The 56,440-nt window shown below is 69.7% G+C and carries 51 protein-coding genes, 5 tRNA genes, 1 rRNA gene and 1 other RNA gene (2 of these 58 only partly in view); 19 read left to right on the top strand and 39 right to left on the bottom strand.

Annotated features, from left to right (window positions below; translation table 11 throughout):
• From ACWCV9_RS24065 to ACWCV9_RS24050, 4 genes are all read right to left on the bottom strand, one after another.
• On the bottom strand, positions 1–532 hold the 5' portion of the coding sequence (locus tag ACWCV9_RS24065; protein WP_450789397.1) for a site-specific integrase. 671 nt of this gene lie to the left of the window's left edge; the window shows 532 of its 1,203 coding nt (coding positions 1–532); the start codon lies at positions 530–532; its stop codon lies off the left edge, out of view.
• Positions 532–729: a helix-turn-helix domain-containing protein gene (locus ACWCV9_RS24060; RefSeq protein WP_450789395.1), complete on the bottom strand. Its 198-nt coding sequence runs from the start codon at positions 727–729 to the stop codon at positions 532–534. The genes ACWCV9_RS24065 and ACWCV9_RS24060 overlap by 1 nt, the downstream gene beginning before the upstream one ends.
• Before the next feature lie 437 nt (positions 730–1,166).
• A complete protein-coding gene (locus tag ACWCV9_RS24055; protein ID WP_450789393.1) occupies positions 1,167–2,642 on the bottom strand; it encodes an ATP-binding protein in 1,476 nt (491 codons plus the stop codon).
• A gap of 2 nt (positions 2,643–2,644) precedes the next feature.
• Positions 2,645–3,520 (bottom strand): bifunctional DNA primase/polymerase, encoded by an 876-nt coding sequence (locus tag ACWCV9_RS24050; RefSeq protein WP_450789392.1) that lies wholly within the window; start codon positions 3,518–3,520, stop codon positions 2,645–2,647.
• 284 nt (positions 3,521–3,804) lie between these two features.
• Between ACWCV9_RS24050 and ACWCV9_RS24045 the strand changes: the two genes are divergently transcribed.
• The gene (locus ACWCV9_RS24045; protein ID WP_450789391.1) at positions 3,805–4,782 is read left to right on the top strand and encodes an HNH endonuclease; all 978 of its coding nucleotides are present in this window, start codon (positions 3,805–3,807) and stop codon (positions 4,780–4,782) included.
• A 21-nt stretch (positions 4,783–4,803) separates the two neighbouring features.
• Here ACWCV9_RS24045 and ACWCV9_RS24040 read toward each other — a convergent pair whose 3' ends face one another.
• The 11 genes from ACWCV9_RS24040 to ACWCV9_RS23990 all read right to left on the bottom strand — a co-directional run bounded on the left by ACWCV9_RS24040 (position 4,804) and on the right by ACWCV9_RS23990 (position 12,376).
• Complete coding sequence (locus ACWCV9_RS24040) at positions 4,804–5,271, bottom strand: hypothetical protein (protein ID WP_450789389.1); 468 nt, start codon at positions 5,269–5,271, stop codon at positions 4,804–4,806.
• 206 nt (positions 5,272–5,477) lie between these two features.
• Positions 5,478–7,598, bottom strand: a complete 2,121-nt coding sequence (locus ACWCV9_RS24035; protein ID WP_450789387.1) for an FtsK/SpoIIIE domain-containing protein — start codon at positions 7,596–7,598, stop codon at positions 5,478–5,480.
• Positions 7,599–7,692: 94 nt separating this feature from the next.
• Entirely contained in the window at positions 7,693–7,998 is a 306-nt protein-coding gene (locus ACWCV9_RS24030; RefSeq protein ID WP_450789385.1) for a hypothetical protein, read from the bottom strand.
• A complete protein-coding gene (locus ACWCV9_RS24025) occupies positions 7,989–8,306 on the bottom strand; it encodes a hypothetical protein (protein WP_450789384.1) in 318 nt (105 codons plus the stop codon). Before ACWCV9_RS24025 ends, ACWCV9_RS24030 begins: the two co-directional genes overlap by 10 nt.
• Entirely contained in the window at positions 8,306–8,647 is a 342-nt protein-coding gene (locus tag ACWCV9_RS24020; RefSeq protein ID WP_450789427.1) for an RRQRL motif-containing zinc-binding protein, read from the bottom strand. The genes ACWCV9_RS24025 and ACWCV9_RS24020 overlap by 1 nt, the downstream gene beginning before the upstream one ends.
• The gene (locus tag ACWCV9_RS24015) at positions 8,647–9,468 is read right to left on the bottom strand and encodes a protein spdB (RefSeq protein WP_450789426.1); all 822 of its coding nucleotides are present in this window, start codon (positions 9,466–9,468) and stop codon (positions 8,647–8,649) included. The genes ACWCV9_RS24020 and ACWCV9_RS24015 overlap by 1 nt, the downstream gene beginning before the upstream one ends.
• A 44-nt stretch (positions 9,469–9,512) precedes the next feature.
• Positions 9,513–9,962, bottom strand: a complete 450-nt coding sequence (locus tag ACWCV9_RS24010) for a Pycsar system effector family protein (protein ID WP_450789382.1) — start codon at positions 9,960–9,962, stop codon at positions 9,513–9,515.
• On the bottom strand, positions 9,959–10,228 hold the full coding sequence (locus ACWCV9_RS24005; protein ID WP_450789380.1) for a DUF6284 family protein: 270 nt from the start codon (positions 10,226–10,228) through the stop codon (positions 9,959–9,961). Before ACWCV9_RS24005 ends, ACWCV9_RS24010 begins: the two co-directional genes overlap by 4 nt.
• Before the next feature lie 198 nt (positions 10,229–10,426).
• Positions 10,427–10,624 (bottom strand): hypothetical protein, encoded by a 198-nt coding sequence (locus tag ACWCV9_RS24000; protein ID WP_450789378.1) that lies wholly within the window; start codon positions 10,622–10,624, stop codon positions 10,427–10,429.
• 123 nt (positions 10,625–10,747) lie between these two features.
• Positions 10,748–11,128, bottom strand: coding sequence for a RapZ C-terminal domain-containing protein (locus ACWCV9_RS23995; RefSeq protein ID WP_450789376.1), 381 nt, complete (start codon positions 11,126–11,128; stop codon positions 10,748–10,750).
• Between the two features lie 510 nt (positions 11,129–11,638).
• Positions 11,639–12,376 carry a GntR family transcriptional regulator gene (locus ACWCV9_RS23990; RefSeq protein WP_450789374.1) on the bottom strand — a complete coding sequence of 246 codons (738 nt, stop codon included), beginning with the start codon at positions 12,374–12,376 and terminating at the stop codon, positions 11,639–11,641.
• A gap of 377 nt (positions 12,377–12,753) precedes the next feature.
• Here ACWCV9_RS23990 and ACWCV9_RS23985 point away from each other — a divergent pair, with 377 nt between their 5' ends.
• The 4 genes from ACWCV9_RS23985 to ACWCV9_RS23970 all read left to right on the top strand — a co-directional run bounded on the left by ACWCV9_RS23985 (position 12,754) and on the right by ACWCV9_RS23970 (position 17,682).
• Positions 12,754–13,095, top strand: a complete 342-nt coding sequence (locus ACWCV9_RS23985; protein WP_450789372.1) for a hypothetical protein — start codon at positions 12,754–12,756, stop codon at positions 13,093–13,095.
• Positions 13,096–13,175: 80 nt separating this feature from the next.
• Positions 13,176–17,120, top strand: coding sequence for an ATP-dependent RNA helicase HrpA (gene hrpA / locus ACWCV9_RS23980; RefSeq protein ID WP_450789371.1), 3,945 nt, complete (start codon positions 13,176–13,178; stop codon positions 17,118–17,120).
• Between the two features lie 95 nt (positions 17,121–17,215).
• Positions 17,216–17,290 (top strand) — tRNA-Asp (locus tag ACWCV9_RS23975).
• A gap of 206 nt (positions 17,291–17,496) precedes the next feature.
• Positions 17,497–17,682 carry a DUF6274 family protein gene (locus ACWCV9_RS23970; RefSeq protein WP_450789369.1) on the top strand — a complete coding sequence of 62 codons (186 nt, stop codon included), beginning with the start codon at positions 17,497–17,499 and terminating at the stop codon, positions 17,680–17,682.
• Between the two features lie 471 nt (positions 17,683–18,153).
• On the opposite strand, the gene bldC is transcribed toward ACWCV9_RS23970, so the two are convergent.
• Together bldC and ACWCV9_RS23960 are read right to left on the bottom strand one after the other, a co-directional pair.
• Complete coding sequence (bldC, locus tag ACWCV9_RS23965; protein WP_003949541.1) at positions 18,154–18,360, bottom strand: developmental transcriptional regulator BldC; 207 nt, start codon at positions 18,358–18,360, stop codon at positions 18,154–18,156.
• Between the two features lie 518 nt (positions 18,361–18,878).
• Positions 18,879–19,721 (bottom strand): hypothetical protein, encoded by an 843-nt coding sequence (locus ACWCV9_RS23960; RefSeq protein ID WP_450789367.1) that lies wholly within the window; start codon positions 19,719–19,721, stop codon positions 18,879–18,881.
• 224 nt (positions 19,722–19,945) lie between these two features.
• On the opposite strand from ACWCV9_RS23960, the gene ACWCV9_RS23955 reads away from it, so the two are divergent.
• A complete protein-coding gene (locus tag ACWCV9_RS23955) occupies positions 19,946–21,052 on the top strand; it encodes a Leu/Phe/Val dehydrogenase (RefSeq protein WP_450789366.1) in 1,107 nt (368 codons plus the stop codon).
• A gap of 305 nt (positions 21,053–21,357) precedes the next feature.
• Positions 21,358–21,612, top strand: a complete 255-nt coding sequence (locus ACWCV9_RS23950; protein ID WP_385841371.1) for a DUF3073 domain-containing protein — start codon at positions 21,358–21,360, stop codon at positions 21,610–21,612.
• Between the two features lie 129 nt (positions 21,613–21,741).
• Here the strand turns inward: ACWCV9_RS23950 and purM are convergent, their stop codons facing one another.
• The 8 genes from purM to purS all read right to left on the bottom strand — a co-directional run bounded on the left by purM (position 21,742) and on the right by purS (position 30,689).
• Positions 21,742–22,809: a phosphoribosylformylglycinamidine cyclo-ligase gene (purM, locus tag ACWCV9_RS23945; protein ID WP_450789365.1), complete on the bottom strand. Its 1,068-nt coding sequence runs from the start codon at positions 22,807–22,809 to the stop codon at positions 21,742–21,744.
• Between the two features lie 34 nt (positions 22,810–22,843).
• Positions 22,844–24,373, bottom strand: a complete 1,530-nt coding sequence (gene purF / locus ACWCV9_RS23940) for an amidophosphoribosyltransferase (protein ID WP_385841374.1) — start codon at positions 24,371–24,373, stop codon at positions 22,844–22,846.
• A 201-nt stretch (positions 24,374–24,574) separates the two neighbouring features.
• Positions 24,575–25,042 (bottom strand): META domain-containing protein, encoded by a 468-nt coding sequence (locus ACWCV9_RS23935; protein WP_450789363.1) that lies wholly within the window; start codon positions 25,040–25,042, stop codon positions 24,575–24,577.
• 35 nt (positions 25,043–25,077) lie between these two features.
• A complete protein-coding gene (locus ACWCV9_RS23930) occupies positions 25,078–25,875 on the bottom strand; it encodes a sterol carrier family protein (RefSeq protein ID WP_450789361.1) in 798 nt (265 codons plus the stop codon).
• A 59-nt stretch (positions 25,876–25,934) separates the two neighbouring features.
• Complete coding sequence (locus ACWCV9_RS23925) at positions 25,935–27,224, bottom strand: hypothetical protein (RefSeq protein ID WP_450789359.1); 1,290 nt, start codon at positions 27,222–27,224, stop codon at positions 25,935–25,937.
• A 260-nt stretch (positions 27,225–27,484) separates the two neighbouring features.
• Positions 27,485–29,743: a phosphoribosylformylglycinamidine synthase subunit PurL gene (gene purL / locus ACWCV9_RS23920; RefSeq protein ID WP_450789358.1), complete on the bottom strand. Its 2,259-nt coding sequence runs from the start codon at positions 29,741–29,743 to the stop codon at positions 27,485–27,487.
• A complete protein-coding gene (gene purQ, locus ACWCV9_RS23915; protein WP_450789356.1) occupies positions 29,740–30,420 on the bottom strand; it encodes a phosphoribosylformylglycinamidine synthase subunit PurQ in 681 nt (226 codons plus the stop codon). Before purQ ends, purL begins: the two co-directional genes overlap by 4 nt.
• A complete protein-coding gene (purS, locus tag ACWCV9_RS23910) occupies positions 30,417–30,689 on the bottom strand; it encodes a phosphoribosylformylglycinamidine synthase subunit PurS (protein ID WP_385841381.1) in 273 nt (90 codons plus the stop codon). Before purS ends, purQ begins: the two co-directional genes overlap by 4 nt.
• Before the next feature lie 309 nt (positions 30,690–30,998).
• Between purS and ACWCV9_RS23905 the strand changes: the two genes are divergently transcribed.
• The 4 genes from ACWCV9_RS23905 to ACWCV9_RS23890 all read left to right on the top strand — a co-directional run bounded on the left by ACWCV9_RS23905 (position 30,999) and on the right by ACWCV9_RS23890 (position 32,183).
• Complete coding sequence (locus ACWCV9_RS23905; protein ID WP_385841383.1) at positions 30,999–31,316, top strand: histone-like nucleoid-structuring protein Lsr2; 318 nt, start codon at positions 30,999–31,001, stop codon at positions 31,314–31,316.
• Between the two features lie 198 nt (positions 31,317–31,514).
• Positions 31,515–31,586: transfer RNA gene (locus ACWCV9_RS23900), tRNA-Gly, on the top strand.
• A gap of 79 nt (positions 31,587–31,665) precedes the next feature.
• Positions 31,666–31,738, top strand: a tRNA-Gly gene (locus ACWCV9_RS23895).
• Positions 31,739–32,107: 369 nt separating this feature from the next.
• Positions 32,108–32,183: transfer RNA gene (locus ACWCV9_RS23890), tRNA-Gly, on the top strand.
• A gap of 65 nt (positions 32,184–32,248) precedes the next feature.
• Here the strand turns inward: ACWCV9_RS23890 and ACWCV9_RS23885 are convergent.
• From ACWCV9_RS23885 to ffs, 6 genes are all read right to left on the bottom strand, one after another.
• The gene (locus tag ACWCV9_RS23885; RefSeq protein ID WP_450789354.1) at positions 32,249–33,148 is read right to left on the bottom strand and encodes a phosphoribosylaminoimidazolesuccinocarboxamide synthase; all 900 of its coding nucleotides are present in this window, start codon (positions 33,146–33,148) and stop codon (positions 32,249–32,251) included.
• Positions 33,149–33,218: 70 nt separating this feature from the next.
• Entirely contained in the window at positions 33,219–34,697 is a 1,479-nt protein-coding gene (locus ACWCV9_RS23880; protein WP_450789352.1) for a N,N-dimethylformamidase beta subunit family domain-containing protein, read from the bottom strand.
• Between the two features lie 275 nt (positions 34,698–34,972).
• Complete coding sequence (locus ACWCV9_RS23875; protein WP_450789350.1) at positions 34,973–36,805, bottom strand: hypothetical protein; 1,833 nt, start codon at positions 36,803–36,805, stop codon at positions 34,973–34,975.
• A 275-nt stretch (positions 36,806–37,080) separates the two neighbouring features.
• A complete protein-coding gene (gene purD, locus ACWCV9_RS23870; protein WP_450789348.1) occupies positions 37,081–38,346 on the bottom strand; it encodes a phosphoribosylamine--glycine ligase in 1,266 nt (421 codons plus the stop codon).
• A 151-nt stretch (positions 38,347–38,497) separates the two neighbouring features.
• Entirely contained in the window at positions 38,498–40,930 is a 2,433-nt protein-coding gene (locus ACWCV9_RS23865; RefSeq protein ID WP_450789346.1) for a DNA polymerase III subunit gamma and tau, read from the bottom strand.
• A gap of 50 nt (positions 40,931–40,980) precedes the next feature.
• Positions 40,981–41,075: signal recognition particle sRNA small type (gene ffs / locus ACWCV9_RS23860), an RNA gene on the bottom strand.
• A gap of 73 nt (positions 41,076–41,148) precedes the next feature.
• Between ffs and ACWCV9_RS23855 the strand changes: the two genes are divergently transcribed.
• Positions 41,149–41,236 (top strand) — tRNA-Ser (locus tag ACWCV9_RS23855).
• Positions 41,237–41,497: 261 nt separating this feature from the next.
• Here the strand turns inward: ACWCV9_RS23855 and ACWCV9_RS23850 are convergent.
• Positions 41,498–42,727: a helix-turn-helix domain-containing protein gene (locus tag ACWCV9_RS23850; RefSeq protein WP_450789344.1), complete on the bottom strand. Its 1,230-nt coding sequence runs from the start codon at positions 42,725–42,727 to the stop codon at positions 41,498–41,500.
• Positions 42,717–43,031 (bottom strand): putative quinol monooxygenase, encoded by a 315-nt coding sequence (locus ACWCV9_RS23845; RefSeq protein WP_450789342.1) that lies wholly within the window; start codon positions 43,029–43,031, stop codon positions 42,717–42,719. The genes ACWCV9_RS23850 and ACWCV9_RS23845 overlap by 11 nt, the downstream gene beginning before the upstream one ends.
• Before the next feature lie 213 nt (positions 43,032–43,244).
• On the opposite strand from ACWCV9_RS23845, the gene ACWCV9_RS23840 reads away from it, so the two are divergent.
• Together ACWCV9_RS23840 and ACWCV9_RS23835 are read left to right on the top strand one after the other, a co-directional pair.
• Positions 43,245–43,658, top strand: coding sequence for an ATP-binding protein (locus ACWCV9_RS23840; protein WP_450789340.1), 414 nt, complete (start codon positions 43,245–43,247; stop codon positions 43,656–43,658).
• An 89-nt stretch (positions 43,659–43,747) separates the two neighbouring features.
• Positions 43,748–44,122, top strand: a complete 375-nt coding sequence (locus tag ACWCV9_RS23835) for a hypothetical protein (protein ID WP_450789424.1) — start codon at positions 43,748–43,750, stop codon at positions 44,120–44,122.
• A gap of 550 nt (positions 44,123–44,672) precedes the next feature.
• On the opposite strand, the gene ACWCV9_RS23830 is transcribed toward ACWCV9_RS23835, so the two are convergent.
• The 4 genes from ACWCV9_RS23830 to ACWCV9_RS23815 form a co-directional block, all read right to left on the bottom strand.
• Positions 44,673–45,674: a hypothetical protein gene (locus ACWCV9_RS23830; RefSeq protein WP_450789338.1), complete on the bottom strand. Its 1,002-nt coding sequence runs from the start codon at positions 45,672–45,674 to the stop codon at positions 44,673–44,675.
• 835 nt (positions 45,675–46,509) lie between these two features.
• Positions 46,510–47,502: a hypothetical protein gene (locus ACWCV9_RS23825; RefSeq protein ID WP_450789337.1), complete on the bottom strand. Its 993-nt coding sequence runs from the start codon at positions 47,500–47,502 to the stop codon at positions 46,510–46,512.
• Positions 47,499–48,431 carry an ABC transporter ATP-binding protein gene (locus ACWCV9_RS23820; protein WP_450789336.1) on the bottom strand — a complete coding sequence of 311 codons (933 nt, stop codon included), beginning with the start codon at positions 48,429–48,431 and terminating at the stop codon, positions 47,499–47,501. Before ACWCV9_RS23820 ends, ACWCV9_RS23825 begins: the two co-directional genes overlap by 4 nt.
• Before the next feature lie 13 nt (positions 48,432–48,444).
• Positions 48,445–48,627, bottom strand: coding sequence for a hypothetical protein (locus ACWCV9_RS23815; RefSeq protein WP_450789335.1), 183 nt, complete (start codon positions 48,625–48,627; stop codon positions 48,445–48,447).
• Positions 48,628–48,747: 120 nt separating this feature from the next.
• Here ACWCV9_RS23815 and ACWCV9_RS23810 point away from each other — a divergent pair, with 120 nt between their 5' ends.
• Complete coding sequence (locus ACWCV9_RS23810) at positions 48,748–49,878, top strand: sensor histidine kinase (protein ID WP_450789333.1); 1,131 nt, start codon at positions 48,748–48,750, stop codon at positions 49,876–49,878.
• On the top strand, positions 49,875–50,543 hold the full coding sequence (locus ACWCV9_RS23805) for a response regulator (RefSeq protein WP_450789331.1): 669 nt from the start codon (positions 49,875–49,877) through the stop codon (positions 50,541–50,543). The genes ACWCV9_RS23810 and ACWCV9_RS23805 overlap by 4 nt, the downstream gene beginning before the upstream one ends.
• Positions 50,544–50,671: 128 nt before the next feature.
• Here ACWCV9_RS23805 and ACWCV9_RS23800 read toward each other — a convergent pair whose 3' ends face one another.
• Entirely contained in the window at positions 50,672–50,911 is a 240-nt protein-coding gene (locus ACWCV9_RS23800) for a hypothetical protein (RefSeq protein WP_450789330.1), read from the bottom strand.
• A gap of 544 nt (positions 50,912–51,455) precedes the next feature.
• Between ACWCV9_RS23800 and ACWCV9_RS23795 the strand changes: the two genes are divergently transcribed.
• Together ACWCV9_RS23795 and ACWCV9_RS23790 are read left to right on the top strand one after the other, a co-directional pair.
• A complete protein-coding gene (locus ACWCV9_RS23795; protein WP_450789328.1) occupies positions 51,456–53,015 on the top strand; it encodes an Eco57I restriction-modification methylase domain-containing protein in 1,560 nt (519 codons plus the stop codon).
• A gap of 159 nt (positions 53,016–53,174) precedes the next feature.
• Entirely contained in the window at positions 53,175–54,167 is a 993-nt protein-coding gene (locus ACWCV9_RS23790) for a BsuBI/PstI family type II restriction endonuclease (RefSeq protein ID WP_450789326.1), read from the top strand.
• A 43-nt stretch (positions 54,168–54,210) separates the two neighbouring features.
• On the opposite strand, the gene rrf is transcribed toward ACWCV9_RS23790, so the two are convergent.
• Positions 54,211–54,327 (bottom strand): 5S ribosomal RNA (rrf, locus tag ACWCV9_RS23785).
• 660 nt (positions 54,328–54,987) lie between these two features.
• On the opposite strand from rrf, the gene ACWCV9_RS23780 reads away from it, so the two are divergent.
• Positions 54,988–56,440, top strand: partial view of an RICIN domain-containing protein gene (locus ACWCV9_RS23780; protein ID WP_450789324.1) — the 5' portion only. Its footprint extends 194 nt past the window's final position; only the first 1,453 of its 1,647 coding nucleotides appear in the window; the start codon lies at positions 54,988–54,990; the stop codon falls past the right edge of the window.

Below are 56,440 nucleotides of genomic sequence, written 5' to 3'. Positions count from 1 at the left end.
CTCGCACGGCGTTCTGAAGCGCGTTGCGGAGTACGGCGTGAATGGACTGCACCATGCGGGGGGACAGCAGGTTCTTGCAGCACTCCCCCGCCGCGCAGCACTCCGGCTGGGGCCGCTCTTTGTCCCAGCCGTGCTTGCAGCACTGGCACTCGGATGCCACGCGGGCGAGCCACGTACGGACCTCTGCGGCCCGCAGGGTGCGGATCTTCTTCCGGCCCAGTCCGGGGACCAGGTGAACGCGGGCGACACTCTCGTAGCCCTGGTAGGTCTTGGGGCGGCGGTGGATCTTGACCACCGTCGCAAGCCAGTAGGTCAGGTAGTCCTCCAGGTTCATCTTCGTGTCAGGCACGGGGATGCCCTGGTTCTCCTGAGCCTGAAGGTCGGTGATCTTCTGCCGCACCTCGTCACGGGTCTTGCCGTAGACCGAGACGCGCTTACGGATGCCGCTCGTCGTGGTCACGTACACACGGCCGTGGTAGGTGCCGTCCTTGCGGATGGTGATGCTGCCTTCGCCATTGGCCCGCTTGGCCATCAGGCGGCCTCCCTCAGTTGGTTCTGCATGAAGGTGTGGAGTGCATCGGCGGGCACCCGGCGGGACCGGCCGATGGTGAAGCTCGGAAGCTGGCGGGAGCGGATGAGGTCGTAGACCTTGAAGCGGCTCAGCCGCAGTGCCGCCATGACTTCCGGCACGGTCAGAGCCTGGTGAGTGGTGGGCAGGGTGGCACTCACTTCTGCCTCCAATGGCGTCGCCTCTGTCCGAGGTGGGGATTTCTGCGTCACCGCGTCATCTGCGTCATTCAGGGCCTCTGACCTGCGCGTTTTGAGTGACGCAGAGCGCTGGGGGCGCGTCATCGGTGACGCAGGCTGTCCGCCCCGGGTGACGCGGGTGACGCGCCGTGACGCAGCCGGTGGCCGTCTGCGTCACCGCCGTCTGCCCAGCTCACCGGTCGTTTCCCGGGGCCTGGTGACGCAGGTGACGCAGCGCTTCCCACTTAGGAAAAAAGGCGGGTATCTGTGGTGGTGCAGTGCGTCTTAGGGCGTGAAGAAGGAGCCGCTTCGCGGCGCGTCCAGCCGGGGCGGCGCCGCCGCCGAAGAGCAAGAAGAGCACGCCTCCGCGCGGGCCGGGTGCTCTTCTTGCTTGTGCGGGTGTCGGGCGGTGGTGCCGGTCAGAACGCCGGTTGCTGCTCGTGCTGGGGCGTGGCCGGCGGGCGGGCCATCTCGATGTAGCGGGCCGCTTTGGTGCGGCCCCAGTCGATGAGGACGCCCCGGGCGGCGAGGGTGGGCTGAAGGCGCTTGAGGCGGTCGGAGAGGACTTTGCCGGTGGTGGGCCAGCCCTTGGGCAGGGGACGGCACTCCTCACCGCTGTAGAGGCCGGTGAGGCAGTACAACCACTCAGCAGAGGTCATCCGCTGCTCTGCCCCCGCCTCCAGGCCGGCGGCGTGCTTCAGCACGGTCTGTGCCAGCAGGTCGCCTTCGATCACGTCGTCGTTGAGGTCGTCCAGGCTGGCCCGGTAGGCAGCCAGCGCCCCGAGGCCGGTGGCAGCGTCGAGCTGGGCGCACAGGTGGGCGAAGTCGGCCATGCGCAGGTCGGTCGGGATGTCCGCCTCGGCGGCGCGGACCTTGACCGTGAGGTCGAGCAGAGACCCGAGGATGACCGGCAGCGCCTCCGCGTACTCGGCCCACAGTTCCGCCTCGGTGCGCCGGACCTTGGGCCGCTCCAGCCGCAGGGGCAGAAGCCGTTCCGCGAGGTCCGGGCGGATGACGCCGACGTCGATGCCGGTCAGGAGCAGGGGGCGGCGGTAGCGGGAACGGTGCACGTCCCCGTCGGTGAACAGGGCGCGTTTGACGTTCTCGGCGCCGGTGACGATGCAGCACATGGCGTCGGACAGGTCGGGGGTCATGTGGGAGAGGTTGTCCAGGGCGGTGACCCAGCCGGCGGCCACGGCCGCGATCAGGTTCTCCTCGTCCTTCGGGGCGCGGCGCAGGTCTCCGCTCATGCCCTCGATGACCCGTACGAGCATCCGGCCGCCGGTGGACTTGCCCGCGCCCTGGGGCCCGGTGAGGAACGGCGCGGGCACGGGCACCGACGGCCCGAGACAGCCGATCAGCCAGGCGATGGCCAGGCACTCCGTCTCGGCGGTGGCGAAGTTGCACAGCCTCAGCAACAGGTCGATGCCCTTGCCGTTGGTGTCCTTGGCCGGCAGCGGCAGTTCGCCGGTGAGCTGGGTGCGCCGCCAGCACACCTCCCGGGGGTCCGGGGTGGTGATGTCCCATCCGGTGGGGTGGATGCGGACGGACAGCCCGTCGCTGCGGCCCAGGTCCAGCCACGTCGCCCCGTCGAGTCCGGGGGCGACGCGGATGTGCACGGGCTGTACGTCCTCGGTCAGAGCGAGTGCTTCGATCAAGTCCAATGCCTCCTTCAGTGCGGTGCCGTTGAACACGCCGACTCCGTCGCGGAAGAGACCGACCATCAATTCCTGGCGGTGGCTGCCCGTGGTGCCCTGGGAGCGGATCGGGCGGGCCACGGGGTGGCCGTTCTTCTGCGCGTACACGGTCCCGTCGGCGGTGCGGAAGTACCGGAAGTGCGCCTGTGCGTAGTCGGTGATGACTTCGCGGGCGGGGTTCTTCTCGTCGTCGGACACGGTCACATCCCCAGGGCGGTGCGGGCGTTGGTCCACGCGTCGGTGCAGTGCCGCATGGTCTCGCCCTTGGCCTGCGCGGCGGTGAACAGCCGTGCGATGTGGGTGTCGGTGAGGCAGCCGCACCGGCCGTGCGTGGACAGCACGGCCAGGAACGTCCGGTACACGGTGTGGTGCACCGCGCTGCTGGCGGCGGTGATGCGCTCCTCCGCCATGGCGATTCCCCGGTCCAAGTAGGCGGGGGTGCGGTGCGGGCACTCCCCGCTGCCCGCCCCCGCCAGCACGGGGAGGGCAGGCGGTGCCTGCCGGATCGTGGACGACTTCCGCGCGGCGAGTGCGCGCACGGCGTACGGCAGGGCGGTCAGGGTTCCGGTGCCGGGGCCCAGGTAGCGGGCGTAGGCCATGGCCGACTTGATGTCGACGCCGGGCCGGACCGCGTTGCGGGACGCCATGGCGCCCCGGTAGATCCAGTGCTCACCGCGCGATGTCGCAACGGTCCGGGTGGCGGGCAGGGTGGTGCGGGCCCATGCGATGGCGTCCGCGTCGTCCAGATCCACCACGGTCAGCCCGGCGCCGCCGGGGTGGTAGCCGACACACACCGCCTTCCGCCACGCCGCCGCCCACCGGGGCGAGAGGATCACGGCCGGCTCGGTGGTGGCAGCGGCCCACGCGTGGCAGATGTCGGGGCAGTGACAGGGCCCCGGGGTCTTCATGTTCGGCCTGCCGCCGCACGCGTTATCCACGCAGGAGGGGCAGTTGCCGAACGGCACCTTGCCCCGCCGCAGGGGCAGCACCGGCACGCCGTCAGCCGCGAGGTACAGCGCGATGCGCAGGTGGCTGGTCGGGGCGAGCACTCGCCCAATGTCGGTCGTATGGGTCATGCTGGGAGACCTCCACTGTTCAGTTGGGTGGGTGGAAGCAAGGGCGGCCCCGGTTCTTGGCGGAATGGGGGGCCGCCCTTGGCGTTGTCGCCGTGGGTTTGGTTCGACGCTTGTTTCCAGCGGATTCAGACGGCATGAGCGCTGGTGGGCATCAAGGGGGTGGCAAGGAGGCAATGGGGGTTGTCAGTGCCGCCGGATACGTTGATCAAGTGAGCTGCCTCCTTGCGGTCTCGTGAGCTCGCACGGTCGCGTGATGGGGAGGCATGGCGTGATGGAGGAGTCACGTGACGGCGTGGTTGATGTACCTGGGCGAGGACGCCAAGCGCGTGGGCGGGGGATACGACGACAACCCCTCGACCCACTACAGCTGGGACAGCAGGGTGCCCAACGCTGCCCGAGTCCAGGTCGGGGACACAATCGTGCTGTGGGATGGGGACACGTCGTTGGGGTTGTCCGTGATCGAGGACATCACCACCGGCAGCGGCGAGAAGGACCTCAGCTCTTGCCCGTCGTGCGGGAAGGCGGACATTGCCGAACGCAAGACGATGACGCCGAAGTACCGCTGCTGGACGAAAACGTGCAAGGCCGAGTTCGATGCTCCGACCGTGGAAACGGTCCCGGTGATCACCTATCGGGCCAATTACGAAGCGGGGTGGATCGATCTGCGCGGCGATCTCTCGGGAGGGGAGCTGCGGGCCCTGTGCGAGGAACCGAAGTCACAGAACGCATTGCGCCGCCTGCGTTGGAACGACTTCCGGGCCCGCGTCGAGACGGGCGAGAATTCCACCCCGTTGGACATCATCGACACCGCCCGCGAGGTCATCGCCGGCGGCCACAGCACACGCACGGTCCGCGCCCGCATCGGGCAGGCGGCATTCCGTTCCTCCCTGCTGGCGCAATTTGGAGAAATGTGCGCCTTCACCGGGCCCATGCCCGGTGTGGTGCTGGAGGCGGCCCACCTCTACAGCTACGCCGCCAACGGCAAGCACCACACCTTCGGCGGCCTGCTGCTGCGCCGTGACGTCCACCGGCTGTTCGATCTCGGGCGGATCTCGATCGACCCAAACACTCTGACGCTCGACGTTACGCCCGATACCAGGAAATACCCGGACTACGCCGCCTTGCACGGCAAGCCGCTGACCGTGCAGATCACCAAGGCCCATACGAAGTGGATCGCCGAGCATTGGGCCATGCACCGCAACGACGCCGTGGCCATCCCGAGCCAGAAGACGACCAATCTGGACACGACGACCGTTGCGTAATCAGCAGGAGCTGGGAGCCGGCTACCCGTGGAAGTGGCCCCGCTTGAAGACGGCTTTGCGGATGTTGACCGTGCTCCCGGCACCCCTCGGACGGTGACCGAAAACCTGGACGGCGATCAAGCCGCCGAAGATGATGGCGGCCAGAATGATGAGCTGCTGGATGAGCGCGGCGAGCGCGGCGATGAACGTGGTGAGCAACAGCAGGCCACCGCACACGGCGAGGAAGCCAATGCCCCCAAGGGCGACGTTCACTGCGGTGCGGGAGATGGCCGGCTTGGAGGTGACCGGTTCGGGCTTGGCCGGGGTGACAGCGTAGCCGGTGACGACTCGCCCGTCAGGCAGCACGATGCTAGCCATGGTCAGGACGCTGTCCATCCGCACCGACACCAGCGGCGCCGCGAAGGGCACCGCCGGCGGGGCGATGGTGGTGGGCTCGTGGATTGCGAGCACTCGCTCAAGAGGCGCGCGGTCGACGTATTCGGGGTGCATTCGGAATCCCTTCCGGTGCTGGGTGAGGGAGGCAAAGGCACCCCCTTGGGGGTGCCATGCGGAGGGGGGTTTCGGGGGTCTGACCTGCGGGCCTCCCTGACTCCCTGGACGATCATTTGCGCTGGTCAGGGCCAGGGAGGCGGGTCAGGGAGGGGTTTAGGGAGTTCTCCCTGCCTCCCTGACCCGGCGGGGGTCGCCTCCCTGCGTCAGGAGGCGGAAGCGGAACCGTCGGTGTCGCGTTCGGCGAGGGCGCGCAGGACGCGGTCCCGGGCGACGACCATGACGCCGTCGGACTTGTACGGCTCCGCGCCGGCCTGGTCCAGGACGCGCTTGAGGTTGATGAACGACCAGCCGCCGTAGGCGGCCGGGTTCCGGGTGGCGAGCCGCGCCAGGACGTCCTTGGTCCGCACGCGGGGCGCGTCGCCGATGACGGCGGCGATGTCGGCGAGCGGGTCGCGCTCGGCGTCGCCGGTCTCGATGGCGTGCAGGGTGGTGACGCCGTCGCGCAGGGCCTTGGCCCGGTCGGTGATGGCCACGGCGTCATCGTCGGGGATGTAGTGGGTGCGCACGGTGATGGAGGACTGGCCGGCCGGAATGGCGATGCCGTCGGAGGCGACGACCAGGGTTCCCCGGTCCAGGCCCGGGCGCAGCAGGTTCGGAGCGGCCCCGCCGTCGACGGCCTTGTCACCCAGCGCCATGCGCGCCTGGGACTCGGTGCCGAGCGCGAGGGAGGCGCGGGTGTGGGCGCCCTCACGGACCAGCTTGGGGAGGTTCTCGTTGGTCGGGTCCTGGGTGCCCTGCCACATCAGGACGTTCACGGCCCGCCCCTGGTTGTGGATCTTGCGGACGGCCATGAAGTAGCGGGAGTTGGCCTTCGCCCCGCCATAGGGGCGCTTTTCCTCGTCCTTGGCCGGGCACATGAACGCAACCTGCGCCTCATCGACCAGCACGATCAGCGGCGGGAACACGGTGCCGGGCGGGGCCTGGATCCGGCGGTTCATCTCGTCGACCGCGCCCTCGACCATCTCGGTCACCTGGATCACGTGTTCATCGGTCGGGCCCTGGATCAGGGTCGTGGCGAGCCCGTCGAACATGGCCCAGTCACCCACGCCCTTGAGGTCACCGATCAGGAACTGAACCGACTTGTCCAGCGCCAGCCACAGCGCCAGGGAACGCAGCGCCACGGTCTTGCCCTGGTTCGACAGACCCGTGATCAGAAGGTGCCGCTGGTACAGGCTCAGCGCGGCGGCATCGCCCCGCAGATCCTGACCCCACGGCGCCTTGCCCTTGGCGTAGTCGGCAGTCAGCGTCTCGTCCGTGACCAGCGGGGACGGGCCGATCGGCTCGTCCAGCGCGCCGGAGTCGGCGACCCACAGCCGCACCGTCCGGGCCGCCTGCGGGATGGTGATGAACACTTCGTGCTCGTGCCTGCTGAGGTTCTCGGCGAGCTTGCGGCGCTTGCCCTGGACCTCGTTGGTCGACACCCCGGACGGCAAGGTGACGTCGACCTCGACGCCACATCCGGCGATCACGATCGGGGACAGCATCGACGCGCCGGCGTCGCCCATCTCCGTGATGGCCTTGCGCAGCGCGGGCACCCCCAGGTCCCGCAGGGCCTTGACCACGATGGACGGCGTGATGGGCTCACCCTCGCCGTTGCGGACGCGATCCGGGAGCGCCCACTGGGGTGCGGCCTGCTGCTTGCTGCCGACCGCCCACAGCGCGAGCAGCGCGAGGAACGGGCCGATCGTGATCGCCGGACCCCACACCACCCGCACGATCACGATCATCAGGTTGATGAACTTGATGACCGCCATCAGCGGCGTGACGACTTCGGTGACGTCCTTGGTGGCGATGGCCATGGCGATGCCCAGCAGGACCAGGCCGCCGATGCCCATGCCGGCGCTGACGGCCGCGCCCTTGGCGGCATCGAGCGGGGAGTGCAGCAGGTCCATGCGGCGGTGGTGGCGGGCCGCGCGGTAGCGCTGCCCGCGCTCCTCCCACTCAGCCGCCGCCTCGTAGTTCCCCGCGGCTTCCGCCGCGCGGAGCATCCTCTCGTAGCGGGCGGCGGTCCGGCCGTCCCAGGTACGGCGGGCCACGATCCGGGCGCCGCCGACCACGTAGAGGGAATGCCGGGCCGCCGCGCGGGCGGCGGTCTTGGTGCGCTCGTCGGTGGCAAGCCGCCGGATCGCGCGGCCGGACCGCACCCACAACGGCACCACGGCCGGCGGCTGTGGGCAGTCGTCGGTGACAACGGTCAGAGTCGGCCCCTCACCAGCGGCAGGGGGATCGGTGTCCTTGTGCAGGGGAACGACGTTGCTGCTCATGCTCGGGTCTCCTGACTGCCCCGGATCGGGGCAGGAAGCGTTGCGAGAAGAGGGAGAGGGCCCCGCCCGGCGTGGGCACGGGCGGGGCGGGCGATCAGCGGCCGTGCCGGGCGCGCGTCTCCGCACGGCTGAGCTGGGACGGCTCGGTGCGCGGGCCGTCGACCCAACAGAAGGGCCTCAGGCCGTCGGCGGCCTTGAAGACCCGGATGGCGGCACCGGGCGGGGCGTCGGGCCGGGGGTAGACACGGCCGCCCTCCAGGGACGCCAACAGCCGAGCGGCGTGGTGCTCGCACCCGTCCGCCCCGGTGTCGGAGCGATCGAGCACGGTCACCACGAACGACCCCACACACAGAGTGGGGTCGTCCGGCTGCGCGGCGGCGCAGCCGGCGGTCACCACCACCCCGACGACTTCTTGGCAGCCTTCGCGGTGGCGGCCTCGTTCACGATCCGCTGACGCTCGGTCTTCATCGCCGCGATCTCCGTGACCAGCCGCGTCTCGGCGGCCGCCCAGGCGGTGTCAATCTGCCGGTCGGCACTCGCGGTGCCGTTGCCCCGGTGCAGGCTGTAGGCGCCGCCGGCGGCGGCCCGCAGGATGGCGCGGCGCTCGCGGCCGTCGAGCGGCCACAGCTCACGGTCGCGGACCGCCGCGAGCTTGCGTTCGTTCTGCTGAATCGCCTTGTCCAGGCGACGGGTGTCGGGCTTGCCCATCACGCACTCCTCGGAGAGGTAGAAGGGAAGGCGCAGGACACGCAGGTGCCCAGCGAAGAGGGGATGACGTAGCCCGCATCCATGCGGCACTGCGGGCAGATCCGGCGGGCACGGTTTGCCTTGGCCAGCGCCGCCCACCGCGCCGGCGTCATCGGACGCACCGGCTTGGCCAGGTCAACGCGGTAGAGGTAGGCGACCAACGGGTCCCGGCGGCGGCGGGGCCGCTCCAGCTGCGCCGCCACGTCCTGGCCACCCGGCCGCAGGCCCCGCGCACGGAGCTGACGGCGGGTGGCGTAGCCGTCCGGGGCCAGGCGCCACCGGTACACCGGCAGCGCCCCCATCACGCGACCCGCTTCCAGGCCGCCCGCAGACGGACCTCAGAGGCAGAGTGGCCGGCCGCCCGGAAACGGGCCGCCATCTCCCGATAGGACAGGGCCGGGATCTCGCTGTCCCGGATTTCCCGGACGAGCGTGTCCAGTGCCTCATCAGTGAGCGCGGGAGCCGATTCCAGGGCCGTCACGGGCTCGCTGGGGCCCCAGACGGGCAGCTCCCAGCGGGACGTGACACCGGGCGTGACGGTGGCCGTCACGCTGGTCAGCGCCCTACCGGTGCCCTCGCCCCGCCGCGCCGCCTCCAACGTCGACCAGGCGCCGGCGAGAGTCTGCGCGGTCTTGGCCTGGACGCGTGCGACGCGCGCCCCAGCCTGCGTCACGGCCGTCAGCCGTGTCTCCTCCGTGGCCGCCTCCGCCCGCAGCCGGGCGCGCGCCACTGCCGCCTCGTCCCGGGCTTTCTGCTGAATCCCCGCGATGGCCCCCAGCGCGGTCGGCGTGAGCGCGGTGCTCTCCCACAACCCGTGCACCAGCCACAGAGCCTTGGCCGCGAGCGGCAGCCACGCCACCGCCAGCCACGCCCCACGGGCGCCGTCGACGGTGAAAGCGTGGACCACCAGAACTCCGGTGGCGACCATGCCGAAGGACCAGCCGACGGCCGTCACCGGGGCGCTGTGGTCGCCCTGCGCGGCCAGGCGGCGCTCGTAGGCGAGGGTGGCCAGCCACCCGCCGTCGATCCCAAGGCCGACGACCAGCGCGACCGGCCATGGCACCGAAGCGCCCAGCCACATCACAACCACGGCGAGGGTGAGCACCATGGACACCGCCGTCATCACGGCGGCTGGCAGTGCTGTCTTCGCGGCGCCCGGCAGCGACTTCACCGCACACCCCCGACCGCGAGGACGGCAGCGAGCACCAGCAGGGCCCCGCCGAGGAGGGTCAGGTTGACCGCGTACCGCAGCGTCGTGAACTTCCGCATAGCCAACCGGGACAGGCCCGCGATGTCCGCCGCCAAGTCCTGCGAGAGGGCGGCGGTGATCTCCTGCGGGGTCAGCGTCGCCCACAGCGGAAACCCGTGCCGGCCGCTCAGGTTCGGGCGGACCGACTTCAGCAGCAGCCACGCCGCCAACAGCAGCAGCCACACCCCGACGGCGCCGGCCACCCGGGCGGGCCAGTACAGGGTGAGGTCATGACCGACGCTCCAGGCCCCGGCCAGGACCGCGCCGACGAACGCCAACAGAAGACTGGTCTTGCTGTCGGTCCGCGCGATCTCCGCCTTCACCTCAGCGTGCGCGGCCGCCAGGCTCTGCCCGACCGTGGCGCTCATGCCGCACCCCCGGGCAGGCTCACCGTGGCGGTGCGGTTGGCGAGCGCCGCCCGCGCGGCCAGCACCCGCGCCAGCGCGCGGCGCAGGCGGCGGGTGTCCAGCTCGGTCGGGACGCGGTCCAAGGTGATGATCTGCGCGTCGAGCAAGTCGACGTCCGCGAGGATCACGGGCATCTCCTGCTCGATTGCGTCCAGCTCTGCGGCCGTCGGCTCCATGAAGTCGGCGAACGCGGTAACAGCGTCCTGAACAGTGACGATGTGGCTCATGGGTCGTGGTTCTCCCTTGCAGGTGGCAACGGCCCGACAGCACCCCCGGAGTAGCCCCTCCGGGGGTGCGCGCCGTTGTAGAGAGATGGCCGCACACGGGCAGTGCGGCGGGCCGCGCACGGCGGCCGGTGCCCCGGGCCGGATTCGATCCGGCGCCATCACGACCCCGCGAAGGGCGGGACCGGGGCAGAGGCGTGGTCAGTCGATGGGCAGCAGAACGACGTGCCGACCGTCCTTGTACTGGATGTCGTAGCGGCCGGAGTCACGGGAGATCTTGCGGACGTGCGCCCGGACGGTTACGCGGTCCGTCATCGCCGCGCGGCCCTCAGCCAGTGCCTCCTGTGCGGTCACGCGGGTGGTGGTGCCGTCCTCAATGCGCTTGTAGACCTTGGCCATCTCGAACTCCAGGAGAGAAGGGTTGTTCAGGCGGGCGGCGGTGGGGGCCGGTGCCCCGGGCCGGAGTCGATCCGGCGCCCCTCACGGCTGAATGCCCGGGCTGAAGGGGGGAGTAAGTGCTGCTCAGCGCTCGACAACGGGGCGGTGCAGGTCCCGGTGGGTGACCGTGACCCGGTGGCCCTGCGAGCGCAGCCGCGCGGCCAGCGCCAGGGCGAACGTCGGGGCCCGGTGTCGGCCGCCCGCGCACCCGTCGGCGACAGTCACCGTTCCGGCGCTCGGGCCGGAGGCGAACGCGGCAACCGCGATGGCGGTGGCCTCGACCAGGTCCGTGATGCCGGGCGTGCCCAGCACCGCAGCCCGGACCGGAGCGTCGTTCGCGGTCATGTACCGCAATTCCGGGGAGACGTGCGGGTCGCGGAAGTGGTGGCGCAGATCGATCGTGAGGTGAGCGGTAGGCGGCGCGTCGTGCAGGTAGCCGAACGAGACGATCTCGACAACAGCCATGAGGGCTCCAAAGAGGCGAAGGGTTGTTCCGGCTCCCCACGCCCCCGCCCGTACAGCCCCGCTCACGGCAGGTCCGGACGGACGGGAGAGGCAGCCGGCCGCAGCGTCAGACGCCGCGAAGCCGAAGACGGACCGGAGAGAGAACGCGGGTGCCACCGACCGGTCCGTACCGGCAGCACCGCAGGTATGTCGACGCATCACAGCCCGCTCCTTCGAGTCGCTGAGCAGTGAGTTCGTGGGTCTCCTTCGGGAGCGCGCTCCCGTTTCAGGCGTATGGAGACGTGACCTTTCGGTCTAAGCCCTCGGGTGAATGACAAGGACCCCGGCGCCCTCGGCCCGCTCTGTCCCGGGCCCCTGAGGGATCCGCGCACGCCGGACAAGCCCCTTTCGGAGCCCCCGGGCGGCGAACCTCCCTAGGGACATTTAAAGCACACCTCCCTAGGGAGGTCAACGGGGCGTGAAAAAGGGGCCCACCGATGGCGGGCCCCTCCGGGACTGCTGTGGCGCTGGTCAGCCTGTGATGCGGTACTCCATGACGTAGACGCCGGCGTCCAGCAGCATCCTGTTCACCTCGACCGGCTTGCCGTCTTCCGTGAGCGCGGTGCGGTAGATCTCGACTACCGGCGTCCCCTCGGCCAGGTGCAGACGCTCGGACTCGTCCTGGCTCGGCATCCGGGCCCGCAGCTCCTCCACGAACCGGACAGGCTTGGCCCCGAGCTCAGCGAGGCGGGCGTACGTGCCGCCCGGACCGGTGTCCTCCTGCGCAATCGCCGACTCCCGCACGAGGTCAGCAGGGAGATAGGAGACAGCGGCCTGCACCGGCTCGCCCTCCACGGCGAAGAGGCGATCGCGGATGATGACGGCGGCGCCGTCGTCCAATTCGAGGATTTGAGCCACGTCGTCCGGGGCGGGCGCCTCGTACACACGCAGCTCGGTAACGCTCATGGGGCGCTGCCCCACGTCAGCGCTCCAGATGGACCGTCCTCCGCCCCATCGATCCTGGGAAAGCCTCTCGTTCGCCACGCGCCGAATCGGCTGGAACTCCCGGACGTACGTACCGCTGCCCTTCCGGCGCACGGCGAGCCCTTCGGTCACCAGCAGAGTCAGGGCCCGTCGGGCTGTCTCCTTGGCCACCCCGTAGTCCTTGACCAGCTTCGGCTCACCCGGGAGTCGGGCGCCGGGACGCAGCTCGCCAGAGCGAATGCGTTCCCGCAGCTCGTCGGCGATCTCCCTGGCGGTCTCCGCCATCAAGCTCCCTCACTTCCCTAGGGTGGTTTCCAAATACCAGCTTGGCACAGACGTGCTGGGTACCCCATCTCGGAAGGGCCACGAATCTTGGTAGGCACCATCACGAGGGACCCGCTCGGAGACGCACAGAACCGTGGCCTGCGTGAACGCGTCCTATCGGCTACGTCGTGGCGTACGCCAACCCGTACGCCAACAGCAGCGCACAACCACGGCTTCCTGCTGTCACTGACAGCCCCTATGATCAGCCTGCGCCCCACCAGGACGCGGCCTGAAAAGCGGAAGGTCGCCGGTTCGACCCCGGCCCCAGCCACAGCCAGAAGGCCTCGTTCGTCAGAACGGGGCCTTCTTCGTTACCGGTGGTTCTTCGTGGGGGAACGATGAGCGGCAGCGAGAGCAAGGTCGTCCGGGACACCGACATAGAGAAGACGCGGGCGCGGTACGGGCTGCTCGCGGTCCTCTTCAGCAATCTGGCGATCGTCACCGTCGCGGGCATCGGGGTGTGGCGGCTCGACGGGGACAAGGGCGTGATCGTCGGGGTCCTCACCGCCGCGTTCACGGCCGTGAGCAGCATGACGACGGCGTACCTGGGGATCAAGGCCGTCGCCAACACGGCGAGGGCGGTGAGCCTCGGGGGGCACGCACAGCCCAGCGCCTCCGCGCCGCCCGCTCAGCCCGCTCCGTCGGCACCGTCGGCGCCGCCCGCGCAGCGGGCCTCCTAGGGCGGCCCGTCCTGGGCTCCGCCGGGCCCGGGGCAAATCGTTCGCGCGTTTTTCGGGCGGGGTGAGATCCTGGATCGCGTATGTCTACGCATCCCGCCCCCGTCCTCGGCACCCTCGCCCCCCGTCTGACCGAGCTGTCGCTGCGTGACGCGCACCGGCTCGGGCGGCGGCTCGAGGGCGCGCGCAAGATCCGTAAGCCGGAAGCCCGTGCCGCCGTCCTCGCCGAGATCGAGGCGGAGGTCGACCGGGCCGAGGCCCGCATGGCCGAGCGGCGCCTCCGCGTGCCGGCGGTCGCCTACCCCGAGCAGCTGCCCGTCAGCCAGAAGAAGGACGAGATCGCGGCCGCCATCCGCGATCACCAGGTCGTCATCGTCGCCGGTGAGACCGGGTCCGGTAAGACCACGCAGATCCCGAAGATCTGTATGGAGCTGGGCCGGGGCGTCCGGGGCATGATCGGGCACACCCAGCCCCGCCGGATCGCCGCGCGCACCGTCGCCGAGCGGGTCGCGGAGGAGCTGCGGACGCCGCTCGGCGAAGCCGTCGGCTGGAAGGTGCGCTTCACCGACCAGGTGAACCCGGACGCCACCTTCATCAAGCTGATGACGGACGGCATCCTGCTCGCGGAGATCCAGACCGACCGCGAGCTGCGCGCCTACGACACGATCATCATCGACGAGGCCCACGAACGGTCCCTCAACATCGACTTCCTGCTCGGCTATCTGGCGCAGCTGCTGCCCAAGCGGCCGGATCTCAAGGTCGTCATCACCTCCGCCACCATCGACCCCGAGCGCTTCTCCCGGCACTTCGGCGACGCGCCGATCATCGAGGTGAGCGGGCGGACGTACCCGGTGGAGGTGCGCTACCGGCCGCTCCTCGAGGAGGACTCGGACGACGCCGACCGGGACCAGATCACGGCGATCTGCGACGCGGTCGAGGAGCTCCAGGCCGAGGGCAAGGGCGACATCCTCGTCTTCCTCTCCGGCGAGCGGGAGATCCGGGACACGGCCGACGCGCTGGAGAAGAAGAAATACCGGTTCACCGAGATCCTTCCGCTGTACGCCCGGCTGTCCCATGCCGAACAGCACCGCGTGTTCCAGCCGCACACCGGGCGCAGGATCGTTCTGGCGACCAACGTCGCCGAGACCTCCCTCACCGTGCCCGGCATCAAGTACGTCATCGACCCCGGCTTCGCCCGGATCAGCCGCTACAGCCACCGCACCAAGGTCCAGCGGCTGCCCATCGAGCCGATCTCGCAGGCCAGCGCCAACCAGCGCAAGGGCCGCTGCGGCCGGACCAGCGACGGCATCTGCATCCGGCTGTACAGCGAGGACGACTTCCTGTCCCGGCCGGAGTTCACCGACGCGGAGATCCTCCGCACCAACCTCGCCTCCGTCATCCTCCAGATGACCGCGGCCGGCCTCGGCGACATCGAGAAGTTCCCCTTCATCGACCCGCCGGACCACCGCAACATCCGCGACGGCGTGCACCTGCTCCAGGAGCTGGGCGCGCTCGACCCCGCCCAGAAGGACCCGCGCAAACGGCTCACCGACCGCGGCCGCAAGCTCGCCCAGCTGCCCGTCGACCCGCGGCTGGCCCGGATGGTGCTGGAGGCCGACCGCAACGGCTGTGTCCGCGAGGTCATGGTCATCGCGGCGGCCCTGTCCATCCAGGACCCGCGTGAGCGCCCGGCCGACAAGCAGGCCCAGGCCGACCAGCAGCACGCCCGCTTCAAGGACGAGACCAGCGACTTCCTCGCCTACCTGAATCTGTGGCGGTACATCCGCGAGCAGCAGAAGGAGCGGGGCTCCAGCTCGTTCCGGCGGATGTGCAAGCAGGAGTACCTGAACTTCCTGCGCATTCGCGAATGGCAGGACATCTACACCCAGCTGCGCACGGTCGCCAAGCAGATGGGTATCCACCTCAACGAGGAGGACGCCCCGGCCGACCGCATCCACACCTCCCTCCTCGCCGGCCTTCTCTCCCACATCGGGATGAAGGACGTACGCGACGGCAACAAGAACGAGTACCTGGGTGCCCGCAACGCCAAGTTCGCGATCTTCCCGGGTTCGGCGCTGTTCAAGAAGCAGCCCAAGTTCGTGATGTCGGCCGAGCTGGTGGAGACCAGCCGGCTGTGGGCACGGGTCAACGCGAAGATCGAGCCCGAGTGGGTCGAGCCGCTCGCCGGACACCTGCTGAAGCGGACGTACAGCGAACCGCACTGGGAGAAGGACCAGGCGGCCGTGATGGCGTACGAGAAGGTCACGCTGTACGGCGTACCGATCGTCGCCCAGCGGAAGGTGAACTACGGGCGGGTCGACCCCGAGGTCAGCCGCGAGCTGTTCATCCGCAACGCGCTGGTCGAGGGCGACTGGCGCACGCACCACAAGTTCTTCGCGGACAACCGCAAACTGCTGAGCGAGGTCGAGGAGCTCGAACACCGCGCCCGGCGCCGGGACATCGTCGTGGACGACGACACGCTGTTCGACTTCTACGACCAGCGGGTGCCCGAACACGTCGTCTCCGGCGCCCACTTCGACTCCTGGTGGAAGCGGAAGCGGCACGAGCAGCCGGACTTCCTGGACTTCGAGCGGGAGATGCTCATCCGCGAGTCGGCGGAGGCGGTCACCAAGGCCGACTATCCGGACTCCTGGCGGCAGGGCGACCTCACCTTCCGGGTCACCTACCAGTTCGAGCCGGGCGCTGACGCGGACGGTGTGACGGTCCACATCCCGCTCCAGGTCCTCAACCAGGTGGCCGAAGAGGGCTTCGACTGGCAGATCCCGGGTCTGCGCGAGGAGGTGGTGACGGAGCTGATCCGTTCCCTCCCCAAGCCGATCCGCCGCCACTACGTGCCCGCGCCGAACTACGCGAAGGCGTTCCTGGAGAAGGCGGTGCCCCTCCAGGAGCCGCTGACCGTGGCGATGGCCCGGGAGCTGAAGCGGATGGTCGGCGTGCCGTTCGAGGCGGACGACTTCGACTGGTCCAAGGTGCCCGACCATCTCAAGATCACCTTCCGGATCGTCGACGAACGGCGGCGGAAGCTGGCCGAGGACAAGGACCTGGAGACGCTGCGGCTCCAGCTGAAGCCGAAGGCGCGCAAGGCGCTGTCCCAGGCCGCCGCGGCGACCGCGTCCCGCGAGGGCGGCGAGTCCCTGGAGCGCAAGGGGCTGACCGACTGGACGATCGGCACGCTCAGCCGGGTCTTCGAGACCCGCCGGGCCGGCCAGCCCGTGAAGGCCTACCCGGCGCTCGTGGACGACGGGGACACGGTCTCCGTGCGTCTCTTCGACACGGAGGCCGAGCAGGCGGAGGCGATGTGGAAGGGCACCCGGCGCCTGATCCTGCGCAACATCCCGGTGAACCCGGCGAAGTTCGCGTCCGAGAAGCTGACCAACCAGCAGAAGCTCGGCCTGTCCGCCAACCCGCACGGGTCCATCCAGGCCCTCTTCGACGACTGTGCGATGGCGGCGGCGGACAAGCTGATCGCGGACTTCGGCGGACCGGTGTGGGACGAGGAGTCCTACCGGAAGCTGTACGACAAGGTGCGCGCGGAGATCGTGGACACGACGGTCCGTACGGTCGCCCAGGTGCAGCAGGTGCTGGCGGCCTGGCAGGCCTGTGAGCGCCGTCTGAAGGCCACCAGCAGCCCGGCGCTGCTCGCGAACCTGACGGACGTCCGCAAGCAGCTGGACGCGCTGGTGAAGCCCGGTTTCGTCACCTGGGCCGGGATACGGCGGCTGCCCGACCTCATGCGCTACCTGGTGGCCGCCGACCGGCGCCTCCAGCAGATGCCGACGGGCGTCCAGCGGGACACCACGCGCATGGAGAAGGTCCACGAGATGCAGGACGAGTACGCCTGGCTCCTGGAGCAGCTCCCCAAGGGCCGCCCGGTGCCGGCCGCCGTCCTGGACATCCGCTGGATGATCGAGGAGCTGCGGGTCAGCTACTTCGCCCACGCTCTGGGCACGGCGTACCCGGTGTCGGACAAGCGGATCGTGAAGGCGATCGACGCGTTGGCGCCGTAACGGACTGCACACGGAGGGTGAGTTCGACCAGACACCTCACCCTCCTGTACAGTCCTTCTCGCAGCGCAGGAAAGAAACAAAGCGCCGCGAAACCTGGTCCTGTGGAGCAGTTTGGAGTGCTCGCCACCCTGTCAAGGTGGAGGCCGCGGGTTCAAATCCCGTCAGGACCGCATAGCAGAAGGGCCCTCGTCCAATCGGACGGGGGCCCTTCCTCATGCTCCGGCACCGGGGACCGCCCCCGAGACAGGGCCCTCACCCCAGCGGATGAGGGCCCTTCTTCGTGTCTGCGTCGGGGAGCCGGGGTTGACGGGGGTGGGTTCCGTCGGTAACCAGGGAGCAGGGTCCGTTCCGCCGTGGGGGGCTCCGGAGGTGGCGTATGGCGGCATCGGTCAGGCATGAGACGCGGGCGCTCCTGAGGGCGCATCTGGCGGCCGCCTCGTCGTATCGGCACCTCACCCGGCACTGCCCGGTCTGCCACCACCTCCTGCGGCTCGCCATGGCCGCCGGCCCGCTGCCCCCGGAGGGCGAGGAAGAGGCGGACGAAGCTCCCGGGAGCGCGTGACCCGAGGAAGCCTGCGGATGCCCCAACGCCCTTGCAGGCGTGGGAATCTGGAACAGGTGATTCCATTAGTGGATGAGGGCCACCGGCGACAAGCACCCAGGCGTGTGACAGGAGTCACCGCATGTGTTTTTGAAATGGTGGAACTTAACCCCTCCCTACAACAGGTCAATTTAATATGTGCAATTGCACCTCCCCGAGGGGCACCGCACAGCGCTTCCGACAGCCCTCCCCAGACTCCGACAAGCCCGCTCACCGGCCCGCCCCCACGCCAGCGCCCGGCGCACAAAAAAGATCGCGCTGGACTCGGCGGAGTCCAGCGCGATCTACGACGCACCCTGTGTCGCTGCCTGCAACGTTCTCTTCGGCTTGGGCGAGGGACCTGTTGGGGCAGGTCCCGCGTCGCTTGGAGCTAGGGGTTCGGGCACCACGGCCAGTTGGGGGACCTGCCGTTTTGCCCGGTTATGCAGTTGTTCAGGCCTCGCTGCGCTGCTGCGGGATGCCCGCCAGCAGAGCGCGGACCTCAGCCTCGCGGTAGCGGCGGTGTCCGCCGAGCGTGCGAATGGACGTGAGCTTGCCGGCCTTCGCCCACCGCGTGACCGTCTTGGGGTCGACACGGAACATGGTGGCGACCTCAGCCGGGGTCAGCAGCGGCTCGGCATCAGGGGTGCGAGCGGTCATGAGCGGCCTCCTCGGGAGAACCGAACCTTCTCGGTTCTTTCCTCTAAATTCTGCACCTTGACCCGCGTTGCCCGAAATGGCGGACGCGAGTCGAGTCGGTTATAGGACGAACGGCTTGTCCTCGGCACTACAACTACACCATCTGTCCAGCCCCGTCGGCCAAACCGATGGAATTGCCCTCCCAGGTGTTCATCAGCGACGGAAGCCGATGGACCATGCCATAGCGGACAGTCACGCCACTGTGACGATCAGTCACAGGACGATCAGGAGTCACGAGACCCCCCAAAGCGTGCAATGCGGAGATTCCGCCCACAGTGGAGCATAGTTGGACGGTGAGAGCCCTCCCCGGGCTCCTTGTCCTATTTTGGCACGAGGGGCGGCAAGAGGCGCAAGGGCCGTGTAAGTGCAGTCCGTCACCCTTGACGTGAAAGTCCGGATCGGGACCAACGTCCCGTCACACCGTCAAGTGCCCTAGACCGTACGTCGTTCGAGGCCGTTCGAGCCGTGACCTACGTCACTCAGTTCGCGGAGCGCCGGTCCCGTACCGTGCGCCACCGCTCCACGAGCCGGGTGTACGCCTCCCCGGCCGCCCCGCCGTCGCCCCGGCGCAGCGCCTCGATGCCGGCCGCCACGTCCGCCGCGGAGTGGTCGTCCGACAGCTGCCCCGCCGGCACCACGTGCACCAGACCGCCGTAGTCCAGCTCGACCAGCGAGCGCGGGTGGAACTCCTCCAGCCAGCGGCCGACGTCCACCACGCCGTCGATCAGCGGGCCCTCGTCGACGGTGTCCCGCAGCGTGCGCAGCGCCCGCGCCACCCGGCGCCGGGCCTGGACCATCGGGGTGCGGTAGTGCAGCACCGGAGGCAGCTCGGGGGTGCCCGGGTCGTAGCGCCGCTCCTCGTCCGAGACCAGCACGAACCAGTTCAGCGGCACCTGCCAGGTCGCCGTGCGGATCCACGGGCGGGCGTCCGGATTGCGGGCGAGCCAGCGCTCGTAGTCCTGGGCCGCCTGGTGGCGCACCAGCGGGGGCAGCACCGCGTCCAGCACCGCCGCCGGCAGCTCCTCGGCCAGCTCGCCGAGCGCCTGCCAGCCGCGCAGCCGGGTCCGCCAGGGGCAGACGCAGACCACCCCGTCCAGCTCCAGCACAAAGGCGTCGCCGCTCTCGTGCACCGGCACCGCGACCGGCGGGGTGGGCAGCAAGTCCGCCAGGGAGCGGCGCAGTTCGTCCTGGTAGGAGGGGCGCTCGGGGCGGCGGGCGTAGCGCGCCCAGTGGCTGCGCTCGGGCTCCGGGAAGGCGCCCAGCGGCTCGTACACGCGCAGATACGCGGCATAGGGGACGACCACGGAGGACACCTTCGGCACGCCTGCTCCCTCCCCACCCGGCCCGGCTCGAAAACCGCGGCGGAAACCGCGGCAAAACCACTGCAAATCGTGCCACGCTCATACGTGCGGAACGGGCGCGGGAGAGTGATCCTGAACACTGCACGGATGGTGGTCGTGCCAAGGCTCTACGCTCATGCCACGGCACCCCGCCACCCGTACGGGGTCCGGCCCCACCCGCCGCTATGTACACAGGAGTCACCACAGTGACCGACGTAACCGGCGCACCTGCTGATGTCCTGCACACCCTCTTCCACTCGGACCAGGGAGGCCATGAGCAGGTCGTGCTCTGCCAGGACCGCGCGACCGGTCTGAAGGCCGTCATCGCCATCCATTCCACCGCCCTGGGCCCGGCCCTCGGCGGCACCCGCTTCTACCCGTACGCCACCGAGGCCGAGGCCGTCGCGGACGCCCTCAACCTCGCGCGCGGGATGTCGTACAAGAACGCCATGGCCGGGCTCGACCACGGCGGCGGCAAGGCCGTGATCATCGGCGACCCGGAGCGCGACAAGACCGAGGAGCTGCTGCTCGCCTACGGCCGTATGGTCGCCTCGCTCGGCGGCCGCTACGTGACCGCGTGCGACGTCGGCACCTATGTCGCCGACATGGACGTGGTGGCCCGCGAGTGCCGCTGGACCACCGGCCGCTCCCCGGAGAACGGCGGCGCCGGCGACTCCTCCGTGCTCACCGCCTTCGGCGTCTACCAGGGCATGCGCGCCTCCGCCCAGCACCTGTGGGGCGACCCCTCGCTGCGCGGCCGCAAGGTCGGCGTCGCCGGTGTCGGCAAGGTCGGCCACCACCTGGTCAGACACCTGCGCGACGAGGGCGCCGAGGTCGTGATCACCGATGTGCGCGCGGACGCCGTCCAGCGCATCCTCGACCAGCACCCCGAGGGCGTGACGGCGGTCGCCGGCACCGCGGAGCTGATCCGGGTCGAGGGGCTGGACATCTACGCCCCCTGCGCGCTCGGCGGCGCCCTGAACGACGACACCGTCCCGGTGCTCACCGCCTCGGTGGTGTGCGGCGCGGCCAACAACCAGCTCGCCCACCCGGGTGTGGAGAAGGACCTCGCCGACCGCGGGATCCTCTACGCGCCGGACTACGTGGTGAACGCGGGCGGGGTCATCCAGGTCGCGGACGAGCTGCACGGGTTCGACTTCGACCGGTGCAAGGCCAAGGCGGCGAAGATCTTCGACACCACGCTGGCCATATTCGCACGTGCGAAGGAAGACGGGATCCCGCCGGCCGCCGCGGCCGACCGGATCGCGGAGCAGCGGATGGCGGAGGCGCGGGCCGCCGGCGCCGCGGGCTGAGCCGGTCCGAGCCGGAATCGATCGCACATATGAGCGGTACCCGCCGGTGGGACTTCGAGAGAACTCTCACTTCCGTCGGCGGGTCGTTCCCCGATAAGTGGTTAAAATCGCCACTGACCAGCGAGGACAGGGCGCCTCGAAGGTCCTGGGCACACGCGCGTGCTGCGGGCGACGTACCGTATGGGCGCGGGCTCAGGTACCGTGGAAGCCCTACGGACCGGCCTCTCCATGGAGAGTCCGTTCCAGAACATGAACGCGTGTCAGACTCTGGGGCCGTCGAGCCCCGTCGTTGAGGGGGTCGAGCCATGGGGCGCGGCCGGGCCAAGGCCAAGCAGACGAAGGTCGCCCGCCAGCTGAAGTACAACAGCGGTGGGACGGACCTCTCACGCCTGGCCGAGGAGCTGGGCGCATCGACGTCGAACCAGTCGCCGAACGGCGACCGTTTCGAAGACGCCGATGAGCATGACGACGACGACCTGTACTCCCGTTACGCCGACCTCTACGAGGACGACGAAGACGACGAGGACGCGGGTCCCTCACAGCACCGTCGAGGCGCTTGACCTTGTGCTGAGCAACAGTCCGGTCGGTGGCACCGCCACCGACCGGCTTCTGTGCTGTCCGCACAAAGGTCTGCACAACGGTCCGCACAACGGTCCGTGCAGCCGCCCGCGCGAACGGGCGGCACCCGGTCAGGCGGCGTAGTCCCCCACCAGCTCCGCGCCGGTCTCCTGCGCGCCACGCTCGGTGATCTCGCCCGCGACCCAGGACTCGACACCCCGGTCGGCCAGCGTCGTGAGGGCCACCTCGACCGACTCCTGCGGGACGATCGCCATCATGCCGACGCCCATGTTCAGCGTCTTCTCCAGCTCCAGGCGCTCGACGTTGCCGGTCCTGCCGACCAGGTCGAAGATCGCACCCGGGGTCCAGGTGGAGCGGTCGACGGTGGCGTGCAGCCCGTCCGGGATCACCCGGGCCAGGTTGGCCGCGAGCCCGCCGCCGGTGATGTGCGAGAAGGCGTGCACATCCGTCGTACGGGTCAGCGCCAGGCAGTCCAGCGAGTAGATCTTCGTCGGCTCCAGCAGCTCCTCGCCGAGGGTGCGGCCCAGCTCCGCGATCTCCGCCTCCAGGGCCAGCCCGGCCGTCTTCAGCAGGACATGGCGGACCAGGGAGTACCCGTTCGAGTGAAGACCGGAGGACGCCATGGCGATGACCGCGTCACCCGTGCGGATACGATCCGCGCCCAGCAGCCGGTCGGCCTCCACGACGCCCGTACCGGCGCCGGCGACGTCGAAGTCGTCCTCGCCCAGCAGACCCGGGTGTTCGGCCGTCTCGCCGCCCACCAGGGCGCACCCGGCCAGCACACAGCCCTCCGCGATGCCCTTGACGATCGCCGCGACCCGCTCGGGGTGCACCTTGCCGACGCAGATGTAGTCGGTCATGAACAGCGGCTCGGCACCGCACACCACGATGTCGTCCATGACCATGGCGACCAGGTCGTGGCCGATGGTGTCGTACACACCGAGCTGCCGCGCGATGTCGACCTTGGTGCCGACGCCGTCCGTGGCGGAGGCGAGCAGCGGGCGCTCGTAGCGCTTGAGGGCGGAGGCGTCGAAGAGGCCGGCGAAGCCGCCGAGGCCGCCGAGGACCTCGGGACGCTGCGTCTTCTTCACCCACTCCTTCATGAGCTCGACGGCGCGGTCGCCCGCCTCGATGTCGACGCCCGCTGCTGCGTAGCTGGCACCAGTTGTCTCAGACATGACTGTGAGAGCTTTCGTGTCGTACTGCGGGGGTCTACGGGCGACGGATGGCGTCGGCCGCGGCCGTGGCGGCGGGCCCGGCGGCCAGCTCGGTCTCCAGCAGCTGCTTGCCGAGCAGCTCCGGGTCCGGCAGCTCCATCGGGTACTCGCCGTCGAAGCAGGCACGGCACAGGTTCGGCTTGGCGATGGTGGTCGCCTCGATCATGCCGTCGATGGAGATGTAGGAGAGCGAGTCGGCGCCGAGGCTGGTACCGATCTCCTCGATCGTCATGCCGTTGGCGATCAGCTCCGCGCGTGTGGCGAAGTCGATGCCGAAGAAGCAGGGCCACTTCACGGGCGGCGAGGAGATCCGGATGTGGACCTCGGCGGCGCCGGCCTCGCGGAGCATGCGGACCAGGGCCCGCTGGGTGTTGCCTCGCACGATGGAGTCGTCGACGACGACCAGGCGCTTGCCCTTGATGACTTCCTTCAGCGGGTTCAGCTTCAGCCTGATGCCCAGCTGGCGGATGGTCTGCGAGGGCTGGATGAAGGTCCGGCCGACGTAGGCGTTCTTCACGAGACCCGCGCCGAAGGGGATCCCGGAGGCCTCGGCGTAGCCGATCGCGGCCGGGGTGCCGGACTCCGGGGTCGCTATGACGAGGTCGGCCTCGACCGGCGCCTCCTTCGCGAGCCGGCGGCCCATCTCCACCCGGGAGAGGTACACGTTCCGGCCGGCGATGTCGGTGTCCGGGCGGGCCAGGTAGACGTACTCGAAGACACAGCCCTTGGGCTTCGCTTCCGCGAACCGGGAGGAGCGCAGGCCGTTCTCGTCGATGGCGACGAACTCGCCGGGCTCGATCTCGCGCACGTAGCTGGCGCCGCAGATGTCGAGGGCGGCGCTCTCCGAGGCGACCACCCAGCCGCGCTCCAGGCGGCCGAGGACCAGCGGGCGGATGCCCTGCGGGTCACGGGCGGCGTAGAGGGTGTGCTCGTCCATGAAGACGAGGGAGAAGGCACCGCGCACCTTCGGAAGGACCGTGTGAGCGGCCTCCTCGATGGTCAGCGGCTTGCCGTCCGCGTCGACCTGGGCGGCGAGCAGCGCCGTCAGCAGGTCGGTGTCGTTGGTGGCCGCGACCCGGGTGGAGCGGCTGTTGTTGTCGTTCGGGAGGTCGGCGACCATCTCGGCGAGCTGCGCCGTGTTGACCAGGTTGCCGTTGTGGCCGAGCGCGATCGAGCCGTGCGCGGTGGCGCGGAACGTCGGCTGGGCGTTCTCCCACACGGAGGCACCGGTGGTCGAGTAGCGGGCGTGTCCGACCGCGATATGACCCTGGAGCGAACCGAGAGAGGTTTCGTCGAAGACCTGGGAGACCAGTCCCATGTCCTTGAAGACGAGGATCTGGGAGCCGTTGCTTACCGCGATTCCCGCGGATTCCTGACCCCGGTGCTGGAGGGCGTAGAGCCCGAAGTACGTGAGCTTTGCGACCTCTTCGCCCGGAGCCCAGACACCGAAGACGCCGCAAGCGTCCTGGGGGCCTTTTTCGCCGGGAAGCAGATCGTGATTGAGTCGACCGTCACCACGTGGCACGCCACCGAGTGTAGGCGAGGTCGACCACTGGTCCGAATTGGGGATACCCGCCCGTAACCGGGCGGAGGATACCGATCAGTTTGGCGGATCCTGAGTTTATGCAGGTCAGCGCGGTGTGATGGTGGTGGGTGCGGCCCGTGGGCGGGGCGTGCGGGCGGCCCGTGGCGCCCTCCGTCGTATCCGCGAGTGAGGTGTCGCACATCATTCGGCGGTGGTGCGCACGAGGCGTACGAGGTCTCCGTCACGTGTGGTGAGCACGAGCCGGTCGTGGTCGCGGGCGGCGGTGAGGGTGTGCCCGGCGAGGGTCCGGGCGAGGGCCCGTTCGAAGGTCATCCGCGCCGGGTCGCAGGCCATTCGGGTGGTCCGCAGACCGCCGAAGGTGACGCGGTCGCCGTGCACGGTGGCCTCGGCGCTGAAGCCGTTGCAGCCGAGGTTGCCCGCCGCGCGGCCGTCCGCGTCGATGCGCAGCCGGGCGGTGGCGGGGGCGGGCCGGGTGGTGCCGTCGGCGGTGAGGCTCTCGACCCGCCACTCGACGCCGGTCACCGGTTCCCGTGGGATCGCCTGTGAGGTCACCGCACCACTGTGCGCCGGGTTGCCGGCGCAGGCCAGGGTGAGCGGCAGGAGCAGGGTGGCGGTGGCGGAGGCCAGGTGCTGCTTGTACCGGTTCATGGTGGTTCGACGCCCGGCCGGCCGGGGCGGTTCCCTCAGCTCATCAGCGGCAGCAGGCCCCCGATGTCCGCCCGCTCCCCGCTCGCGCTGACCTTCGCCGCCGCGACGGCGTCCGCCCAGGCCAGCCGCCCGGTGGCGAGCCGGGTCCAGGTCAGCGGGTCGGTCTCCACCACGTTGGGCGGGGTGCCACGGGTGTGCCGGGGCCCCTCGACGCACTGCACGACGGCGTACGGCGGCACCCGGACCTCGGTCGAGCCGCCGGGCGCCTTCACCGCGAGCGCGTCGGCGAGCAGCCGGGTGGTGGCGGCCAGGGCCTGCCGGTCGTACGGGATCTCCAGGCCGGGTACGGCGGCGGCCAGGTCGTCGGTGTGGACGACGAGTTCGACGGCCCGGGTGACCAGGTAGTCGTCCAGGGACAGCGCGCCCGCGTTGGTCGTGAGCAGCCGGCTGCCGGGGTGCTCGGCGAGCAGCTCGCGCAGGGTGGCGTCGACGTCCGCGAGATAGGCGTCGAGGTCGGGGTGTTCGGCGGCCAGGGCGCGGGTGAACTCGTCGATCGCGGCGGAACTGGCCGAGGTGGCGAAGGGCCAGTCGAGCAGGACGGCGTCCGCACGGGCCGGCGCGGGCAGGGCGAGGGCCCGGTGTACGGCGGTGACCGCCATCCCGATGTGCGCGACCAGCTCGGTGACGGTCCAGGCGCCGAGCCGGGTGGGCAGCGCGAGCTGCTCCGGACCGAGACCGCGCACGGCCGTGCGGACATGGCCCAACTGGGCGAGGACCGCGGCACGGGTCCGGGCGGGGTCGTAGCTGCGGGCGCGCTTCTTGGCCGGGGACATGCCGGCGAGCTTATGCCGTCGGGGCGGCGCTCTTCAGGGCGTTTCCGGGGCGCCGCCGGTCACCGTTGCGGAGTCGCCGCGTCCTGGTCGGCGGTCAGGCGCTCGCGCCACTCGCGGACGCAAGACGGGGACAGGGCGGCCAGGCGGGCTATCTCCGTGTCGTCACGTCCGTCGCCCCACGCCAGCACGCGGGTCACGGTGCGGTTCCGGGCGGCGCGGAAGTCCCTGAGCATCCCTTCGAGGCGTTCCACCTCCTCGCCCTCCTGCACGAGCTGCCGGTCGACGGCGGCCCGTTCCTCGGCGCGCATCTGCCACAGATAGCCGGGCAGGCCGGTGAGGACCAGGCCCTCCTCGCCCGCGGCGTTCTGGAAGCGTTCGGCGAGGGCGCCCAGCACGCAGTCCGGCACATCGGCGAGGGTGGCCCCGGGCGGCTTGGCCGCCTCCCAGGTGCGCCGGCCCGCCTCCGTCGCCTCCAGCCAGCCCCGGGCCTCCGTCGGGGTGCGGTCGCCGCAGGCCCGGGCGCGCCAGGCGTACAGCGCGGCGCGGTGGCCGTAGAAGCGGTACCCCTCCTCGATCCGCAGGCCGCTGTCCTGGCAGATCCGCCCCGGCACCCCGCCATAGCCGGAGCCGGAGCCGGTCTCGGGGTCCGGCTCGGGCCGGTAGTCGGCGTAGGCGTCCAGTTCGGCATCGGTGGCCGTGGCCCAGGAGGGGTCGCACAGACCGGGGTTGCGGGCGAGGAACGTGCCGACCTCGACCCGCCGGTCCGGCACCGGGCTCATCCGCAGCCGGGGCCAGACGACCGCCCCGGAGGCGTCGAAGGCGTAGGTCGCGGCCTGCTCGATGTCGTCCCAGGCGGTGGCGGCCTCGGCGGACCACTCCAACTCCCCGGCCGGGCCCACCCGGTGCACCGAGTCCACCAGCCGCTGCACGGCGGGCAGGATCCGCAAGCAGAGCCCGTGCAGTTCCTCGGCGGTGAAGAAGTGCCAGGAGTAGCCCTGCTGTTCGTCGTGGGACAGGTGGGTCAGCAGGTGCACCAGCACACCGGGGGCGGGCAGTGCCCCGTCGTCGAGCGCCCCGCGCGGCACGCCCGGGAGCCGGCTGTCGAGCTGCTCGCGCGGGGCCCGCCAGTCGACGTCGCCGAACCAGACCGTGCCGCTGTTCACATCGACGGCCAGCCACTGGTGGTAGCCGGCCCCCGGGCCGTACCGCTCCTCCTGCTGCTCGGCGTCCTCGTCGTGCCAGACGTACTCGGCGGGGGGCGGATTCAGCTGTACGGCCACGAAGCCGTCCTCGGCGCGGTAGCCGGTGAGGATCCGGGCCGTTCTCGGCGTGCTGTCGGCGGCGGTCATGAGGGGTGTCCTCTCGGTGGAACAGCAACCGCCGCAACCGTAGTGCGCCCGCCGGGCATTACTTCATTTTTCAGTCATTTAGTACCGGACCGGCCGGGCCCACGGTCCCCGGTGGCACACGACCGCACCGGTGTCTACGCGCATTGCGATCAGCCGTCAGGTTGGCTTGACGGCGTACCGCCGGATGCGACCTCCGCCACATTCACCGGCGAAGGGCCCGCCCGGACGGTGCCGGGCGGGCCCTCAGGTCGTACGACCGCTTACGCCAGGAGCGCCGGGATCGTCTCCTCGTGGGCCTTGCGCAGCTCCTCCAGGGAGAGGGTGAACTCGCCCTGGACGTCCACCGAGTCGCCGTCGACGACACCGATCCGGGTGGCCGGCAGACCACGCGCACCGCACATGTCGTTGAAGCGGACCTCCTCCGAGCGCGGCACGGCGACGATCGCACGGCCGGCCGACTCGGACAGCAGGAAGGTGAAGGCGTCCAGGCCGTCGGGGACGACCAGACGAGCGCCCTTCCCGCCGAGCAGGGCCGACTCGACCACGGCCTGGATCAGACCGCCGTCGGACAGGTCGTGCGCGGAGTCGATCATGCCGTCGCGGGAGGCGGAGATCAGGATCTCGGCCAGCAGCCGCTCCCGCTCCAGGTCGACCTTCGGGGGCAGACCGCCCAGGTGGTCGTGGATCACCTGGGACCAGGCCGAGCCACCGAACTCCTCGCGAGTGTCGCCGAGGAGGTAGAGCAGCTGGCCCTCCTCCTGGAAGGCGACCGGGGTGCGGCGCGCGACGTCGTCGATCACACCGAGGACCGCCACGACCGGGGTCGGGTGGATGGCGGCCTCGCCCGTCTGGTTGTACAGGGAGACGTTGCCGCCGGTCACCGGGGTGCCGAGCTGGAGGCAGCCGTCCGCCAGACCGCGCACGGCCTCGGCGAACTGCCACATCACCGCCGGGTCCTCGGGCGAGCCGAAGTTCAGGCAGTCGGAGACCGCGAGCGGCTTCGCACCGGTGGTGGCGACGTTGCGGTACGCCTCCGCGAGGGCCAGCTGGGCGCCGGTGTACGGGTCCAGCTTGGCATAGCGGCCGTTGCCGTCCGTCGCGATGGCGACGCCGAGGCCGCTCTCCTCGTCGATGCGGATCATGCCCGAGTCCTCGGGCTGCGCCAGCACCGTGTTGCCCTGCACGAAGTGGTCGTACTGCGACGTGATCCACTTCTTGGAGGCCTGGTTCGGGGAGCCGACCAGCTTCAGGACCTGCTCCCTCAGCTCCTCGCTCGTCTGCGGGCGCGGCAGCTTGTTCGCGTCGTCCGCCTGGAGGGCGTCCTGCCAGTCGGGACGGGCGTACGGGCGCTCGTAGGTCGGGCCCTCGTGGGCGACCGTGCGCGGGTCGACGTCCACGATCTTCTCGCCGTGCCAGAAGATCTCCAGCCGGTCGCCGTCGGTCACCTCACCGATGACGGTGGCGATGACGTCCCACTTCTCGCAGATCTCCAGGAAGCGGTCGACCTTCTCGGGCTCCACCACCGCGCACATGCGCTCCTGCGACTCGCTCATGAGGATCTCCTCGGGCGAGAGCGTGGAGTCGCGCAGCGGCACGTCGTCCAGGGTGACGGTCATGCCGCCGGAGCCGTTGGAGGCCAGCTCGGAGGTGGCGCAGGACAGACCGGCCGCGCCGAGGTCCTGGATGCCGACGACCAGCTTCTCCCGGAACGCCTCCAGGGTGCACTCGATGAGGAGCTTCTCCTGGAAGGGGTCGCCGACCTGGACGGCGGGGCGCTTCGACGGCTTGGCGTCGTCGAAGGTCTCCGAGGCGAGGATCGAGGCGCCGCCGATGCCGTCGCCGCCGGTCCGGGCGCCGTACAGGATGACCTTGTTGCCCGCGCCGGAGGCCTTCGCCAGGTGGATGTCCTCGTGCCGCATCACACCGATGGCGCCCGCGTTGACCAGCGGGTTGCCCTGGTAGCAGGCGTCGAAGACGACCTCGCCGCCGATGTTGGGCAGGCCCAGGCAGTTGCCGTAGCCGCCGATGCCGGCGACCACGCCCGGCAGGACGCGCTTGGTGTCGGGGTGGTCGGCCGCGCCGAAGCGCAGCGGGTCCACCACGGCGACCGGGCGGGCGCCCATCGCGATGATGTCGCGGACGATGCCGCCGACACCCGTGGCCGCGCCCTGGTAGGGCTCGACGTACGACGGGTGGTTGTGCGACTCGACCTTGAAGGTCACGGCGTAACCCTGGCCGACGTCCACCACGCCCGCGTTCTCGCCGATGCCGACGAGCATGGCGTCCGACTGGGGCGCCTTCTCGCCGAACTGGCGCAGGTGGACCTTGGAGGACTTGTACGAGCAGTGCTCGGACCACATGACCGAGTACATGGCGAGTTCGGCGCCGGTCGGGCGGCGGCCGAGGATCTCCACCACCCGCTCGTACTCGTCCTTCTTCAGGCCGAGTTCGGCCCAGGGCAGCTCGACGTCGGGGGTCGCGGCCGCGTGCTCGACCGTGTCCAGAGGCGTCCGGCTCATGCGTTGACCAGCTTCTTGAGGATCGAGGTGAAGAAGGGGAGGCCGTCGGTGCGGCCGGTGCCGATCAGCGGCTCGACGGCGTGCTCCGGGTGGGGCATGAGGCCCACGACGTTGCCGGCCTCGTTGGTGATGCCGGCGATGTCGCGGAGCGAACCGTTCGGGTTGAAGTCCAGATAACGGAAGACGACCCGGCCCTCCGCCTCCAGCTTGTCGAGCGTGTACTCGTCGGCGACGTACCGGCCGTCCATGTTCTTCAGCGGGATGTGGATCTCCTGGCCCTGGCGGTAGTCGCCGGTCCAGGCCGTCTCCGCGTTCTCCACCCGCAGCTTCTGGTCGCGGCAGATGAAGTGGAGGTGGTCGTTGCCGAGCATCCCGCCCGGGAGGAGGTGGGCCTCGGTGAGGATCTGGAAGCCGTTGCAGATACCGAGGACCGGCAGACCGGCCTTCGCCTGTTCGATCACGGAGTCCATCACCGGCGAGAACCGGGAGATGGCCCCGGCCCGCAGATAGTCGCCGTAGGAGAAGCCGCCGGGCAGCACCACGGCGTCGACCTGCTTGAGGTCCCTGTCCTTGTGCCACAGGGCGACCGGCTCGGCGCCCGCAAGGCGGATCGCGCGCTGGGTGTCCCGGTCGTCGAGGCTGCCCGGGAAAGTGACGACGCCAATACGAGCGGTCACTTGGCCGCCTCCGCGACTTCCGCAGGCTCTTCCACCTTGACGGTGAAGTCCTCGATCACGGTGTTGGCGAGGAAGGATTCCGCAAGATCGTGGATGCGGGCGAGCACGGCCTCGTCAACCGGCCCGTCAACTTCCAGTTCGAAACGCTTTCCCTGACGTACGTCCGAGATCCCTTCGAATCCCAGGCGCGGCAGCGCACGCTGGACCGCCTGGCCCTGGGGGTCGAGGATCTCCGGCTTGAGCATGACGTCGACTACGACGCGTGCCACTGGCACTCCCGGTGTGTGGTGCTGAGCAGGTTCCTTCAGACTACCCGCACAAAATTTCTACGCGGGTAGAGTTGTAGGAAACTACGTGAGGCGCATCACGATCGGGTGTCGAAGCCGTACGCTCAGCAAAAATTCTGGGAAAGTTCCCCAGTCCGCCCGCGAGACCTATTGATCCGGGACACGCGGAGGGATTTAGTCGGGCTTCACTTTGCATTGCCGGGCACTGTACAAATGAATTGGCAATAGCCGATACTCGGCACGTCATCGCGTTGAGCTGTATCGACGTGCCGCACGAAGGGACCGATATTCGTGGCGCAAAAGGTCGTGGTCACTCTCTTCGACGACATCGACGGCTCTGAAGCGGCGGAAACGATCGCCTTCGGACTCGACGGCAAGTCGTACGAGATCGACCTGAACGAAACCAACGCCAAGAAACTGCGTACGGCGCTCGCGCCCTACGTCGAGGCCGGCCGCAAGCGCTCGCGGTCCGGCAAGGCGTACAAGCAGACCGAGGTCGCACCCGACCCGGCGGCCGTCCGCGCCTGGGCACAGGCCAACAAGATGGACGTCCCCGCGCGCGGACGCATCCCCAAGAAGGTCTACGAGGCGTTCAGCGCCGCGCAGTGAGCCCCGCCCCGGGGCCGGCCGAGCCCGCGAAGGGGCAGCCCTCAGGGTCCGTCAGCGCTCCCTGAGGGCCGTTCACTTGGGCCCGGCGATGGTGCGCGGGCGCTCCACGGGGAGCCGACTTGCGCTACCCCCCTGCTGATCAGCTAATGTCTGGAGCACGCCGAGGGGCGAGGCCGAAAGGCCGGATCCCAAGGACATGCGGGTGTAGTTCAGTAGTAGAACATCCCCCTTCCAGGGGGAAGGCGCAGTGTGCGATTCCTGTCACCCGCTCTGACACCGGTCAGAACCACTCTTGTGGATCAGGTAGGCTGGTGTTCGCACCGATCGGTGGGAGCCGGTCGGGAGCAGTGCGGACGTAGCTCAGTTGGTAGAGCGCAACCTTGCCAAGGTTGAGGTCGCGAGTTCGAGCCTCGTCGTCCGCTCGGGAAAAAGACCCCGGTCCTCTGGACCGGGGTCTTTTCTATGCGCGCGCACTTCCGATATCAGAGCGATCCACTCGAACGCCCCCGCTCGAACACCTGTGAACGTCGCCACATCCACGCCTTCCCCGGGCACACCGGAAAGGCCGCGCGTTCGGCGCCGAGGACTCGCGGGACATCCCGTAGGGGACGGCGAAAGCCCTGACAGCAGGCCGAAGTTGACCGCCGGAAGGCCGGCCGGGCGAACTCGGGGAGATCGCGGGAGCGTCCCTTCCCCACCACCGCCGGATCGGGCGCCGAGCACCTCTCCGCGGAAGTGTGTCCCGCACCCCCGCCGGGTTGGGTATAGTTGCTCTCGCGCCACGGCGCAAGGCGGACGTAGCTCAGTTGGTAGAGCGCAACCTTGCCAAGGTTGAGGTCGCGAGTTCGAGCCTCGTCGTCCGCTCCAGAGAAAAGCCCCCCGGCTTCCACCGGGGGGCTTCTTCGTGTTCTACGGCATTCCGTCGGCGCGCCCTACGACCAGCGGGTGCCGGTCAGCCGCTCGTAGGCCTCCACGTACTTCTGCCGGGTCGCGGCCACGACGTGCTCCGGCAGCTCCGGCGGCGGCTGCTCGCTCTTGCGGTCCCAGCCGGACTCGGCGGAGGTCAGCCAGTCCCGGACGAACTGCTTGTCGTACGACGGCTGCGCCCGGCCCGGCTGCCACTGGTCGGCCGGCCAGAAGCGGGAGGAGTCCGGGGTGAGGACCTCGTCGGCCAGCACCAGCGTCTCGCCCTCGAAGCCGAACTCGAACTTGGTGTCCGCCAGGATGATCCCCCGCTCACGGGCGATGTCCCGGGCGCGCGAGTACACCGCCAGGGTGGCCTGGCGCAGCTGGGCGGCGGTCTCGGCGCCGACCTGGCGGGCGACCTCCTCGTAGGAGACGTTCTCGTCGTGCTCGCCGACCTCGGCCTTGGTGGCCGGGGTGAAGATCGGGGCGGGCAGCTCGGAGCCGTCCACCAGGCCCTCGGGGAGGGCCAGACCGCAGACCGTCCGGGACTCGTCGTACTCCACCAGACCCGAGCCGGTGAGATAGCCGCGCGCCACGCACTCCACGGGGACCATCTCCAGGGACTTGCAGATCAGCGTGCGGCCCGCCCAGTCGGCGGGTGCGCCCTCGGGCAGCTCGGTGCTGATCACATGGTTGGTGGCCAGGTCACGCAGCTGGTCGAACCACCACAGGGAGAGCTGGGTGAGGATGCGCCCCTTGTCGGGGATCTCCGTGGGCAGCACCCAGTCGTAGGCGGACATACGGTCGCTGGCGACCATCACGAGGTCGCCCGCCTCGTTGCGGTACAGCTCGCGCACCTTTCCGGTGTGCAGGTGCACCAGGCCCGGAACCTGAATCGGCTCGGGCTTTTCTACGAATCCGGACACGGTTCCTCCCCGTGGTTCTGTCCAAGTGCCTCGATTCTCCCTTACGGGGGCGATGGGTTTCGGTCAGGGGTCAGTCGCGTTTGCAGATGCGGTCCAGCAGGTTCGCCGTGGCGCGCTGGATACGGGGGTCCACATGGCCGGGGCGGTCCAGCGCCGGGGACCAGGCGAAGGTGCCGGAGGCGAACACCCAGGCGCCGGAGGGAGCCCGGTAGAGGGAGGTCTCCTGGTGGCGCAGGACGCCGGCGGTGTCGGTGTAGGGCGAGTGGGCGAGCAGGATGCGCTCGTCGTGCTCGGGCAGCGGGGTGCGCGGGAAGTAGCGGTCCGCCTCACCGGCCACCAGCCCCGGGATCTCGTCGCCCTCGACCGCCCCGGTCGCCTCCCACAGCCAGTGGCCGGCGTTGCGGACGACCAGCGGGTGCGGCTCGGGGACGCGGCCCGCGTACTGGATGCCGACCACTTGCTGCTCGGGCCGGTCGATCTCCCGCCACAGCACCGGTTTGCCAGGGCCCTTGCGCTTGCGGCAGGTCAGCAGCCGGTCCGGGACGCCGGACGGCGAGGGGGCCAACTCCACCTGCCAGTACATGGTGTTGGCGGACAGGAACACCAGCGAGGTGCCCTGGTCCCGGGCGTCCTCGACGGCCCGGCGCATCGGCACCGACCAGTACTCGTCGTGGCCGGGGAAGACCAGGCCCCGGTAGCGGGCGGGGTCGACGCGTCCGGCGTGCAGATCGCGGGCGTCGGCGTAGGCCAGGTCGTAGCCGTAGCGCTCGGCCCAGCGGATGAAGTCGTAGGCGTGGCCGACGTGCAGCGGCAGGCCGGCGCCGGCGTAGGGGCGGTCGAAGGAGACCGTGGTGGCCGCGTCCGCCTCGCCCAGCAGCCGGCCCTGCTCGTCCCAGGCGTGGTAGAGGCTGGCGCCGGTGCGGCCGTCCTCCGGATAGAGGTTGTACGCCTGCCAGGTGATGTCCGGCAGCAGCAGGAGCAGGTCCGCCGGGCGGTCGTCGCGGACCGTGAAGGGCACATGGGAGCGGTAGCCGTCGGCGGTGGTCAGCACGGCCACATAGGCGCCGGTGTGCCAGTGGGCGGGCACCTGGAGGCGCCAGGACAGCCACCAGTGGTGGCAGGAGACGGTGCGGTCGGCGGCCAGCGGCGGCGGCTGCACGATGCCCGACAGCCGGGGACTGGTGGTGATCTTGGCCGCGCCGTCGCCGCCGTAGTGGCCGATCCGGTAGACGTCGACACCGAACTCCTGCGGCGGGTCGACGGTGACGTGGAAGTCGATCGCCTCGCCGGGCGCGACCGCGCCGGTGGCGGTGAAGCCCTTGATCTGCCGGTGCACGTCGTCGGCCGAGCGCGGGCCGGGGATGCGCGGGGCGGTGCGCACGCCGGTCAGCTGCTGCGGGCCCGGGTCGACGTACCAGGGCAGGATGGCGCCGGAGTCGTAGTAGGTCTCGCTTCCGCGCAGCCAGGGCACCGGGCCCAGGCCGAAGGGGTCCGTGACGGCGTGCGCGAGTGCTCCGGACTCCCAGCGGGGGATGTGGTCCGAGGCCATGGTCGCTTCCCCTCCCTCGTGCCCCCGTGTGCTGTGTCGACGGTGAACGGTGGTGGTCGGTGGTGATCGCTCGCGGTGCTGGGGTGGTGCTCGGCGGGCGCGGCCGGCGCACGGTGCCCGGCTGTGCTGTCGTATGTCGCACGCCTTTGCCAAGGGCGTGGTCGTCCCAGCACATCACATAACGCACGGGCCCGGTCACTAGTCGTTGCGAATTGACCTGAAGTGGAAGTCCCTGCTCCGTTACAGCGGGTGATACGACCGTCGGACCAGGGCTCTCAGACGAGTCGTACGGGCTTCTCCGGACGTATCCCGGACGCGGCCAGCCAGTCGCGCAGCGGGCCCGGGTCTCCCTCCTCGATCAGGCGGAGCACGCGGGGTGCCAGATCGGCGGCCCGCTCACCGTCGAGCAGCAGTGCCGGGCCGTCCAGCCAGTCCAGGGCCGGGACCGCGCCGGCGGTGTCGACGGCCGCACAGCACACCATCGCCGTGACGTGATCGGTGAGCAACTCCCGTGCCGTGCGCGGGGGTTGCAGCGGGGACAGCGGAAGTCCGCCGCCGTCCCACAGGGCGCTCTCGGGGCCCTGGCCGGGGGTGCCGGGGCCGGCCGGCGCGGCGGCCTCCTCGCGGGCCAGCTGGGCGCAGAGCCCGGCGGCCAGCGCGGCGCTGCGCTCGGTGCCGGGGTCGGTGTCCTCGTCGTCGTCCAGGTTCGGGCAGCCGTCGGCGTCGTACGGGCCCGGGTAGCCGTCGGCGTCGTACGGCTCGGTGTCCGGGTTCGGGCCGGCGGCAGTGTGGGGGTGCGGGGGCCGGGCGAGGGGCGGGTCCTCCAGCGGGGGCTCGGTGAGGTGGTCCAGGACCCGGGCCAGCGTGGGTCCGCCGGGGTCGGGGGCCGCCGGGTCGAGGGAGGGGCGGACGCCGAGGGAGTCCAGGACCCGGTGCAGCCGGGCCGCGTCCGCGCGCCAGGTGCGGTCCACCACCTCCTCCGGGTACGCCTGCCAGTCGACCGGGGCCCAGTCGGGGCCGGGCTCGGCGGGGCCGCCGTGGAAGAGGCGGGCGGCGAGCAGGGAGGTGGCCTCGTCCACCGAGCCGGGCTCCTCCAGGAGGTCGCAGGCGGGCCGCTCGCCGAGCCGGGAGGCGAAGCCCTCGGCGAGGCGGTCGCGGCGGGACAGCTCGGTGAGCGCGGCCACCACCCCCGCGTCCAGCCGGGACGGCCAGCGGCCCATCCGCCAGGCGGGCAGCGCGACCCGGGTCAGCAGCCGGTCCCAGCCCGCGTAGGCGAGGCCGACCTGTTCCTGGGCGACGATCCGCAGGCCGTAGTCCACCGACTGGGCCCGCTCCGCCGCCGCGGCCGCCACCCCGCGCTCCATCTGCGTCGCATGCTCCTGGCAGCCGCGCAGCATCAGCCGCGCCACCCAGCCGAGCGCCCCGCACACCCCTCGGGCCAGCGGGCGGCGGCCCTGCGCCGAGGCGACCGCCACCGCCGCGTCCAGCCCGCGCACGAAGCGCCGGGCGGCGGCTATGTCGGGGTGGGCCGAGGGGCCCGTACCGGCGACGACCGGGGCGAGGACGGCGCGCAGCTCGCCGACGCGCATCCACCACAGGAACGGAGAGCCGATGACCAGCACCGGCGCCGCGGGGGCGCGGTGCCGACGGCCCGGGGGCGCCGGCCCGTCGGGCGCCGGGCGCGGCGGCGGGCCGTGGGCCGAGCGGCTGCGGTCCTCCAGCCAGCTGTCGCAGTCCGGGGTGAGCGCTATGGCCGAGGGCGCGGGCACGTCCAGCCGGTCGGCCAGATCCCGCACCATCCGGTACAGGTCCGGGGCGGACTCCTCCCGGATCGGCACCGTGGGACTCATGGCGGGGCGGGCGCGGGCCACGACCAGGGCGACGCCGGCCGCGGCCAGCAGCACCAGCACGGCGAGCACGCCCACGATCCAGCGGGCCGCGTCCCAGCCGGGGCCGACGAGATGGCCGGTGGAGCCACCGGCCAGCAGGATGACCGCGGCGCCCGCGGGCAGCACGGCCACCGCCAGCGCCCGGCCCCGGACCCGCAGCACGGCAAGGGCGCGGGAGCGCGCGGCCTGCGCGCCCATCTCCATACCGATCCCGGTCACGAGCCGTCCTCGCCCCCTCCCTGCCGATGCCGTGCCGTCCTGGTCTTGCTCACTCCCCCACTGTGGCACCCGCCACTGACATCGCAATGCCGGTGGGCCAAGTGCCGGAACGCTTGCGCGGCACCCTAGTTGGGGGCCCGGCCCCCGTCAGCCGTATGGGCGATTGCTCACTCGATGGAATGGCTTTGGGCAGAGGTGGGTGACAGAAAGCAAAGATCGGGCCCCGGATTCCGTTCCGGGGCCCGATCGGGTACGTCCGCTGCCGTCACCTCGGCTTACGCCTGGGTGGCCGCCTCTGCCGCCGCCTTGGCCGCGATGTCCGTGCGGTGCTGGGAGCCGTCGAGGCGGATCCGGCCCACCGCCCGGTACGCGCGCTCGCGCGCCTCGGTCAGGTCCTTGCCGGTCGCCGTGACGGACAGCACCCGGCCGCCCGCGCTGACGACCGCGTCGCCGTCCCGCCGGGTCCCGGCGTGCAGCACGTACGCGTGCGGGGCGTCCTCGGCGGCCACCTCGTCCAGGCCGGTGATGGGGTCGCCGGTGCGCGGGGCGCCGGGGTAGTTGTGCGAGGCGACGACCACGGTGACGGCCGCGTCCTCGCTCCAGCGCAGCGGCGCCAGATCGGCGAGGGTGCCGGTCGCGGCGGCCAGCAGGACACCGGCCAGCGGGGTCCTCAGCCGGGCCAGCACGACCTGGGTCTCGGGGTCGCCGAAGCGGGCGTTGAACTCGATGACCCGGACACCGCGGCTGGTGATGGCCAGACCGGCGTAGAGCAGCCCGGAGAACGGGGTGCCGCGGCGGTGCAGCTCGTCCACCGTCGGCTGGAGCACCGTCTGGAGCACCTCGTCGACGAGCTTGGGGTCGGCCCACGGCAGCGGGGAGTACGCGCCCATGCCGCCGGTGTTCGGGCCCTCGTCGCCGTCCAGGGCGCGCTTGAAGTCCTGGGCGGGCTGGAGCGGGACGACCGTCACGCCGTCGGTCACGGCGAAGAGGGAGACCTCGGGGCCGTCCAGGAACTCCTCGATGACCACGCGCTCGCAGCCGGCCGCGTGCTCCTTGGCGGCGGCCAGGTCGTCGGTGACGACCACGCCCTTGCCGGCGGCCAGCCCGTCGTCCTTGACGACGTAGGGGGGACCGAAGGCGTCCAGGGCGTCGGCGACCTCCTCCGGCGTGGTGCAGACGTACGAGCGGGCGGTGGGCACCCCGGCCGCCGCCATGACGTCCTTGGCGAAGGCCTTGGAGCCTTCCAGACGGGCGGCCTCGCGGGAGGGGCCGAAGACGGGGATGCCGGCCTCGCGGACGGCATCGGCGACCCCGGCGACCAGCGGGGCCTCCGGGCCCACGACGACCAGGTCGGCGCCGAGGCGGCCGGCCAGCCCGGCCACGGCCGCGCCGTCGAGCGCGTCGACCGGGTGCAGCTCGGCGACCTCGGCGATGCCGGCGTTGCCGGGGGCGCAGTGCAGCGCGGTGACGTCGGGGTCGAGGGACAGGGAGTGGCACAGGGCGTGTTCGCGGGCGCCGCTGCCGATGACGAGGACCTTCACGGGGGTCAGCCTACTGGCAAGGTTGCCGAAGCCCGGGGCCCGGGTTTGTCGGACTTTCCTCCAAAGGGCCTCTTCTCCTCGTGCGGGAGGCCTCCGCTACTCGTCTACTCGGAGGCCTCCGCTGCTCATTCGGGAGGCCTCCGTTGCTCGTCTACTCGTTGGAGAACTCCTCCACCACGGTCGCCCCCAGCTCCCGGACGATCAGTTCATGCCCGGAGAGGGCCGACTCGTCCAGGTCCGGGTCGTCGTCCTCCGGGATGTCGTCCTCCGGGGCCACCGGAGGCATGGGCGGCGGTTCCGGGGCCGCCGACCGCTGGGGGGCGGAGGGGGGCGCCGACTGGGCCCCCGGACGGCCCTGCCCGGCGGAGGCCTGGGGCGCGCCCTGCTGGGGGGCGGCGGGGCGGGGGGCCGAGGAGGCGCCGTAGCCACCGCCGGGCGCGCTGCCGTGACCGCCCGCGGACGCGCCGCCGTAACCGCCCGCCGAGGCGCCGCCGTAGCCGCCTGTGCCGAAGCCCTGCGCGCCGGCCGGGGGCGCGGAGCCGCCGGACGGGTCGACGACCGCCTCGATCTTCCATTGCACGTTGAACTGCTCGGCCAGCGCCGCCCGCAGCACGTCCTCGCTGCCGCTGCCGGCGAAGTTGTCGCGGGCGCCTGCGTTGACGAAGCCGAGCTGGAGGGTGGTGCCGTCGAAGCCGGTCACCTGGGCGTTCTGGCTGAGCAGGATCCAGGTGAAGCGGCGGCGGTTCTTGACGGCCTCCAGGATGTTCGGCCACAGCGCGCGGGGGTCGAGACCGCCGACGGGAGCGGCGGCCGGGACCGGTGCGGGGGCAGTGGCGGCCGGCGCGGGGTGGTGCTGGGGCTGGTGCTGCGGCTGTGCGGCCGCGGGACGGCTCGGGGTGGCCTGCGCCTGCGGTCCGCCCTGACCGGTCTGACCGACCTGACCGCCTTGGCCGCCCGGTCCGGCCGGTCCGCTGCCCGGAGCGGCGGCCGTGGGCCAGCCGCCGGGCCGCCGGCCTGCGCCCGCCGGGGCGGCGGTGGGCCAGGCGCCGGGGGCGGACCCGGCCGCCGCCGGGGCGGGAGCCGCGGGCTCGGGTGCGGCGGGCTCGGGTACGGCGGGCTCGGGCGCGGTGGGAGCAGGTGCTGCGGGGGCCGGGGCAGGGGGCGTCGGCACGCCGGTGGGCGCGGCCGGGGCGGACGGCCCGGCAGGAGTGGCCGGAGAGGCAGACGGGGCCGGAGCCGTCGTAGGGGGAGCGGCCGGAGCGGGGGTCCCCGGGCCACCGCCGTTGGACCGTACGGCCGCGCGGGCCGCGGCGGGGCCGCCGCCGGGCGGCACCGACGGCACGGGGGCACCGCCGCCGTGGCCCCCATGGGCCTCGGGACCGGGGACGTACCCCATGGCGGGCGCGCCGCTCCCGGCCGAGAAGTTGACGCCGCGCTCCAGGCGGTCCAGGCGGGCCATCACCGAGCGCTCGTCGCCGTACGCGGCGGGCAGCAGCACGCGCGCGCAGATCAGCTCCAGCTGGAGCCGGGGCGAGGTGGCGCCGCGCATCTCCGTCAGGCCCTCGTTGACCAGGTCGGCGGCGCGGCTCAGCTCGGCGGCGCCGAAGGTGGAAGCCTGGGCCTGCATGCGCTCCAGGACGTCGGCCGGGGCGTCGATGAGCCCCTTCTCCGTGGCGTCCGGGACGGCCGCGAGGATCACCAGGTCGCGCAGCCGCTCCAGCAGGTCGGCGACGAACCGCCGCGGGTCGTTCCCGCCCTCGATGACGTGGTCCACGACCTCGAAGGCCGCGGCCCCGTCACCGGTGGCGAAGGCCTCCACGACGGAGTCGAGCAGCGAGCCGTCGGTGTAGCCGAGGAGGGAGGTGGCCATGGCATAGGTCACACCCTCCGCGCCCGCACCGGCGAGGAGCTGGTCCATGACGGACATGGAGTCACGGACCGAGCCGGCACCGGCGCGCACGACCAGCGGCAGCACGCCTTCCTCGACCGCGATGCCCTCCTTCTGGCACACCTCGGCGAGGTACTCCCGCAGGGTGCCGGGGGGCACGAGCCGGAAGGGGTAGTGGTGGGTCCGGGACCGGATGGTCCCGATGACCTTCTCCGGCTCGGTGGTGGCGAAGATGAACTTCAGATGCTCCGGCGGCTCCTCAACGACCTTCAGGAGCGCGTTGAAGCCGGCCGACGTGACCATGTGGGCCTCGTCGATGATGTAGATCTTGTAGCGGCTGCTCGCGGGCCCGAAGAAGGCCTTCTCGCGCAGCTCGCGGGCGTCGTCCACGCCACCGTGGGAGGCGGCGTCGATCTCGATGACGTCGATCGAACCCGGGCCGTTGCGGGCGAGGTCCTGGCAGGACTGGCACTCCCCGCACGGGGTCGGGGTGGGACCCTGCTCACAGTTCAGACAGCGGGCGAGGATGCGCGCGCTGGTGGTCTTCCCGCAGCCACGCGGTCCGCTGAACAGGTACGCGTGATTGACCCGGTTGTTCCGCAGCGCCTGCTGCAACGGGTCGGTGACATGCTCCTGCCCGATGACCTCGGCAAAGGTCTCGGGACGGTAGCGGCGGTACAGCGCGAGAGACGACACGCATACGAGGTTATAGGCGCCCACCGACAAAGGGCCCCGGCCGCAGGGACGCGAACGCCCCCCACGCACCCGCCAGAGCCGACCTACCCTTGCTGCCTTCCGGCCCTGGGGGAGTTCAGTCAGATAGCGCCGCGTGAGGGGCTGTGCACAGCGTACCCGATGCCGGCCTGCGAGAACGAGTTCGCAAGCACTCCCGTCGGTCATGTAATGTTTGCCGCGGAGGATTCGCCTAGAGGCCTAGGGCGCACGCTTGGAAAGCGTGTTGGGGGCAACCCCTCACGAGTTCGAATCTCGTATCCTCCGCCAGTGCCTCACCGGGCACGATGTCGAAGGGCCCCACTGTTCGCAGTGGGGCCCTTCGACGTTGTCCGCCTCAGTTTCCGTCTCAGTCGGCTTTTCCTTCGGTGCCGGGCGGCACCCTTCTGTGGCCCTCTCACTCACGCGCCGGTGCAGGTCTGCCTTCCTGCTCCGGCCCGTTCGCATGCCCGCACACCAACTTCGCAGGACGCGAAGGGGGCGTGCCGACGCCAACCACAGTAACCCGTACTCCAAGTACTGTCTAGTACTTCAGGTACCAGTCCGTACTTCGTGTACGCCCAACTCTCCCGCCAGGGCGCGCAGCTCCTCGGACGGGGGCTGGCTCATGGTCAGAAGATCGGCCACGAGCTGCTTGACCATCGGCAAGGACCGCACCATCTCCGGCGACTGTTCCCGTGCCTTCAGCAGCGCCGATACGGCGTCAGCAACCTGACGTCGCTGGGCATAGGCCCTGGCCACGTCGATCTGGAACCGTGTCTGCCGCTCTGCGGACAGTCCCGATGCGTCGACTGCCTGCGCGGCCCGAAGGGCAACGCCGGCGTCTCCGAGGTCGACCGCGACCGACACCTCGTGCAAGCCGACGTTGGTGGGCCCGAACTCCGTGTTGTAGTCGTTGCGCCCATCACCGACCCGCTCGGCCATGGCGCGAGCATCACGGAGGAAGCCGTACGCCTCATCGGCCAGGTTCAGCCGAGCGGCGGCGACCGCCCGTTGCAACGTCAGCGCACCCCGCAGCGCCACCGCCTCGATCTGCCCCGACTCCGCGAGGGACTGCAAAGCGTCAGCCGCACTGCCCGACGCTTGCGCCGCCTGCTCGAAGTGGCGCGCACCGAGGAAGACGATGGAGAGCCGGAACTCGCCGGCTGCCATCAGCAGCGGATCACCGGCTCGCTCGGCGGCGACAACGGCACGGTCAACGGCGATCCAGGCCGCCTCAGGTTCTCCCAGGTTCGCGAGCGCCCCGCTGCACGTGTGATACATGACCGCGAGCAACCGGAAGAGTTCGGGACGCTCGGCCTCTGACACCGAGCGGGTGGCCGACTCCAGCCGCGGAACGAGCCCTTCGAGCAGATCGGCCAGGTCGGCGTAGTTGCCCTGATGCGTCAGCGACCAAGCGCGGTCGACCTCGGCCCGGAGTGCCTGCACATCCGGGGGTGCGCCCTGTCGGCCGAGAATCGCCTTGAGCGAGTGCGCGGAACTCAGCACCAGTCGCAGCCGACTCGCACCCGGTGGCTCGCCTTCGGCCACGGACGCCACGATGGGAGCCTCGGCCGCCAATTCGGCGATCGGCACCTCCAGCACCTCGGCGACCTTCTCCAGCACGGTCATCCGGTCGATGCGTCGTACGCCCCGCTCCACCTGGGACACCCACGCTTCCGATCGCCCGAGGAGACCGGCGAACTCCTTCTGCGACAGTCCGCGCCGTTTGCGATGGAAGGCGATCTTGCGACCCAGCGCCTTTTGATACTCAGTGCTCAACGTCCACGCCCTTGCCGGACACGAAGTCCAGACGGTCGACCTCTGTGGCGGAAAGGTACTGGTCCCGCTCGGAGAGGAAGGCGCGGACGTAGTCCTTCGACTCGTGCTCCTCGAAGGCGTCCTTGTCCCGGTACAGCTCGTAGAACACGCGCTCCAAGGGCCGCCCGTCAACGCGGTGCACCGCGTAGATCACCGTCCCGGGCTCGTTCGCCCGGATCAGCTCGCCGGTCCGCGCCACGAGGTCATCGAACGCCGCCGCCGACGCCTCGTCCTTGCAGGTGAAGCGCACCATCAGTCCGAACATGCGAGGTCCTCTCTCCATCGGCTTCCAGGCCAGCACCAGACCACCCGGCGAACGCTATGCGCCGACCGCTCGCACGAAAAGTACGAACCCGCACTCTCAGTACGCGCACATTCGGTACGGTGCTAGTACTAATTGTACGGCTCTGCATGGTCCGTGTCAGCCGGTCGCCCCCGATGGCACGGAAGACAGCAGGTCACCGCCATGGAGGACGCCATGCCCACCCACGGACGCACCTTCCCCGGGCACCCTCAAGAACTCAGCACCGCGCGCCGCTGGATCCGAGCCACCCTGAATGGCCACCCGCGCTCCGAGGACGCCGAGCTGATCGTCACCGAACTCGGCACCAACGCCGTCACCCACACCGCCAGCGGCGAGAGTGCCGGCGCCTTCCGCGTCAGCCTCACCGTCGCCGATCGGGTGCTCACGATCGCGGTGACCGACTGCGGCCACACGAAGTCCACGCCCGAGGTTCAGGACCCACCGCTCAACGCGACCCACGGCCGCGGGCTCGCCCTGGTCGCCGCCCTCGCTGACAGCGTCACGGTCCAGGGGGACGAGTCCGGCCGAACGGTCACCGCGGAACTCGGTGTCCTGGTCAACCTTCAGGAGTCGGCGCCGTGTCTCTGAACGCCGAGCGGGACGCCCATGACCTGCCTCAGTCATCTCACAGCCGCGGCAGCAGTCCCGAGACCACGAAAGGAGGCGGCCCTGTGGTGATGGGGCCCCGACGTGGCTACTGGTGCGAGTGCTGGACGCAGCACCTCACCGAGCAGCAGGAGCCGGCGCTCCTGGCATCCTTCGACGCCTACACAGCTCCTCAGGCGGACCGGTGGGTAGCGGTCATTCTCCGAACGATCTCATCAGCCCTCGACGCAGACGCGTCGGACGCTGCATGGGAGTGGCTGTACGACGGCCGCATCGAGACCAGGCGCGCGCTCCTGCGTAGCGAACCCTGCACGGTGTCGGTGACCCACGAGGACATCCGCATCACGTGGACGATCCGCCCCGTGGTCTTCCTGCCGCTCTTGCACCGCCAGGGCGCCGAACTCCCGAACTGTGCCCATGACTTCAAGCCCCAGAAGCCCGACTGAGTTACAACTTTCTCTACGGGTTCAAGCCCCGGCTGCGCTCCGCTCCGCCCGCGCTGCGCCGACGCGCGCCCACAGGTGGATAGGGCCGGTGGCCATGAGTCGATCACCTCAGAGTGCGGCCCCGGTCAGAACAGTGCCTCCGGCGGGGGATCGGCCGGCATCGGGATGGAGGGGGCACTGTCGCCGCCCGCGGGTCCATCGTGGCGGATGCGGGGGCTCCCATCCCGCACACCATCGACCCAGGCAGAGCCGAGCAGACGCGCCCATGGCGTACGGGATGGAAGCTGGGGGCCAACAGTGGCGAGCACCGCTTAGCCCACCCCTACTCACTTCGAGAAATTTACAGCGCTGGGGACGAATGGGACAACCTTGATACGTGACGGACATGGAGAACCGCGTAAATCGGCGACTTAGTACCTGAGTACACGCATGGTCAGGTCGGAAAGCGCCCTAAAAGGCGGGCCCAATATCTGAACCGTTGCTGGCATTCGGCTTGTCGGTGGCGACCGGATAGGCCGTGCAGGTGTTTAGTCAAACCGTCAGACGGTATTCAGTGTTGTGAGTCCTTCGTCACGTTGCTTGGAGCCTTTCGCCGATGAGGGAGAGCCGCCTTTGGTTTCACGTCATGCATGACAAAGTCATTATTGAACGCCTCTGATTTCAGCCCCGTCGGACGGGTATCTCCGCTTGATGATTGCGATGCAACCTTTCGATGCCGGCCCCGCGTTTCTTCGGAGCCAATGGTAAGTTCGTTGATGCCAAGATCCTGAAGCAGGATATCGAGCAATGCGGAATCTTCCGTAGCTCCAACGTCGGCTAGCTTTTGTTGCGCCTGCATAATAACTTGAGCGAGATCGATCTTAGCGCGCAGCTTCATTCGCTCGACAAGTGCCTCGCCTCGCTGCCTCTCCAACTCTCCCTGCAAACGGTCCACCCTCGCCTCCTCGAGGTACTGGTCACCCTCCAGTAGTAGTTGGTCAACAATGCGTCCAGCGTCTGCGCGAACCCTCCGACTCTCGGTGCCGGCTTGGTCAATGATTCTGCTTGCTTCCGCCTCCGCTCTAGCAATCAAGTTTCTGGCTGCCTCGTTGGCTTCTGCTAGACGAGTCTTCGCCTCAGTGTGAGCGTCATACTCGATTCGTCGTGCAGTCGCCCGGGCCTGATTGATGACCTCTTGCGCCTTCTCCTGTGCCAGTGGAACGCCTGCTTTTGCCTCATCCAGCTGCCTCTCTATCGCAGCGATCGCGACGCGCAAGTGCGCTTCTACTTCTAGGGCGGCATTTATTCTTTTCTGGGCGTCTTCCTGCATTCGAGTCGCCTGGGCAAAAATTGACTCCGGGTCACTTGCGATAAGCCGATACCCTTCAATTTCGGCTTTCAGCGCCTCCAGCTCTGCAGTCGAAGCGGTTCGCGAATCTGTGCCGAGGTTCCATCTTTCCTCAGCTGCAACGGCGTTGGCGAGACGACGAGACCATTCCTGTGGATCACCGTTCAAATATGCGACAAGATCGAGCAGCTGATCTTTCTCAGGTAAAGTCGTTCCATTGAACATGGATGAGTATGTGGCAAGGGTGTAGCCCACTTTTTCAACCAGAAGTCTGTAGGGAGGGGACCCGGCTTGCTGGCGTAGTGAGCGGAGGGCTTGAGCGAACTGCGTACGCGGACGTCCGTCACTGGGCAGAGGCTTGAGGTTGCGACCGGCCACAGGGGCTCCCAATGTTCAGAAGGGCGTCGGGGTGGTGGCGATTGTTCAGCTTTTCGGGTCGGTTCGCCACCGGATTGCCGCAACTGGCCTCTCGCGTGTCCCGTCAAGACATTGTTCGCGATTGTTCATCACCCCCGTGCAGGGTTTGCTGTGAACAATGCGTCGGGCTTGTACTGATCTAGCGCTGCCGCACTGCGGGCAGAGCAAACGGCCCTCCCGGTGCCACGGGAGAGCCGTTCGGAGGTGTCCCAGGGTTAGAGAGGAACACGAGTGAAGAGAGTACGGCTTCTCTCCGCTGTGGAGAAGTCACTGCAGTCCTGCATGCCGGAGCCCGACCTGCGGCATGATCTTGTGATGGGACTCACCTGCGTCTCAGTCGGCTTGATCATTACTGCGTTCGCGGACGTTGGGGCGGGAGCCCAGACGGCGATCACGCTGGCCACCCTCTGGCGGGAGAGGACTGACTAGCTGGGTCAGGTGCGTCAGCGTCGCGCGCCCAGGCAGCCCGCTTGTGTACTACGGCTGGAGACTCGCGAGGCAGGGCGAGTAAAACTGTGATTGCGGTACAGCAGCGAAGTACAGCAACACAGCGTCGTATCCTCCGCCTTCACGAAGGCCCCGACCGGTTCGCCGGTCGGGGCCTTCGGTGTTGTCGGGACACGAGCAGCCGCGGCGCGTTCCGTCAGACCGGATGCCGGCGGATCCGCCAGAAGGCGAGGGCGGCCACGAGGGCCGTCAGGGCGGCGAAGAGCGCGGTCTCCAGGTACTGGAAGGTCCAGTAGCGGTCGGCCGGCTGTTCGGCGATCTCCACGTGGACGTTGCCCTTGGCGAGGCAGCTTGGCAGTTCGGAGAGCGAGCTGTGGTCCATGCAGTCCTGGAACCAGGGGGTGTGGCCGACCTCCTTGCCGGAGGAGTCGAGGATAGCGCTGGTCTCGACGACCCAGGGGCCACCGGGGATGCGCAGACCGCCGATGTCTCCGTAGGTGCCGATCTTGGTGAGGCGGCCGATCAGTTCGGCGGTGAGCGGGACCGAGGTGCGGGTCGGCGCCTGGTAGTGGGGACGGATCAGGGCGGGGACGGTGATCTGGAGAGCGGCGAAGACCACGAGGGTGGCGGCCATGGCCGGGACGGCGCGGCGCAGAACCAGGCCAAGGGTGGCGCCCAGGACGAAGGAGAAGGCCGCGTAGCCGAGCGGGGCGAGGTTGCGGGAGGCAAAGAGCACCGGCTCGAAGCGGTTGTTGAGGACGGTGGTGACCGGGCCGGTCGCCCACGTCAGCAGCAGGCTGTACAGGCCGGCGGTAGCCACGCTCAGCAGGCCGACCAGTCCGAGTTTGGCGGCGAACCAGCGGCTGCGGGTCACGCTCTGGTTCCACACCAGGCGGTGGGTACCGGCTTCCAGTTCCCGGGCGATCAGCGGAGCTCCCCAGAACACGCCGATGACGCCTGGGACGGCGAGCAGCAGGTAGCCGAGCAGGTCGGCCTGGAGGCTGTAGCGGTCGGCGAAGGCGCCGAGCGGTCCCGCGCAGGCGTCGCGGGTGGCGCAGTGGGCGAGGGTGTCGTCGTACGCGCCGTGGATCTGACCACCCAGTACGACCAGGTAGACGGCCAGGAGCACGAGTGCTCCGAGGCCCACGAGTGCCTGGGCGCGGAACTGGCGCCAGGTCATCCAGATCATCGGTGAACCTCCGCGGCGGTCGATGAGGGCGCCCCCGGCCGGAGACCGGGTGAGGATCGGGGGCGGGACTGTTCCACCCGTCCGAGGTAGGCGAGCACCAGCTCTTCGAGGCCGACCTCGGCGACGGCCCAGGGGCCACCGGCCAGCAGCGCGCGATCGGCGCGCACCACGGCGGTGCTCTCGTGTTCGGTGCGGTCCGTGCGCAGGATGGTCTCGGCACCGGCGGGCAGCGTCGCGAGGTCCGCGCGGCGGGCGGTCAGCCGGACGTGGCCGGCGACCACCTCCGCGACGTCACCGGCCAGTTGGATGCGCGAGTCGGCCAGTACGATCAGGTGGTCGCACACCCGCTCCACGTCGGGGAGGGCGTGGGAGGAGAGGATGGCGGCGGCACCGAGTTCGGTGACGGACTCCATCAGGTTGTCTAGGAACGCGTGCCGCGCCAGCGGGTCCAGGGCGGCGGCGGGCTCGTCGAAGATCAGCAGCTCGGGGCGTTTGGCGGCGGCGATGGTCAGGGCGAGCTGGGCGCGCTGGCCGCCGGAAAGCTGGCCGGCCTTGTGCCGGGGGTCGAGGTCGATCCGGGCGAGTCGGCGGTGGGCGAGGTCCGCGTCCCAGCCCGGGTTGAGCCGGGCACCCATCCGCAGGTGGTCGGCGACGGACAGGTCGGCGTAGACCGGGGTGTCCTGGGCGACGAAGCCCACCTTGGCCAGGTGGGCCGGACCGGCGGCGGGGGTGTCGCCCAGCACGCGGATCGTGCCCGAGCTGGGCGTGATCAGTCCACAGGCCAGTTGCAGCAGCGTCGACTTGCCCGCGCCGTTCGGGCCGACCAGCCCGATCACCCGGCCGGGCGGGACGTTCAGGTCGATGTCAGTGAGCGCGTGGCGGCGGCCGTACCGCTTGCCCAGCTTCACGGCTTCGAGGACCGGTGTCATGTCGCTCCCCCGGTCAACCACGCCGGGCGCGCTTGGCGCGCAACGACTGGACGAGGCGGTACACGCCGTAGCCGACCGCGATGAGGACGGCCAGATTGAGCGCCCACCAGGCGTAGAGCAACGGGCTCCGCTCGGTCTTCTCGGCTTGGGACGCCGCCGTGGCGAGCAGGGTAGGTGCGGAGATGAGATCAACCATGGGGCCCAGCCTGTGCGGACCCCGCAGGCCGCCACAGCGACCGAAGGTATGGTCCGTCGGCCGTCGAGTCGTACTTTCGGCTGGTTCGGGGCCGGACGGGGATCGCCTAGCGTGGCCCGGGTGATTGCAGCGAAGCGCCCGACGGCGTTGGTCAACGCGGGATTGGGGCTGCTGTTCGCCCTCACCGTCGTCATCATGGCCGGCCAGTACGCGGCCCAGGGCCGGACCTGGGCCTTCGACGCAAGCGTCGGCGCCCTCGTGTCCCTGATCGCGCTCGGCCGCGAGCGGCACCGGGGGTGGGCGGCGGCCCTCGGGCTGCTGGTGGCGGGCACTGCGGCGGTGATCGCTCGGTTCGCCCACCTGCCAGGTGAGCCCGGGCCCGGCGCGGTGCTGGGGCTGCTCGTCCTCGGCGGCTCCGCCGTACGGGCGCTCGCTTGGCGGCAGGCGGCCGCCGTCGCCGCGGCCGGACTGTCTCTGATGGCGGCCGGCCTGCTGACCGTCGAGGCGCCGAGCACCCCGTTCCGGGTCGGGATCGAGGTCTGGAGCCTCGCGCTCGGGGCCGGACTCGGCCTGCGCTTCCTGGACCACCGCCGCCGGGCCACCGCCGAGGCAGTTCGGCAGGAGGAACGGCTCGCCCTGGCACGAGAGTTGCACGACGTGGTCGCCCACCACATCACCGGCATGGTGGTCCAGACGCAAGCCGCCCGGATCATGGCCAGGCGTCGGCCCGAGAGCCTGGACTCCACCCTCGCCGGCGTCGAGGATGCCGGCGGCGAGGCGCTGGCCGCGATGCGCCGGGTGGTCGGTCTGCTGCGCGACGCCGACGACGTCGCCACCACCACCCCTGTGGCCTCCGGCCCGGAGCAACTGGCCGAATTGGTCCGGAGGTTCGACGGGCACGGCCCCCAGGTGAGCCTGCGGCTGCCCGCGGAACCGGCCCCCTGGCCACCCGAGGTGGCCACCACCGTCCACCGGATCGTCCAAGAGGCCCTGACCAACGTCGCCCGCCACGCCGCGCACGCCCGCTTTGCCGAGATCGACATCACCCACGGCCCGAATACCGTGACGGTCACCGTCATCGACGACGCCCCGTCCGGCCACGTTGCGCGCAAGCACCACGGCGGCTACGGCCTGATCGGCATGCGCGAGCGGGTCGAGGCACTCGGCGGCCACCTGTCCGCCGGACCCGGCCGGGACACCGGGTGGCTCGTCCGCGCCACCCTGCCCGTCCCCGCGAAGGAGGCCCGTTGAGCATCCGTGTCCTGCTCGCCGACGACCAGGCGATGATCCGCGGCGGCCTGCGCCTCATCCTGGAGGACCAGGACGACATCAGCGTGGTCGGCGAGGCCGCGGACGGCGCCGAGGCGGTCGAACTGGCCCGCCGGCTGCGCCCGGACGTGTGCCTGGTCGACATCCGGATGCCGGGACTGGACGGCATCGACGTCACCCGCGCCCTGGCCGGCCCCGGCGTCGCCGACCCGCTCCGCGTGGTCATCGTCACCACCTTCGACCTGGACGAGTACGTCCACGGCGCGCTGCGCGCCGGTGCGGTCGGCTTCGTGCTCAAGGGCGCCGCCCCCGCCCTGCTCGTCGAAGCCGTCCGCGCCGCCCACGCCGGGGACGCCCTGATCTCCCCGTCCATCACCCTGCGCCTGCTCCGCAACCTCGCCCCGGCACATGCGACGCCCGCCACCCGGCCCGCCCAGCCGCTCTCAGCCCGCGAGACGGAGGTGATCCGGGCCATCGCCAGAGGCCGCACCAACCAGGAGATCGCTGCCGCCCTGTTCATCTCCCTGAGCACCGTCAAGAGCCACCTGGCGACCATCCAGAACAAACTCGGCGTCCGCAACCGTGTCGAAATCGCCGCCTGGGCCTGGGAGAGCCGACTGATGGACTCCCCCGGAAACAGCGTCTGAGCGTCCTGCCGTGGTCGCGGTTCTGGTCTCGTTCGCTCAAGCAGTGGGCCCTGGACCAGCATCCCCTGCCCATGGCAAGCCGGGGCACGAAAGTGGCCCGGCCGTCCGGCATTCGGGTCGGTGATCGGCTAGCGGCCGGAGTGGTCGATCACGTTGCCGTTCGAGCAGTTGTGGGTGTGATCGCCCACCCAGTCACCGAGGACAGGAACGACGGCCACCTCTTGGAGGCAGGCCGCTGCAGCGGAGAAGTTCCAGTTGTTCGCGGCGTTGACGGCGTTCCCCAGGTCCTCGCCGGTGTCGGCGTTGGCGGGGGCGGCGATGGCCAGGGTGGCCGCCGTGAGGGCTACAGTCGTGATGATCTTGCGCATGGGTCGTGCAACGACCGGCATCACTGGCAGGCACGGTCCCCGGTGGAGGTGTCACCCCGCGCACCCGGCGGCCGTGCCCGCACGTGTACGACCACCAGAAGCTCGTCCAGCTCTTCCTGAGGCTCTGGCCCACCGACGGCGGCATCATCCTCGCTGTCAGTGACCCTGGTCCCCGACCGCTGGTCCCTCGCGCCGGCGACGCCAGCGCCAGCGGGGGCCGCGGACTCGTCGCTATCCAGGCAATCGCCAACCGCTGGGGCTACTTCCCCTCGCAGCCGCACCCACGAACTGTAATCGGGACACGTCGGCAGGCTGCGCAGCCTTCTCCTCTGCCAGGGAATGAGGGTCTACGCCGAATCCACAGTTAATAGATTCCGCGCCTCGCTACCCGACCAAGGGAAGGCCTGGGCCGGCAGGTCAGACCGACAGCTTCGCGCTCCGCCTTGCCGCCCTCGGCGAGCAGCCGTGATTCCGACAGAAACGATCACACGAAGGGTTTTCCACAGGCTCATCGGATCCCATGCGATCTGGCTACGCTGTGCCCATGGCGGAAGAGGTAGCAGCAGCGGAAACGGATCTTGTGACCCGCACGGAAGCGAGGAGGCAGGAGTCATCTTCGGCTCTTGACCCCAAGGAGCGTGCGAAGCGAGGTCAGTACTTCACGCCTGCCCCCGCTGCGGACTTCATTGCCTCGTTGGCAAGGCTGGACCGCGCGGCCTCAATTCGGCTCCTCGACCCCGGCGCGGGGGCGGGGTCTCTGACCGCCTCGGTCGTCTCGCGCATCCTCCGGGAGCAGCCACAAGCCCAGATCAGCGTGACCGTTTGCGAGAACGATCCACAGCTTCACGAGACTCTCTCCGCAACGTTGGAAGACTGCGCGAGTACGGCCCGAGCGGTCGGCGGAAGCGTCAAGACCACCCTGGTGAAGGACGACTTCATCGCCTGGGCGACCGAGGATGCAGGGCTGTTCGGTGAGGATCGGGATCCGTTCGACCTCGTAGTCATGAACCCGCCCTACAAGAAGCTGGCCGCCAACTCACGTGAGCGGAGGGCAGTCGCTGCGGCCTGCACAGAGACCTCGAACCTCTACTCGGCCTTCATGGCACTGGGGATCCGTCTCCTCGCTCCAAGCGGCCAGCTCGTCGCCATTACGCCCCGAAGCTTTGCGAATGGCCCTTACTTCCGACCGTTCCGCAAGTATCTTCTGGACCGAATGCAGATTGACCGCGTACACCTGTTTGAATCGCGAAACAAGGTATTCGCCGATACGGACGTGCTCCAGGAAAACGTGATCTTCTCGGCGATACGGACCGACAAGTCTGACCGAGGCCCCATCGTCGTTTCCTCAAGCCACAGCTACGGCGGCGAGATCCGTAGCCGCTTGGTGGAGTACAGCGAGATGGTGCATCCAGAAGATGGCGAGCACTTCATCCACATTAGCGCAGACGAGGAAGACGCACAGCTCGCGGCTACTCATGCCAATCTCCCCGCCACCCTCACACAAATCGACTGCCAGGTTTCTACCGGACGCGTGGTGGACTTTCGCTCTAAGGAGCACCTGCGAGCCGACCCAGAAGGGGGAGCGGTTCCTCTCATCTATCCGCTTCACATGCGTAACGGCGGAATTTATTGGCCTGTACCTGGCGCCAAGAAAAGCAATGCAATCATGCTCACCCCAGACACCGAAAAGATGACTTTCCCGTCTGGCTATTACGTTGTGGTGAAGCGACTCTCCTCCAAGGAGGAGAAGCGCCGTGTGGTCGCTAGCGTTTTCGATCCCGAGGTGACACCGCACTCCCGGGTCGGATTCGAGAACCACGTGAACGTGTTCCACAGGGCAGGGGCCGGCCTCCCCCGGGACATCGCACGCGGCCTCTGCTTCTGGCTCAACTCCACACTGCTTGACCGGCTAATTCGTCGGTTCAGTGGTCACACACAGGTGAACGCGACCGACCTGAGGAACCTCCGCTACCCAAGCGAAGCTCAGTTGCAGGCCATTGGTAGGGAGTGGATAGAGGACGGGTGGCCCGATCAAGAGAAGCTCGACGACCTCGTCGAACGTCACCTAGAGCTGGATGAGGTCGTCTCGCCCGATGAAGCGTAGCGTCCGCAGGCACGGCCACAGAGTGGCTGATTTAACGTCGGGCATGGCGGAATCTTGCCGCTTCTGAATGCGGCTCCCCATCGCCTGGCAGCGCACCCCCAGAGGCCCTGTAGCCTGAGCCGCACTCACTGCATCGATGTGGCTGGGGAGGGCCAGAGAGTGACCAGAGAACAGCAGGAAAAGAAGCTCAAAGAGGCGAAGGAAATCCTCGCCTCTCTAGGGATGCCCGCGAAGCAGCAGAACACCCGGACCGCCCTGGTCCTGCTTGCCATGTTGGACCTCCGCCCGGATAAGGAATGGGCGGAGGCGAACTCCAACACACTCGGCATCACCGAGTGCATGGATTGGATGGCCGTCCACTATCCCGACATCCCGAAAGGGACTAAGGACCCGAGCAGGTACGCACCGAACAGCCGCGAGTCCGTGCGCAAGGAATCTGTCCACCAGCTCATCGATGCCGGCGTCCTCGTAAAGAATTCTGACGCCCCGGGCCGAGCCACGAACGACAAGAACAATCGATACCACCCGAGCCAGCTGGCCATAAAGGCGCTGACGACCTACGGGACCTCGGCATGGCACAACGCGCTTGACGAATTCCATGCCGAATGGAAGAAGCTGACCGATCTCTGGGCCGCCGAGAGGTCGGTTCACCGAGTGCCCGTCAGGCTTCCTGACGGGACGGAGGTCAAGCTGAGCCCTGGCGAGCACAGCGAACTCATCGGGGCTGTCGTCGAACGCTTCGCATCACAGTTCACCCCCGGAGGCACGGTCGTCTACCTGGGCGACACGGGCTCCAAGTGGATCGTCAACAAGCCCGAGTACCTCGCGGAGCTCGGCGTGGTCGTGGATGCCCACGGCAAGATGCCCGACGTGGTCATCCACTACACAGAGAGGGATTGGCTGGTGCTCGTGGAGGCAGTCACCTCCACCGGGCCAGTCAACGGTCTACGGGTCGCGCAGCTCAAGAAGCTCTTCGAGGGAGCGCGTCCGGGACTGGTCTTCGTCACTGCCTTCCAGACAAAGAAGAAGTTCCGACAGTTCGCAGCCGACATCGCGTGGGAAACGGAAGTCTGGGTCGCGGAAGAGGAGACGCACATGGTGCACTTCAACGGCGAGCGCTTCCTCGGCCCCTACGACGACACTCACGAATAAGCAGCGAGGGCCGCCCCGCGATGCGGAGCGGCCCTCAAACAGATATCGGCGACGACCTACTCTCCCACGAGGTCCCCCTCGCAGTACCATCGGCGCTGGCAGTCTTAGCTTCCGGGTTCGGAATGTTGCCGGGCGTTTCCCCACCGCTATGGTCACCGAAGAACTTGGCGCAAGCCCAAGGGCAAGCACTTTCGAGCGATGAGTATACAGGTAGCAGGACCATGCCATGGCCGTATCCTCCGCAGTCGCCCACCGGGCAGATGAAGGCTCCGACCAGATCTCGATCGGAGCCTTCATCGTGGCAGGACAAGGGCGGTAGGCATGGCAGCAAGGGTGCCTGCCGGTTGCCGGGGTGCGAGCCGGCGGATGATCTGGTGCTGGCTGTCCGAGCCCGCCCGCTGATCGTCCCGGCCGGGGACGCGTACTGGGGGCACACCTCGGGACGGACGCGCCCTCGCCGGACGGCGCCAGTGCATGGGACATTGCGCTGCTCAAGCAGTGGGCCCTGCTCGACAGCGTTCTGTGGGGAGGGAAGGCGGCTTCCTGCTGGTGCCAGGCGGCCAGACGCCAAGGCGGTCGGGGCCTCCTCGTCGTCGCTCGGCTCGCGAAAGATCTGTGGATCTCCGCGGCAACCTTTTCGGCCTCTGCGACCACTCGGTGGTGTCCGGCCAAGTGGTCCGGTCAGACGCAACGGCTGAAAGAGAGCACACGCGTGTCCCTGGAACGAGAGCCCAGACATGTCCCCGGCCCGCCCACGTCATCGGTGGCGTCCCGCGCCGACGGTGAGCGCGGTGGTCGTGCGAAGCACCGTGGCCGTCGGTTGCTGGCGCGTCGGGGTTTCTGGGCGGGTCTCGCCCTGGTGGTGGCGGCCGGCTCGGCTGTCGTGGTCAACCAGGCTTCGGCGGAGCAGAAGACCCTGGATCTGAAGAAGTGGTATGTGCTGGTCAACCGCAACAGCGGCAAGGTGCTGGACGACCGCGGTGCCGCCACGAACGACGGCGCGCCGGTGGTGCAGTGGGCGCGCCACGGCGGGGCCAACCAGCAGTGGCGGTTCATCGACGCGGGTGACGGCTACTACCGGCTCCAGAACCGCAGCTCCGGCAAGGTGCTGGACGACCTCGGCTGGTCGAAGAGCGCCGGTTCCGCCCTGGTGCAGTGGAAGGACCTGAACGGCACCAACCAGCAGTTCAAGCTGGCCAAGTCGCAGGACGGCTACGTCCGTCTGGTCAATCGCTTCAGTGGCCTGGCCGTCGACGTCCGCAACGGCGCCAAGGCCGACGGGGCCGACGTCGTCCAGGACCGCGACCGGGGCGGCGCCGACCAGCAGTGGCAGCTGGTCCCGGCCGGGAGTGTCGGCAGCGGTACGCCCACCGCGCCGGGCGACAGCTCGGCGAAGCGCTTCATGGGCAGCAGCACGGTGCTCATCGGCGGCTCGATGTCCGACGCCTCGGCGGCCGCCGCGCCGTTCGACGTGCGGTACGCCTATGTGCACAGCCAGCCCGCGCCCTCGTCGGACTACTACTCGGCGGCGCGCTGCCACGACGATTGGTCGGGCTGGTGGGGCTGCTGGAACGGCAGCACCACGGCGCCCGGCACCTACGTGACCTGGCGGGACTCGGTGGTGGCCCACGCGACGTACAAGGGCAGCCCGCGCCCGCAGAAGATGCTCTGGACCTGGTACTCGCTGCGCGACCTCGGGGACGCTGCGGGCCAGGGCGACGGTCCGGGCGAGGTCGTGGCCATCAACCGGCGCGACCTGCTCACCCGGTACATGAACGACTACCGGTTCTTCCTCCAGAAGATCGGCAACTCGAACGACATGATCGACATCGAGCCCGACTTCTGGGGTTACGTCCGGTCGCTCGGCGATCCGCACAAGGTTGCCGCGCAGGTCTCGGCCGCGAATCCGACGGACTGCGGATCGCAGGAGAACAGCGCCGCCGGACTCTCCCGCTGCCTGGTCGGCATGGCGCACAAGTACGCGCCGAACGCCGCCGTGGGGATGCACCTTTCCTGCTTCGACTGGGAGAACGACACCCAGAAGTGCGTCAAGGACTACGCGAGCCTCGGGGCACAGAACGCCGACTTCCTGGTCTCCGATGTGACGGACCGCGATGCGGGCTGGTACGCACAGCCGGCCCACGGCGGCCGTGACACCTTCTGGAACGACCAGAAGGCCGCTGCCCGCCTGGCGTTCTACAAGACGATGGCCGAGTCCGTGGGCAAGCCGGTGGTCCTGTGGCAGATCCCCGTGGGCAACATGGCGCAGAACA

It is taken from the genome of Streptomyces sp. NPDC001606 (genome assembly GCF_053596835.1).
The sequence above is the reverse complement of the archived record's forward strand: the minus strand, read 5'-3'. Positions and strand labels throughout refer to the sequence as shown.

What these genes read in the sequence shown, in the direction of transcription:
- ACWCV9_RS24050 (WP_450789392.1), bottom strand. Translation starts at nt 3,520, where the DNA reads ATGACCCATACGACCGACATTGGGCGAGTGCTCGCCCCGACCAGCCAC.
- ACWCV9_RS24040 (WP_450789389.1), bottom strand. Translation starts at nt 5,271, where the DNA reads ATGCACCCCGAATACGTCGACCGCGCGCCTCTTGAGCGAGTGCTCGCA.
- ACWCV9_RS24035 (WP_450789387.1), bottom strand. Translation starts at nt 7,598, where the DNA reads ATGAGCAGCAACGTCGTTCCCCTGCACAAGGACACCGATCCCCCTGCC.
- ACWCV9_RS24025 (WP_450789384.1), bottom strand. Translation starts at nt 8,306, where the DNA reads ATGGGCAAGCCCGACACCCGTCGCCTGGACAAGGCGATTCAGCAGAAC.
- ACWCV9_RS24020 (WP_450789427.1), bottom strand. Translation starts at nt 8,647, where the DNA reads ATGGGGGCGCTGCCGGTGTACCGGTGGCGCCTGGCCCCGGACGGCTAC.
- ACWCV9_RS24015 (WP_450789426.1), bottom strand. Translation starts at nt 9,468, where the DNA reads ATGACGGCGGTGTCCATGGTGCTCACCCTCGCCGTGGTTGTGATGTGG.
- ACWCV9_RS24010 (WP_450789382.1), bottom strand. Translation starts at nt 9,962, where the DNA reads ATGAGCGCCACGGTCGGGCAGAGCCTGGCGGCCGCGCACGCTGAGGTG.
- ACWCV9_RS24005 (WP_450789380.1), bottom strand. Translation starts at nt 10,228, where the DNA reads ATGAGCCACATCGTCACTGTTCAGGACGCTGTTACCGCGTTCGCCGAC.
- ACWCV9_RS24000 (WP_450789378.1), bottom strand. Translation starts at nt 10,624, where the DNA reads ATGGCCAAGGTCTACAAGCGCATTGAGGACGGCACCACCACCCGCGTG.
- ACWCV9_RS23995 (WP_450789376.1), bottom strand. Translation starts at nt 11,128, where the DNA reads ATGGCTGTTGTCGAGATCGTCTCGTTCGGCTACCTGCACGACGCGCCG.
- ACWCV9_RS23990 (WP_450789374.1), bottom strand. Translation starts at nt 12,376, where the DNA reads ATGGCGGAGACCGCCAGGGAGATCGCCGACGAGCTGCGGGAACGCATT.
- ACWCV9_RS23985 (WP_450789372.1), top strand. Translation starts at nt 12,754, where the DNA reads ATGAGCGGCAGCGAGAGCAAGGTCGTCCGGGACACCGACATAGAGAAG.
- hrpA (WP_450789371.1), top strand. Translation starts at nt 13,176, where the DNA reads ATGTCTACGCATCCCGCCCCCGTCCTCGGCACCCTCGCCCCCCGTCTG.
- ACWCV9_RS23970 (WP_450789369.1), top strand. Translation starts at nt 17,497, where the DNA reads ATGGCGGCATCGGTCAGGCATGAGACGCGGGCGCTCCTGAGGGCGCAT.
- bldC (WP_003949541.1), bottom strand. Translation starts at nt 18,360, where the DNA reads ATGACCGCTCGCACCCCTGATGCCGAGCCGCTGCTGACCCCGGCTGAG.
- ACWCV9_RS23950 (WP_385841371.1), top strand. Translation starts at nt 21,358, where the DNA reads ATGGGGCGCGGCCGGGCCAAGGCCAAGCAGACGAAGGTCGCCCGCCAG.
- purM (WP_450789365.1), bottom strand. Translation starts at nt 22,809, where the DNA reads ATGTCTGAGACAACTGGTGCCAGCTACGCAGCAGCGGGCGTCGACATC.
- ACWCV9_RS23935 (WP_450789363.1), bottom strand. Translation starts at nt 25,042, where the DNA reads ATGAACCGGTACAAGCAGCACCTGGCCTCCGCCACCGCCACCCTGCTC.
- ACWCV9_RS23930 (WP_450789361.1), bottom strand. Translation starts at nt 25,875, where the DNA reads ATGTCCCCGGCCAAGAAGCGCGCCCGCAGCTACGACCCCGCCCGGACC.
- ACWCV9_RS23925 (WP_450789359.1), bottom strand. Translation starts at nt 27,224, where the DNA reads ATGACCGCCGCCGACAGCACGCCGAGAACGGCCCGGATCCTCACCGGC.
- purL (WP_450789358.1), bottom strand. Translation starts at nt 29,743, where the DNA reads ATGAGCCGGACGCCTCTGGACACGGTCGAGCACGCGGCCGCGACCCCC.
- ACWCV9_RS23880 (WP_450789352.1), bottom strand. Translation starts at nt 34,697, where the DNA reads ATGGCCTCGGACCACATCCCCCGCTGGGAGTCCGGAGCACTCGCGCAC.
- ACWCV9_RS23845 (WP_450789342.1), bottom strand. Translation starts at nt 43,031, where the DNA reads ATGTTCGGACTGATGGTGCGCTTCACCTGCAAGGACGAGGCGTCGGCG.
- ACWCV9_RS23840 (WP_450789340.1), top strand. Translation starts at nt 43,245, where the DNA reads ATGCCCACCCACGGACGCACCTTCCCCGGGCACCCTCAAGAACTCAGC.
- ACWCV9_RS23835 (WP_450789424.1), top strand. Translation starts at nt 43,748, where the DNA reads ATGGGGCCCCGACGTGGCTACTGGTGCGAGTGCTGGACGCAGCACCTC.
- ACWCV9_RS23830 (WP_450789338.1), bottom strand. Translation starts at nt 45,674, where the DNA reads ATGTTCAATGGAACGACTTTACCTGAGAAAGATCAGCTGCTCGATCTT.
- ACWCV9_RS23825 (WP_450789337.1), bottom strand. Translation starts at nt 47,502, where the DNA reads ATGATCTGGATGACCTGGCGCCAGTTCCGCGCCCAGGCACTCGTGGGC.
- ACWCV9_RS23820 (WP_450789336.1), bottom strand. Translation starts at nt 48,431, where the DNA reads ATGACACCGGTCCTCGAAGCCGTGAAGCTGGGCAAGCGGTACGGCCGC.
- ACWCV9_RS23815 (WP_450789335.1), bottom strand. Translation starts at nt 48,627, where the DNA reads ATGGTTGATCTCATCTCCGCACCTACCCTGCTCGCCACGGCGGCGTCC.
- ACWCV9_RS23800 (WP_450789330.1), bottom strand. Translation starts at nt 50,911, where the DNA reads ATGCGCAAGATCATCACGACTGTAGCCCTCACGGCGGCCACCCTGGCC.
- ACWCV9_RS23795 (WP_450789328.1), top strand. Translation starts at nt 51,456, where the DNA reads ATGGCGGAAGAGGTAGCAGCAGCGGAAACGGATCTTGTGACCCGCACG.